This window comes from Nocardiopsis trehalosi NBRC 14201 (assembly GCF_001552555.1).
Lineage (GTDB): Bacteria > Actinomycetota > Actinomycetes > Streptosporangiales > Streptosporangiaceae > Nocardiopsis_B > Nocardiopsis_B trehalosi.
This window is the reverse complement of the sequence record NZ_BCRK01000027.1, coordinates 1-45,111: the sequence shown is the minus strand read 5'-3', so window position 1 is coordinate 45,111 and position 45,111 is coordinate 1. Positions and strand designations below refer to the sequence as shown.

35 protein-coding genes, 1 tRNA gene and 1 pseudogene are annotated in these 45,111 nt (G+C 75.2%); 17 read left to right on the top strand and 20 right to left on the bottom strand.

What is annotated here, in order from left to right:
- The 7 genes and pseudogenes from NT8_RS29800 to NT8_RS07675 form a co-directional block, all read left to right on the top strand.
- Positions 1-2,624 (top strand): annotated as a pseudogene (locus NT8_RS29800) (hypothetical protein); the annotation flags it as partial.
- Between the two features lie 257 nt (positions 2,625-2,881).
- Positions 2,882-4,171 carry a ligase gene (locus tag NT8_RS07700; RefSeq protein ID WP_369406289.1) on the top strand — a complete coding sequence of 430 codons (1,290 nt, stop codon included), beginning with the start codon at positions 2,882-2,884 and terminating at the stop codon, positions 4,169-4,171.
- A complete protein-coding gene (locus NT8_RS07695; protein WP_067965740.1) occupies positions 4,171-5,412 on the top strand; it encodes a phosphotransferase in 1,242 nt (413 codons plus the stop codon). The genes NT8_RS07700 and NT8_RS07695 overlap by 1 nt, the downstream gene beginning before the upstream one ends.
- Before the next feature lie 96 nt (positions 5,413-5,508).
- Positions 5,509-6,360 (top strand): sulfotransferase family protein, encoded by an 852-nt coding sequence (locus NT8_RS07690; RefSeq protein ID WP_174549538.1) that lies wholly within the window; start codon positions 5,509-5,511, stop codon positions 6,358-6,360.
- Positions 6,348-7,931, top strand: a complete 1,584-nt coding sequence (locus NT8_RS07685; protein ID WP_245646078.1) for a lipopolysaccharide biosynthesis protein — start codon at positions 6,348-6,350, stop codon at positions 7,929-7,931. The genes NT8_RS07690 and NT8_RS07685 overlap by 13 nt, the downstream gene beginning before the upstream one ends.
- Before the next feature lie 29 nt (positions 7,932-7,960).
- On the top strand, positions 7,961-8,419 hold the full coding sequence (locus NT8_RS07680) for a glycosyltransferase family protein (protein ID WP_067965738.1): 459 nt from the start codon (positions 7,961-7,963) through the stop codon (positions 8,417-8,419).
- Positions 8,416-9,924, top strand: a complete 1,509-nt coding sequence (locus NT8_RS07675) for a glycosyltransferase (RefSeq protein WP_067965735.1) — start codon at positions 8,416-8,418, stop codon at positions 9,922-9,924. The genes NT8_RS07680 and NT8_RS07675 overlap by 4 nt, the downstream gene beginning before the upstream one ends.
- 66 nt (positions 9,925-9,990) lie before the next feature.
- Here NT8_RS07675 and NT8_RS07670 read toward each other — a convergent pair whose 3' ends face one another.
- The 11 genes from NT8_RS07670 to NT8_RS07620 all read right to left on the bottom strand — a co-directional run bounded on the left by NT8_RS07670 (position 9,991) and on the right by NT8_RS07620 (position 21,751).
- Positions 9,991-11,175, bottom strand: coding sequence for a glycoside hydrolase family 26 protein (locus NT8_RS07670; protein ID WP_245646077.1), 1,185 nt, complete (start codon positions 11,173-11,175; stop codon positions 9,991-9,993).
- A 191-nt stretch (positions 11,176-11,366) separates the two neighbouring features.
- Positions 11,367-12,290 (bottom strand): sulfotransferase, encoded by a 924-nt coding sequence (locus NT8_RS07665; RefSeq protein ID WP_245646076.1) that lies wholly within the window; start codon positions 12,288-12,290, stop codon positions 11,367-11,369.
- Positions 12,291-12,399: 109 nt separating this feature from the next.
- Positions 12,400-13,668: a sulfate adenylyltransferase subunit CysN gene (gene cysN / locus NT8_RS07660; RefSeq protein WP_067965730.1), complete on the bottom strand. Its 1,269-nt coding sequence runs from the start codon at positions 13,666-13,668 to the stop codon at positions 12,400-12,402.
- 96 nt (positions 13,669-13,764) lie between these two features.
- Positions 13,765-14,697: a sulfate adenylyltransferase subunit CysD gene (cysD, locus tag NT8_RS07655; protein WP_067965728.1), complete on the bottom strand. Its 933-nt coding sequence runs from the start codon at positions 14,695-14,697 to the stop codon at positions 13,765-13,767.
- A 45-nt stretch (positions 14,698-14,742) separates the two neighbouring features.
- Positions 14,743-15,534 carry a 3'(2'),5'-bisphosphate nucleotidase CysQ gene (locus NT8_RS07650; protein WP_067965727.1) on the bottom strand — a complete coding sequence of 264 codons (792 nt, stop codon included), beginning with the start codon at positions 15,532-15,534 and terminating at the stop codon, positions 14,743-14,745.
- A 5-nt stretch (positions 15,535-15,539) separates the two neighbouring features.
- Positions 15,540-17,015 (bottom strand): sugar transferase, encoded by a 1,476-nt coding sequence (locus NT8_RS07645; RefSeq protein ID WP_067965724.1) that lies wholly within the window; start codon positions 17,013-17,015, stop codon positions 15,540-15,542.
- Positions 17,016-17,288: 273 nt separating this feature from the next.
- Positions 17,289-17,876, bottom strand: coding sequence for an aminoacyl-tRNA hydrolase (gene pth, locus NT8_RS07640; protein ID WP_067965722.1), 588 nt, complete (start codon positions 17,874-17,876; stop codon positions 17,289-17,291).
- Between the two features lie 128 nt (positions 17,877-18,004).
- On the bottom strand, positions 18,005-18,628 hold the full coding sequence (locus tag NT8_RS07635; RefSeq protein WP_067965720.1) for a 50S ribosomal protein L25/general stress protein Ctc: 624 nt from the start codon (positions 18,626-18,628) through the stop codon (positions 18,005-18,007).
- A 277-nt stretch (positions 18,629-18,905) separates the two neighbouring features.
- Positions 18,906-19,877 carry a ribose-phosphate diphosphokinase gene (locus NT8_RS07630; protein WP_067965718.1) on the bottom strand — a complete coding sequence of 324 codons (972 nt, stop codon included), beginning with the start codon at positions 19,875-19,877 and terminating at the stop codon, positions 18,906-18,908.
- A 25-nt stretch (positions 19,878-19,902) separates the two neighbouring features.
- A complete protein-coding gene (glmU, locus tag NT8_RS07625; protein ID WP_067965716.1) occupies positions 19,903-21,363 on the bottom strand; it encodes a bifunctional UDP-N-acetylglucosamine diphosphorylase/glucosamine-1-phosphate N-acetyltransferase GlmU in 1,461 nt (486 codons plus the stop codon).
- A gap of 316 nt (positions 21,364-21,679) precedes the next feature.
- Positions 21,680-21,751: transfer RNA gene (locus tag NT8_RS07620), tRNA-Gln, on the bottom strand.
- A gap of 383 nt (positions 21,752-22,134) precedes the next feature.
- Here NT8_RS07620 and NT8_RS07615 point away from each other — a divergent pair.
- From NT8_RS07615 to NT8_RS07600, 4 genes are all read left to right on the top strand, one after another.
- Positions 22,135-23,094 (top strand): acyl-CoA desaturase, encoded by a 960-nt coding sequence (locus tag NT8_RS07615; protein ID WP_067965714.1) that lies wholly within the window; start codon positions 22,135-22,137, stop codon positions 23,092-23,094.
- A 20-nt stretch (positions 23,095-23,114) separates the two neighbouring features.
- Positions 23,115-23,774, top strand: coding sequence for a TetR/AcrR family transcriptional regulator (locus NT8_RS07610; RefSeq protein WP_067965746.1), 660 nt, complete (start codon positions 23,115-23,117; stop codon positions 23,772-23,774).
- A gap of 79 nt (positions 23,775-23,853) precedes the next feature.
- Positions 23,854-24,342: a MarR family winged helix-turn-helix transcriptional regulator gene (locus tag NT8_RS07605; RefSeq protein WP_067965712.1), complete on the top strand. Its 489-nt coding sequence runs from the start codon at positions 23,854-23,856 to the stop codon at positions 24,340-24,342.
- 121 nt (positions 24,343-24,463) lie between these two features.
- Positions 24,464-25,399, top strand: a complete 936-nt coding sequence (locus NT8_RS07600; protein ID WP_067965710.1) for a GDSL-type esterase/lipase family protein — start codon at positions 24,464-24,466, stop codon at positions 25,397-25,399.
- Positions 25,400-25,444: 45 nt separating this feature from the next.
- On the opposite strand, the gene NT8_RS07595 is transcribed toward NT8_RS07600, so the two are convergent.
- The 3 genes from NT8_RS07595 to NT8_RS07585 all read right to left on the bottom strand — a co-directional run bounded on the left by NT8_RS07595 (position 25,445) and on the right by NT8_RS07585 (position 28,978).
- Positions 25,445-27,229: an ABC-F family ATP-binding cassette domain-containing protein gene (locus NT8_RS07595; RefSeq protein WP_067965708.1), complete on the bottom strand. Its 1,785-nt coding sequence runs from the start codon at positions 27,227-27,229 to the stop codon at positions 25,445-25,447.
- Positions 27,230-27,333: 104 nt separating this feature from the next.
- Positions 27,334-28,233, bottom strand: coding sequence for a transketolase family protein (locus NT8_RS07590; RefSeq protein ID WP_067965744.1), 900 nt, complete (start codon positions 28,231-28,233; stop codon positions 27,334-27,336).
- 52 nt (positions 28,234-28,285) lie between these two features.
- Positions 28,286-28,978: a thiamine pyrophosphate-dependent enzyme gene (locus NT8_RS07585; RefSeq protein ID WP_067965706.1), complete on the bottom strand. Its 693-nt coding sequence runs from the start codon at positions 28,976-28,978 to the stop codon at positions 28,286-28,288.
- 77 nt (positions 28,979-29,055) lie between these two features.
- Here NT8_RS07585 and soxR point away from each other — a divergent pair, with 77 nt between their 5' ends.
- Complete coding sequence (gene soxR, locus NT8_RS07580) at positions 29,056-29,517, top strand: redox-sensitive transcriptional activator SoxR (protein WP_067965704.1); 462 nt, start codon at positions 29,056-29,058, stop codon at positions 29,515-29,517.
- Positions 29,518-29,524: 7 nt separating this feature from the next.
- On the opposite strand, the gene NT8_RS07575 is transcribed toward soxR, so the two are convergent.
- Positions 29,525-30,469, bottom strand: a complete 945-nt coding sequence (locus tag NT8_RS07575; RefSeq protein WP_067965703.1) for a 4-(cytidine 5'-diphospho)-2-C-methyl-D-erythritol kinase — start codon at positions 30,467-30,469, stop codon at positions 29,525-29,527.
- Positions 30,470-30,706: 237 nt separating this feature from the next.
- Here NT8_RS07575 and NT8_RS07570 point away from each other — a divergent pair, with 237 nt between their 5' ends.
- Positions 30,707-32,560, top strand: coding sequence for a serine/threonine-protein kinase (locus NT8_RS07570; protein ID WP_084468730.1), 1,854 nt, complete (start codon positions 30,707-30,709; stop codon positions 32,558-32,560).
- 36 nt (positions 32,561-32,596) lie between these two features.
- Here NT8_RS07570 and rsmA read toward each other — a convergent pair whose 3' ends face one another.
- Together rsmA and NT8_RS07560 are read right to left on the bottom strand one after the other, a co-directional pair.
- Positions 32,597-33,463, bottom strand: a complete 867-nt coding sequence (gene rsmA / locus NT8_RS07565) for a 16S rRNA (adenine(1518)-N(6)/adenine(1519)-N(6))-dimethyltransferase RsmA (RefSeq protein ID WP_067965699.1) — start codon at positions 33,461-33,463, stop codon at positions 32,597-32,599.
- 88 nt (positions 33,464-33,551) lie between these two features.
- Complete coding sequence (locus NT8_RS07560) at positions 33,552-34,781, bottom strand: resuscitation-promoting factor (protein ID WP_084468729.1); 1,230 nt, start codon at positions 34,779-34,781, stop codon at positions 33,552-33,554.
- Between the two features lie 295 nt (positions 34,782-35,076).
- On the opposite strand from NT8_RS07560, the gene NT8_RS07555 reads away from it, so the two are divergent.
- On the top strand, positions 35,077-36,177 hold the full coding sequence (locus NT8_RS07555) for a CaiB/BaiF CoA transferase family protein (protein ID WP_067965698.1): 1,101 nt from the start codon (positions 35,077-35,079) through the stop codon (positions 36,175-36,177).
- A gap of 72 nt (positions 36,178-36,249) precedes the next feature.
- Here the strand turns inward: NT8_RS07555 and NT8_RS07550 are convergent, their stop codons facing one another.
- Together NT8_RS07550 and metG are read right to left on the bottom strand one after the other, a co-directional pair.
- Positions 36,250-37,173, bottom strand: coding sequence for a TatD family hydrolase (locus NT8_RS07550; RefSeq protein ID WP_067965696.1), 924 nt, complete (start codon positions 37,171-37,173; stop codon positions 36,250-36,252).
- 71 nt (positions 37,174-37,244) lie between these two features.
- Positions 37,245-39,062, bottom strand: a complete 1,818-nt coding sequence (gene metG, locus NT8_RS07545) for a methionine--tRNA ligase (RefSeq protein WP_067965695.1) — start codon at positions 39,060-39,062, stop codon at positions 37,245-37,247.
- A gap of 237 nt (positions 39,063-39,299) precedes the next feature.
- Between metG and NT8_RS07540 the strand changes: the two genes are divergently transcribed.
- On the top strand, positions 39,300-39,695 hold the full coding sequence (locus NT8_RS07540) for a hypothetical protein (RefSeq protein WP_067965693.1): 396 nt from the start codon (positions 39,300-39,302) through the stop codon (positions 39,693-39,695).
- Positions 39,696-39,765: 70 nt separating this feature from the next.
- Positions 39,766-42,381, top strand: a complete 2,616-nt coding sequence (gene secD, locus NT8_RS07535; RefSeq protein WP_067965691.1) for a protein translocase subunit SecD — start codon at positions 39,766-39,768, stop codon at positions 42,379-42,381.
- A gap of 93 nt (positions 42,382-42,474) precedes the next feature.
- Here the strand turns inward: secD and rsmI are convergent, their stop codons facing one another.
- Positions 42,475-43,335 (bottom strand): 16S rRNA (cytidine(1402)-2'-O)-methyltransferase, encoded by an 861-nt coding sequence (gene rsmI, locus NT8_RS07530; RefSeq protein ID WP_067965690.1) that lies wholly within the window; start codon positions 43,333-43,335, stop codon positions 42,475-42,477.
- 98 nt (positions 43,336-43,433) lie between these two features.
- Here rsmI and NT8_RS07525 point away from each other — a divergent pair, with 98 nt between their 5' ends.
- A complete protein-coding gene (locus NT8_RS07525; RefSeq protein WP_067965688.1) occupies positions 43,434-45,071 on the top strand; it encodes a dolichyl-phosphate-mannose--protein mannosyltransferase in 1,638 nt (545 codons plus the stop codon).
- Positions 45,072-45,111 lie beyond the last annotated feature (40 nt).

Below are 45,111 nucleotides of genomic sequence, written 5' to 3'. Positions count from 1 at the left end.
CCGAGCCGCCCGCCCCGATCGCCGGCGTCCTCACCACCGGCGCCCCGCCCACCGCCACCCCGCCCCCCAGCCAGGCCACGGCAACCTCCCGACCCGACGCACCCCCCACCCGGTCCGACACGGCCGACACCACGGCACACGCGGACCCCGACCGCACCTCGGCGGACGCGGGCCCCACCCGGTCCGACACGGACACCGGCGCGAACACCCACCGGACCCCTTCCGAGCGGACCACCACCCAGCCCGAGACCCTTCGGGCCGACGCGGGCCCCGGCACCATCGGCGCGGACACGCACCCGACCGGCACCGACCACACCACCACCCGCGCGGACGGCCCACGGACCGCCACAGCGGACCCCGCTCCGGCCGCGCCGAGTGCCACCACAACCGACGCGGACACCACCGCGCCCACCAACTCCGCACCCGGAGGACGGCCCGCACCCGCTCCGGCCGCCTCCCCGACCACCTCGGCGGCCCCGTCGGCCGAGCCCGCACCCGGCGCCGCTTCGACCGCCGCCCACCCCTCCACGGCGGATCGCGCCGCCACCCGCAACGGCACCGCAGCGGAGGAAGGGCACCGGCCCTCCACCACCGCGCCGGTGACCGACGGCGCACGCCCCGGCACCTCGGCGTCGAGCGCCTCGGCCACCACCCGCGCGGCTTCCGGACGCGGCACGGCGGCCGTCCCCGGTGCCACGGGGCCGGACGCGGCCGACCGCGCCGCGACCCGCACCACCACCTCCTCCGCCGACCCCGGCCCCTCGGCGGCGCCGTCCGCGCCCGCCGGGGGCGGGCAGGGCCGCCCCGGTGCGTCCGCCACCACCCGTCCCGCCCCGGCGGGCGGCACGGCCGCCCGCTCCGGCACCGACAGCGGGGCCGGTGTCGCGGCACCGGGTGCGCCGGACACGGGCGCCGCCGGCCCCACCGGCTCGGCCGAGGCGCGTACCGGGCGCCCGGTCGCCCCGGCCGCCGCGCCCACCGGCGACGCACCGGCCCTCGATACGGACACCAAGGCGGGGACGGTCCTCGTGGCCGAGCCGGACCGGCCGGCGGACGAGGCGCCCGCCCCGGCCGCGGACCGGACCTCCCGCCGGGCGGACCGTCGGGGACGGTCCGCCGCCGGGACCCCGGGGGCGCCCGCCGCCGCCCGGCCCCGGCCGTCCCGCTGGAGCGCCGTCCTGAACGCGCTCCGGCCACTCGGCGCCCTGCTGCTCGCCGACGGGGCCGCCGCCACGCCCGGCTCCCGCACCGACGCCCCCGCGCAGAAGGACCCCCGACCCGCCGCTCCGACCGGGAACGGCACCGCACCGGCGGCCCGGCCGGACGCCCGCACCGCCCCGGACCCGGCGGACTCGGCCACCGCGCCGGACACCGAGGCCCCGACGCGGCGCGACCTCGCCGACACGTCCGCTCCGGACGCGCGGCCCGCCGCCACCGCCGACCGCCGGACGGCGACCGTGCCCGAGGCGCGGCCCCGCACGAGCACCCGCACCGCACCGCCCCGGACCACCGCCGAGGGGACGCCCGGGCCGGCGGCCGCCGACGCCGAGGGCCCGGGCGCGCCGACTCCGGGCGCCGACACCGCCCCCGAGACCGCCGCCGCAGCGGCCGCCCCGGATGCGAAGGCGGTCCCCGCCCGGACCCGTCCGGACGGCGGGGACGGTGGCAACGGCGAGGACGCGCCGACGCGGCCCGCCGCGCCCGAGCGCACCGCCACCGCGCGCCGCCGCCGCTCCCCGGCGCGTACCGGGGCGAAGGCCCCGGCGCCCACCCCGGCGTCCGCGACGGCCGAGCCGAAGACCGCGTCCCCGGCCGGAGACCGTACGGCGTCGACCGGCGCGGCCCCGGACCCCGCACCGGCATCGGCGGACACGGCGCCCACGGCCACCGCCCCGCCCCCGACCGGCGCGAAGGCGCAGGTCGGCACGGACTCCCCCACGGGCACGGAGGCGCCGGCCGGGACGAAGGCCCGGGACGGCGCCAAGGAACACGTCGGCACGGCGTCCTCCACCGGCACGCACTCCCCCACCGCAACAAAGCCCTCGGCCGACACGGACCCGCCGACCGGCGCACAGGACCGGGCCGACACACCGACCGACACGCAGGCTCCGGCCGGGACGAAGGCCCGGGACGGCGCCAAGGCGGCCGCCGCCGGGGCGCGGAAGGCCGCCGCTCCGAAGCGGGCGGCGAAGGGCCGCACGGCAGCCAAGCGCGCCACCCGGGCGACCGGTCGGCCGAAGGCCGCCACGGCCGCCTCGGGCGACCCGGACGCGCCCACGGCGGCGAAGGGCCGGTCGACGGCCACGGACGGAGCCACCGCCGACCACGCCGCGAACGGCGCGCAGGCCGCCACCGGCCCCGCCACCACGGCGTCCGCGTCGCGGGACACAGGGGCGGGCGCGTCCGCACGACCCGCCGACCCGGCGTCCGGCGCGGCGCCCGCAGCGCCCGCGGACGCGCCCGGCGGCGCCCCGTCGCCGTCCGGTGCCGAGGGCCCCGGCGCCGCCACCGGCGCATCCGACACCACCGACACCGGCACCGCCGGCGCCACCGGCACCGCGCCTGACACCGCAAGCACCGACGCGGGGACGCCGGCCGCGAGCGAACCCGGTTCCGACCGCTGATGGCCGCCGACCCACCGCCGCCGCACGGCCCGTCCCCGCATCGGGGGCCGGGCGCCTCCGCCGAGCCTCCGTCCGGGCGCGCCGCGCCCGGCCCCGGCCGCCCGGCGCCGGACCCCGGCGCCCCGTCCACGGGGACCGCCGCGTTCGCCGCCGCCGGGGGGCGGGGGTCCGGGGGGCCGTCCGACACGCGGGCCGGGGCGTCGCCCGGGGATGGGCGGCGGGGGGTCGTGGCCTCGGGCGGGCTGGTGGTGTGGCTGGTGGCCGGTTACCCGGTGTGGTGGGCCCTGGGGTTCGGGCAGTTCGCTTTCTGGATCTTCGCCGTCCCCATGGCGCTGGAGCTGGTCCGGCGGCACCGCGCGCACGGGCTGCCGCTACCGCCCGGGTTCGCCCTGTGGGCGCTGTTCCTGGTGTGGGCCGTCGCCGGGCTCGCCCTCGTGGGGCTGACCGCGCCCGGCACGCTGCCCGGCAGCGGCGGGCTGCTGGGCGCGCTGGTGCGGGTCGGCACCTACCTGGCGCTGACCGTCCTGCTCCTCTACGTCGGCACCACCCCCCGGGTCCGGCTGGGCGACCGCGCCGTCGCCGCCGCCCTCGCCTGGCTGTGCGTGGCGACGGTCGCGGGCGGCTACCTCGGCCTGCTCGCCCCGGACTTCTCCTACGTGTCCCCCGTCGAGCGCCTGCTGCCCGCCCGCCTCGCGGACGACGAATACGTGCAGACCCTGCTGCGCCCCGCGTCGGCCCAGGTCATGAACGTGCTGGGGTATGACTCCCCCCGCCCCAAGGCCCCGTGGGAGTACACCAACACGTGGGGCAACATGCTCTCCCTGCTGCTGCCGTGGCTGGCCGTCGCCTGGTTCCTCGGGCGGCGCGGCCCCGCGCGGTGGGCCGCCGCGGCGGTCGCCGCCGCGTCCGTGGTGCCGATCGTGTATTCGCTGAACCGGGCGCTGTGGGCGGGCCTGGTGCTCACCGGCGCGTTCGTCCTCGTCCACCTGGTGCGGCGCGGCCGCCCCGGCGCGGCCCTGCTCTGCGCGTGCGCCGCGTCCGTCGCGCTCATGGCCGCCCTGGCGTCGCCGCTGATGGACGTCGTGCGGGAGCGCGCCGCCCACCCGCACAGCGACGAGGGCCGGGCCGCCACCAGCGCCGCCGCGGTGGCGGCCGCCTCCGAGTCCCCCGTCGTGGGGTGGGGCACCACCCGCGACATGATCGGCAGCTCCGCCTCCATCGCGGTCGGCCCCTCCCCCGACTGCCCGGCGTGCGGCAACCACACCATCGGCAACAACGGGCAGTTCTGGTTGGCGCTCGTGGCCCACGGGTGGGTCGGCACCGCGCTGTTCCTCGCCTTCCCGGCGTGGACCGCGTGGCGCCACCGGAACGACTTTTCGCAGATAGGAACGTGTTCCCTCCTGACGATCCTGTTGCTCTTCTGGTACATGTTCTTTTATGTCGCGTTGACGGCGCCGCTGGCCGTCTCGATGATCGCCGCCGCGCTGCTCTGGCGGCGGGGCGCCGAGACCGAGCGGACGGCCGCGGCAGTGGGGGGTGTGGCGTGATGAACGGCGAGACCACCTATCTGACCGGCCTGGCGGAGGTCCTGTGGCCCTGCGGGGGTCTGCTGGGCCGGGGCGGCGAATGCACCCGCCCGCTGGGCGAGCACCCGCCCGCCCCGCGGGCCGGGGTGGTGCGCGAGTACCTGCCGGTGCCCTCCGCGCACAACCCGCGGGTGATCCTGCCGGTCACCAACCGGTACGCGGCGGCGCGCGGCATCGCGGCGTTCGCGCAGCGGCACTCCTTCCGCGAACGCGTGCGCACAGCCGTGCTCACCACCGCGTTCGCCAGCGGGGTGGCGCCGCTGCTGCTGCGCGACCGGCTGCACGTCGGAACGGGGCGCACCATCGAGCACGCGCTCGCGGCGGCGCTCGACCGCGACGTCGTCATCGCCATCCACGTGGGCCCGCCGAGGGCCAACCGCAAACCCGTGCTGCTGCTGCTCACCCCCGCCGGGCGCACCATCGGCTACGCCAAGATCGGCGTGAACGACCTCACGTCCCGGCTCGTGCGGGCCGAGACCCGGGCGCTGCGCCGCCTGGCCGACGCCCGCATGCGCGACGTCACCGTCCCCCGCCTGCTGCACGCCGGCGAGTGGAACGACCACCCCCTCCTCGTCCAGGAGGCGCTGCCGGTCGGCGAGCAGACCGACCGGCCCACCCGGCGCCAACTGCTGCGCTGCGTCCTGCAGATCAGCGGCCTGGAGACCGTGCGGGACCTCCCTCTGTCCGCCGCCCCCTACCGGCGGACCCTCACCCAGCGGATCAGCGGGCTCGCCGACCGCCCCGAGGCGCCGGCCCTGCGCGCCGCGCTCGACCGGCTGCCCGACGTGCGGCTGCCGTTCGGCGCCTGGCACGGCGACCTCACCAGGTGGAACATCGCCGGCACACCGCGCCGGGCGTTCGTCTGGGACTGGGAGCGGCTGGCGTTCGGCGTCCCCGTCGGGTTCGACGCGCTGCACTACGAGCTGAACGAGTGCGTGCAGCACGGTGTGCACCCGGGGGTGCACCGGTGGCTCGACACCGGTGCCCGGCTGCTGCGCGATCCGCTGATCACCGGTGCGGGGCTGCGGCCCGACACCGTCGCCACGGTCATGGCGCTCTACCTCATCGACCTGGCGACCCGCTACCTGCACGACCGGCAGCAGGAGGCCGGCGGGCGGCTGGCGGCGGTGGACGACTGGCTGCTGCCCGCCCTGGCCGGGCTGGAGCACCGCGCCGTCCACGAGGCGCGGCACGTCGGCTGACGCCGCCGCACCGGTCGCGCCGCAGGACACCCGTCCTCGGCGAGCCCGCCGGCCCGTGCCGGACCACGTCTCATCGCACATGTGAGGACGAATCCCTTGTCCGCGAACCCGATCACCGGGCGGCTGCCCGGTTCCGTGCTGCCCGCGCTCCGCGCCCTGGCCGACATCACCGGCCAGGCGACGCGCGGTGCCCGCGCCCTGCCCACGTTCCTCATCGCCGGCGCCCAGCGCTGCGGCACGACCTCGCTGTTCAAGGCGCTGACGCAGCACCCGCAGGTGCGCGGCCCGGTGCTGCGCAAGGGCGTGCACTTCTTCGACACCAACTACACGCGCGGCCTCGACTGGTACCGGGGCCACTTCCCGATGCGGACCCCCGAGGGGGCCGCCGTGGGCGAGTCGAGCCCCTACTACCTGTTCCACCCGCTGGCGGCCGAGCGGATATCCCGCGACCTGCCGGGGGTGCGGGTGGTGGTCCTGCTGCGCGACCCGGTGGAGCGCGCGTACTCCGCGCACAGCCACGAGACGGCGCGCGGCTTCGAGACCGAGCCGTTCTCGCGGGCGCTGGCGCTGGAGGAGGAGCGGCTGGCGGGCGAGGAGGAGCGGCTGCTGACCGACCCCACCGCCTACTCGCACAGCCACCAGCACCAGGCGTACCTGGCGCGCGGGCGCTACGTCGACCAGCTGCTGCGGATGGAGAAGCACCTGGGCCGCGACCGCCTGCACGTGGTCGAGAGCGAGGCGTTCTTCGCCGACCCCGAACCGGTGTTCGCGGGCATCGAGCGGTTCCTGGGGCTGCCGCACCACCCCGGCGTCCGCTTCGAGCGGCACAACGCGCGGCGGCGGGGGGCGATGTCGCGGAAGCTGCGCGCCCGGTTGGACGCCCACTTCGCCGAGCCGGACCAGCGGCTCGCCGACTGGCTGGGCCGCACCCCCGTGTGGCGCGAGTGACGGCGCCGCAGCCCGGCGCCGGGCTGCGGCGCGTCGCGCGCGGCGGCGCGCTGAACATGGCCGGGGCGGTGGCGGGGGCGGCGCTCAACACCGTGCTGGTGGTGGTGGTGACGCGCGGGTTCTCGCCGGAGACGGCGGGGGTGCTGTTCGCCGCGACGTCGGTGTACTTCATCGCGGCCGCCGTCGCGAACCTGGGCACGGCCACCGGGGTGGTGTACTTCGTGGCGCGGGTGCGGGCGCTGGGCGCGGGCCACCTGGTGCCGGTGGTGCTGCGGCGGGCCTGCGGGCCGGTGGCCGCGGTGGCGGTGGCGGCGGGCGCCGCCCTGTGGGTGGGCGCGGCCGACGTCGCCCGGTTCGCGGGCGCCGAGGGGGCCGCCGACTACGTCCGGGTCCTCGCCGTGGTGCTGCCGTTCGCGGTGGTCACGGACACCCTGCTGGCGGCCACCCGCGCGTTCCACGACATGCGGCCGACCGTGGCGCTGGAGAAGGTGGGCCGGCCGCTGGCGCAGGTCGGGCTGGTGGCCGCGGTCGCGGCCACCGGCGGGGCGGGGCTGCTCGCGGCGGCGTGGGCCGGGCCCTACCTGCCCGCCGCGCTGCTCGCCCTGTTCTGGCTGCGGCGGGTGCTGCGCGCGGCGCCCCCGGCCGAGGTGCCGGAGGCGGCCGCGCCGCCCGGCGGGGTCGAACGGGAGGTGGCGGCGCGGGCGTTCTGGGCGTTCACCCTGCCCCGGTCGGCGTCGACCGTGGCCCAGCTCGGCATCCAGCGGGGCGGCATCGTCCTGGTGGCGGCGCTGCGCGGCGCGGCGGACGCGGCGGTGCTCACCGCGGCGTCGCGGCTGCTGGTGGTGGGCCAGTTCGCCGGGCAGGCGGTGCAGCACGCCGCGCAGCCGCGGCTCGCCGAGCTGCTCGCGGTCGGCGACCGGGAGGGCGCGGCCGACCTGTACCGCACGGCGACGGCGTGGCTGGTCTGCCTGACCTGGCCGGTGCTGCTGCCCGCCGCGCTGTACGCGCCACTCGTCATGGGCGTGTTCGGCGACGGCTACAGCGGGGGCGCCGGGGTGCTGGTGGTGCTGGCGCTGACGCAGATGGCGGGGGCGGCGCTGGGGATGGGCGACCTGGTGCTGACGATGACCGGGCGGTCGCGCGCCGCCCTGGGCAACAACGTCGCGGCGCTGGCGGTGAACGTGGCCGGGTGCGTGGCCCTGGTCCCGGCACTGGGGGCGGAGGGGGCCGCCGCCGCGTGGGCGGGGGCGGTGCTGCTGCGCAACCTGCTCCCGCTGGCCCAGCTCGCGCGCGGGTACGGGCTGCACCCGTTCGGGCGGCGCTGGCTGCTGGCGGCGGGCGCCTGCCTGGGCTGGTTCGGGGCGGTGCCCGCTGCGGCGCTCGCCGTGTTGGGGCCGGGGGCGTGGTCGCTGGCGGCGGCGCTCGCGGCGGGCGGGGCGGGGTACGCGGTGACGCTGTGGCGGCTGCGCGGCGCGCTGGGCCTGGCGGGTCTGCTGCGGCGCCGGGGGTCCGCCGCGGCCGTCCCGCCGGTCTCCGGCACATCCCGCGACATCACCGTCCGCAACCGGTGAATCACTGTCTGTCATGAGATGATGACCGCATGTCCGATGCCCCTGTCCTCTTCGTCGCCTCCAGCGGGGGGCACCTCGCCCAGTTGTGGTCACTGCGCCCCTGGTGGGAGGGGCGCCGACGCGTCTGGGTGACGTTCCCGACCCCCGACACCTCGTCCCTGCTCGACGGCGAGGACGTGCGGTGGGCGCACCACCCGACCACCCGCAACGTCGGCAACCTGCTGCGCAACCTGGTGCTCGCGGTGCGCACGTTCGCGCGGCTGCGGCCCGCGGTGGTGGTCAGCACCGGCGCGGGCGTCGCACTGCCGTTCTTCGCCGTCGCCTGGCTGCTGCGCATCCCGACCGTCTACATCGAGGTCTACGACCGCATCGACTCCCCCACGCTGACCGCCCGGCTGTGCCGGCCGTTCACCCGCCTGTTCCTCGCCCAGTGGGAGGAGCAGCGCTCGTTCCTGCCGTCCGCCATCACCGTGGGGCCGCTGCTGTGACCGACAACCCCGCCGCCGGTTCCGGGGGCGACCACTCCGACCGCCGCCCGCTCGTGCTCGTCACGGTGGGCACCGACCACCACCCGTTCACCCGCCTGGTCGACTGGGCCGACGCCTACGCCGCCGCCAACCCGGACGTGCGGATGCTGGTGCAGCACGGCACGAGCGCGGGGCCCATCGTGGCCGAGGGCGCCGCCTACCTCGACGGCGACCGGCTGCGGGCGGCCATGCGCGCGGCCGCGGTCGTGGTCACTCACGGCGGCCCGGCCACCATCTCCGAGGCCCGCCGGGCGGGGCACCTGCCGGTGACCGTGGCCCGCGACCCCGAGCTGGGCGAGCACGTCGACGACCACCAGATCCGGTTCGTGGCCCGCCTGGACGACGCGGCGATGGTGCGCTCCTGCGCCACCGCCCAGCAGTTGGGCGCCACACTCGACAAGGCGCTGGCCCAGCCCGACGAGTTCCGGATCGACCTCGCCACCGGCGACGGCCCCGCCGAGGTGGCGCGGCGCGTCGGCGACCTCATCGACCTGCTCACCCCGGTGGCCCCGAGGGACCGGCCGATCCCCGAGCCCGCCCGGCTGCCGTTCGGCGGCGCGTGGCCGGAGGTCACCGTCGTGGTGCCCACCCGCGACCGCCCGGAGCTGCTGCGCCGCACGCTGCGCTCGATCGCCGCCCAGGACTACGCGGGCACCATCACCACCCTGGTCGTCTACGACCACGACGACCCCGACCCCTCGCTGGCGCACGACGAGGGCGACCGCCCGGTGCAGGTGCTGGCCAACACGCTCAGCCCCGGTCTTGCGGGGGCCCGCAACACCGGCATCCTGGCGGCGGGCACCGAGCTGGTGGCGTTCTGCGACGACGACGACATCTGGCTGCCGGGGAAGCTGCGGGCCCAGGTCGAGCTGATGCGGGCCGAGCCCGCGACCGAGATGGTGTGCTGCGGCATCCGGGTGGTCTACGACCGCTCCGAGGCCGAGCGGGTCCTCGACCGCACCACGATCACCTTCGCCGACCTGCTGCGGTCGCGGCTGACCGAACTCCACCCGTCGACGTTCCTGATCCGCCGGGCGGCGCTGGTCGACGGCTGCGGCGCGGTGAGCGAGGAGATCCCCGGCGGCTACGGCGAGGACTACGAACTGCTGCTGCGCATGGCGCGGCGGGCGCCCATCCGCAACATCCCCGAGGCCGAGGTGCGGGTGCTGTGGCACCGCCGCTCGTTCTTCAGCGCCCGCTGGCAGACCATCTCCGCCGCTCTGCGCTGGCTGCTCGCGGAGTACCCGGAGTTCCGGCTGTCGCGCCGCGGCTACGCCCGGGTGGCCGGCCAGATCGCGTTCGCCGAGGCGGCGGCCGGCCGGCGCGGCGCAGCGCTGGAGTGGACCCTGGCCACGCTGCGCTCCCGCCCCGCCGAGGGCCGCGCCTACCTCGCGGTGGCGGTGGCCTGCGGGCTGCCGTCGGCGCTGGTGCTGCAGGCCCTGCACCGCCGCGGCAAGGGCATCTGACCCGGGCCGCACCGCCCGCGGGTGCGCCCCGCCCCCACGGGGGGCGGGGCGTCCGCGTGCCGGGGGTCAGCCGGTGCCGCGGGTGGCGCGGCCGAGCGCGTCGGCCACCGCCTCGCGGGCGTGGTCGGGGATGGTGACGTAGTCGCTCCGCCCCGCCTCGGCGAACCCTCGGGTGGCGTGCTCGTCCTGGAGTACCCGGAAGTCGCAGGTGGGCGCGGTCATGCCGTCCCACAGCTTGACTGCGCGCACCCGCTCGTAGCGGGGCAGCACCTCGGGGATGGCGGCGTACCACTCGGCGGTGGCGGCGGGGTCGCTGAGGGGGACGGTGCCCATCTCGCCGACCATCACCGGCTTGTCCGGGTCGATCCCGTGCCGTTCGCCCTCGTTCTGGATCCACTCGTAGGTGGGCGCCAGCGCCTCCTCGAACGACACGACGTGGTCCCAGTTCGGCTGGAGTTCGCAGCCGGTCATGTTGTACGCCTCCCAGGAGATCCAGTCGACGTGGTCGTTGCCCGGCCACAGCTCCGGCAGTCGGTCGAGGTTGGCGGGCCAGCCGGTCACGTTCCACACGAAGACGGCCTCGTCGGCGCCGTTCTCCCGGTAGAGGTCGACCAGGTGCCGCCAGGCGGCGGTGAACTCCTCGGGGGTGCCGCGCCGCTGGTAGCGCCGGTTGGCGTCGGCCTCGTGGTCGAAGGTGACGAACACGGGGGTGTCGAGGCCGGCCAGGCCGCGCGCCTGAGCGGCGAGGGCGTCGTCGTAGGCGCCGCCGGTGATGTCGGTGTAGCGCACGGCCGGGTGGCCGGGCCGCTCGAACTCGCGCGCCTCGATGTTGACGTGCAGCATCCGGCCGTCGGCGGCCATCCGCCGCTCGCGCGCGGTGGGGACGCCCTCCTGGTCGACGCCGTGCCAGGTGTAGACGATGTCCATGGGCCGCCCGGCGGCCTCCTCCAGGGCGGCGACGTCGCCCTTCCAGGGGCTGGCCCCCCACCAGGCACCGCACGAGGGCTCCAGGATGTCGCTGACCTCGCACTCCGGCCCGGGTTCGGGCTCGGGCCCGGGTTCGGGGGACGGCTCGGCCGGTTGGGGCGGGTCGGTGGGCAGCCACGGCAGGGGCGGCAGCCAGAACTCCCAGTCGGTGGTGCCGGCGGTGGCGGGTGCGGCGGCGCCGGGGGCGCGGGCCGCCGCCGGGTCGGCGGGGGCGGCGCACGCCACCGCCATCGACAGGGCCAGCGCCGCACCGCCCGCCCGCACCGGGCGCCCGGGCCCGCCGCCGTCCCGGCCCGTCGCGGTGCCCCGACCCGTCCTGCGCTCTACCCTCCGTTGTCCACGCATGTACAGATAGTTACCATACGCACTTGCATACCACCGCCAAGTAATCGCATGCGGCGCGCCGGGGGCGTATCCGACATGCCCGGCACCACCCGCCGGGGCGGTCCGGCGGGTCAGTAGCCGAAGCGCCACCGCACCGGCAGGGTGAGGGCCGACACCAGCGCCCGGCTGCGCGGCGCCAGGCCTTCGCGCCAGGTGAGGTCCGGGCGCACCCGCACCTCGCCGGTGCGGAACCGCATCGGGTTGCCCGACACCGTGTGCGTCGCCGACAGCAGCACCGCGCCGTCCGCGCCCACGGGGGTGTCGCCCTCGTGGCCGGCGAACGCCGCGATGGCGCGGAACTCCGCGGCCGGGTCGGCGGCGAAGTCCTCGTAGCGGACCCGGCGGGTGGGGGTGCCGGTGCGGTGCAGCGCCGCCAGCGCGGCGTTCTGCGCCATCCACTGCACCGCCGCCCGGCCCGGCGAGTACCGGGCCATCTCCTGCTCCGGGCTGGTGGGGGTGGCGTCGGGGCGCGGCACCCGCTTGCCCCAGGCGTGCGCCACCGCCCGCGGGTCGCGCACCACGTGCAGCACCCGCAGCCGCTCGCCGTAGCGGTGGCGCAGGCACACCGCCAGCGACGCGTGCTTGCTGGCGTCGACCACCACCCGGCACCCGCTGACGCGGGCGATGGCGGAGTACAGGGCGTCGTAGTACCCGGTGTAGCGGGCGAGGGGGTCGGCCAGCGCCTTCGGCGGCCGCGCCGCCAGCAGGCGCGGGACGTGCCGGGTGCGGTCGACGGCGGACTTGAGCGCGAGCACGGCACGGGGGTCGACCCGGTCCCACCCGCCGAACGCCACCGCGCCCACCTCGCCCCAGAACGCGCACTCGCGGAACGGGGCGCCGCAGCCGCAGGGCTCCCCGTCGATCAGGGCCCGCTGCCACATGTGCACCACCTCGCCCACGGAGCACACGCCCGGCAGCTCGCCGAGCAGGCGCTCGATCAGCGTGGAGCCGGACCGGCCGATTCCCCCGACGAAGACCAGGTGAAAGTCGCTCACCGGCCCAGATTATTACGGAGGGTGACCGGCACGCCGGAGCGCGCGCCGGGCCCGGCGGCGCGTCGCGCGCCACCGGGCCCGGCCGCCGCCGGTCCGGCCGGGGCGCGGGTCAGTCGGCGTTGACGATCATGCCGGCGCCCACCGTGGCGTTGGTGGCCTCGTCGATGAGGATGAACCCGCCGGTGAGGCGGTTGCGCTTGTACTCGTCGGCGAACAGCGGCTGGGTCGAGCGCAGGGTGATCCGGCCGATCTCGTTGAGGCCGAGGGCGGCCGCGTCCTCGTCGCGGTGCAGGGTGTTGACGTCCAGCCGGTAGCGCAGGTCGCGCACCATCACCTTGGCGGTGCGGGTGGTGTGCTTGATCAGCAGCCGGGAGCGGGGCGCGAGCTTGCCGCTCTCCGACATCCAGCACACCATGGCGTCGATGTCCTGGGTGGTGCGCGGCTGGTTGTTGGGCCGGCAGATGAGGTCGCCCCGGGAGATGTCGATGTCGTCCTCCAGCAGGAGGGTGACCGACATCGGGGGGAACGCCTGGTCGACGTCGCCGTCGGCGGTGGTGATGCGCTTGATGCGGGTGGCCAGCCCCGAGGGCAGGTGCAGGACCTCGTCACCCGGCTTGAGCACCCCGCCCGCCACCTGGCCGGCGTAGCCGCGGTAGTCGTGCAGCTCGGGGTCGTCGGCCCGCTGCGGCCGGATCACGTACTGGACGGGGAACCGCACGTCGATGAGGTTGCGGTCGGAGGCGATGTGCACGTTCTCCAGGTGGTGCAGCAGCGACGGCCCCTCGAACCAGGGCATGTTCAGCGACCGGTCGACCACGTTGTCCCCGTGCAGCGCCGAGATGGGGATGAAGGTGAGGTCGCTGACGTCGAGCTTGGCGGCGAACGCGGTGAACTCGCGCTGGATCTCCTCGAACCGCTCCTGGGAGTAGTCGACCAGGTCCATCTTGTTCACGGCCAGCACCAGGTGCGGCACCTGGAGCAGGGTGGTCAGGAAGGCGTGCCGGCGGCTCTGCTCCTGGAGCCCCTTGCGCGCGTCGACCAGGATGATCGCCAGGTCCGACGTCGAGGCGCCGGTGACCATGTTCCGGGTGTACTGGATGTGCCCGGGGGTGTCGGCGATGATGAACGTCCGCCGCGGCGTCGCGAAGTAGCGGTAGGCCACGTCGATGGTGATGCCCTGCTCGCGCTCGGCGCGCAGGCCGTCGGTGAGCAGCGCGAGGTTGGTCTGCTCCTCGCCGCGGCTCCGGCTGGTGCGCTCGACCGCGTCGAGCTGGTCCTCGAAGATGGACTTGGAGTCGAAGAGGAGCCGGCCGATCAGGGTGCTCTTGCCGTCGTCCACGGAGCCGGCCGTGGCGAACCGCAGGATGTCTGTACTCATGTGCACGCGTCCAAAGGTCAGGGGTGGTCCGTCCTCGCCGGTTCCGCCCGGGGCGGCGGGCGCCGGGGCGCCCGGCCGGCGGTGTCGCCGGCGCGGCTAGAAGTAGCCCTCGCGCTTGCGGTCCTCCATGGCGGCCTCGCTGGTGCGGTCGTCGGCGCGGGTCTCGCCGCGCTCGGTGATCCGCGTGGCGGCGATCTCGGCCATGATCTCGTCCAGCTCGACGGCCGAGGAGCGGACGGCCCCGGTGCAGGTCATGTCGCCGACGGTGCGGTAGCGCACGGTCGCGTCGAACAGCGGCTCGTCGTCGCCGCGCGCGATGAACGGACTGTCGGCGAGCAGGATGCCGTCGCGCTCGAAGACCCGCCGCTGGTGGGCGTGGTAGATGGAGGGCAGCTCCAGCCGCTCGCGGGCGATGTAGCCCCACACGTCGAGCTCGGTCCAGTTGGAGATCGGGAAGACGCGGATGTGCTCGCCCATGTTGGTGCGCGTGTTGTACAGGTTCCACAGCTCGGGCCGCTGGGCCTTGGGGTCCCACTGCCCGAACTCGTCGCGGAAGGAGAACACGCGCTCCTTGGCGCGGGCCTTCTCCTCGTCGCGGCGCGCGCCGCCGAACGCCGCGTCGAAGCGGTGCTCCTCGATGGCCTCCAGCAGGGCGGCGGTCTGCAGCCGGTTGCGGCTCGCCCACCGGCCCGTGGGCTCGCTGACCCGGCCGGCGTCGATCTGCTCCTGTACGGAGGCGACGATCAGCTCGACGCCGGCCTCCGCGACGCGGCGGTCGCGGAACTCCATCACCTCGGGGAAGTTGTGGCCGGTGTCGACGTGCATGACCGGGAACGGGATCGCCCCCGGCCAGAACGCCTTCTCGGCGAGTCGCAGCATGACGATGGAGTCCTTGCCGCCGGAGAAGAGCAGCACGGGCCGCTCGAACTCGGCGGCCACCTCACGCATGATGAAGATCGCTTCGGCCTCGAGGAAGTCCAGCTGGGAGAGCTGGTAGCGTCCGAGGGCCGAGGTATCGGCCTGACTCATGAACCCGCCTCACGCTCGTGGGCCGCGCCCCGGCGGGAGACTCGCTCAGCCGCCGACGTGTGGACCCGCGCCATCCCGATCCGTGACGTCACGGATGCTCGCCAACAACATACCCGACAATTCCGGTCGGCATACAAGGATATCGGGGAGGGACGGATCAGGCGCGTTGTACACCAAACGGGCACCATCCACCCGCGAGGCGTGCAGCCCGGCGGCCCGCGCCACCGCGACCGGGGCGGCGCTGTCCCACTCGAACTGGCCGCCCGCGTGCACGTAGATGTCGGCGATCCCCAGCAGCACCGCGCAGATCTTGGCCCCCGCCGACCCCATGGGCACGACCTCGGCCCCGAGCTGGGTGGCCAGCCGCTGCACGAAGTCCGGCGGCCGGGTGCGGCTGGTGGTGATGCGCAGCCGCTGGTCGGCCGGGCGCTCCTCGGGCAGCCACGGCGGGTCGACGGTCGACAGCGTGCTGCCCTGGGCGGGCAGCGCGACCGCGCCGGCCACCAGCTCGCCGTTCTCCCACAGCGCCACGTGCACCGCCCAGTCGGTGCGGCCGGACTCGGCGAACTCGCGGGTGCCGTCGAGGGGGTCGATGATCCACACGCGGCGCGCCTTCAGCCGCGCCGCGTCGTCGACGCCCTCCTCCGACAGCACGGCGTCGCTCGGCCGCAGCCGGCCCAGCGCGGAGAACAGGAACTCGTGCGAGGTGCGATCGCCGAGGGTGCGCAGCACCTCGGGCTCGTCGAACCCGTGGCGCGCCCGCAGGCGGAGCAGCTGCTGCCCCGCCTCGGTCGCGAGGTCCCGGGCGACTTCATGATCGTTTCGGATGCTGCTCACCGGCCTCAGTATGCTCCCGCTCCACGGATCACCGCCGACCACGTCTTCCACAGGATCTGGACGTCCAGGGTCAGCGACCAGTTTTCCACGTACCGCAGGTCGAGGCGGACGGACTCCTCCCACGAGAGGTCCGAGCGCCCGCTGACCTGCCACAGCCCGGTCATACCCGGTTTCACCACCAGTCGGCGGCGGACGTCGTGGCCGTACCGCGCCACCTCCTGCGGCAGCGGCGGCCGCGGGCCCACCAGCGACATGTCGCCCCGGACGACGTTGAGCAGCTGCGGCAGCTCGTCGAGCGAGTACCTGCGCAGCCACCCGCCGACCGGGGTGACCCGGGGGTCGCGGCGCATCTTGAACAGCACGCCGTCGTGCTCGTTCGCGACCCGCAGCGCCGCCTGGAGCGCCTCCGCCCCGACCACCATGGTACGGAACTTGTACAGCACGAAGGCGGTTCCGTCCTTTCCGACACGCGTCTGCCGGAAGAGCGCCGGCCCGCCGTCGTAGGCGCGGATCAGCACGACGAGGACGAGGAACAGCGGGGCCAGCACCGCGAGCGCCGCCGCGGCGGCCGCCCGGTCGAACCCGCCCTTGAGCACCCGCCGCAGCCCGGACAGCTCCGGGTGCTCCACGTGCAGCAGCGGCAGCCCGGCCACCGCGCGGATCGTGGTGCGCGGCCCGGCCACGTCCATCAGCGCCGGCGCGACGGTGAGGTCCGTGCCCGACTTCTCCAGCCGCCACGCCAGCCGGCGCAGCTCCGCGCCGTCCATCTCCGGGCAGGAGAGCACGGCGACGGTGTCGGCGCCGGCCGCGGCGGCGACCTCAGCGGCGGCCGTGAAGTCGCCCAGGACCGGGCAGCCGTCGACCCGGTCGGCGCCCTCCCCGGCGGTGGGCGCGCCCGGGGGCAGGCAGACGCCGATGACGCGCATCCCGTGGTAGGGCTCGCCGCGGAACAGCCGGATCAGGTCGCGCGCGCCCTCGCGGTGGCCCACGACCAGCACGCCCCGCATGCACTCGCCCGTCCGGCGCCGGCGGTGCAGCCGCTTGCGCCAGCCGTAGCGCAGCACCAGGCTCAGCCCGACCAGAGTGGGCAGCGCGATGAGCACGTAGCCGCGCGCGACGTCGGTCTTGGTCGCGTAGGCCGTGATGGCGACCGCGGCGGTCAGCACCACGCCGGCGCTGAGGACGCGGCGGAACTCCTCGGTGCCGATGCCGGCGAACCGCCGGGCGTAGCCGCCCGCCACCGCCACCACCAGCACCCACACCAGGGGCAGCGACAGGGAGAGCACCAGGTAGGGCGCCGTGCTCGGGGTGGCCACCGACTGGTGGAACCGCACCTGCACGGCGAGTGGGCCGGCGATCGCGGCGGCCGCGGCGTCGAGTAAGACCAGGCCGCGCGCGTAGGACCCGATCCACCCCGGCGGCCGGCTTCCGGCGGTGCGACGGACAGCGGGACCCGCTCCGGTCCTCTCCACGACGGCCATGCCTGCCTACCCCCAACGTCCCTGTGCGAGATCCGCGCGCGGCCGCGGCGTCCAAGCGCACGGCGGCCGGACGCACGGCGCGCGGCGGCGTGCGGACATCTGCGGTCAAAGGTGGCCATCGGCGCGGAATACGGCCCGACGTCGCAACAGTAACTGAAACACATTGAAAGAACGCGCAGCGTGAAGTAAATGGCGGCAAAAGGACCCGGCGGACGGCCGGGTCGGAAACGGGCGGGAGGCCCTGGGGCGCCGCCGGATCGGCGGCGCGGGCGCCTACTGCGCGGTGTGGAAGACGTTCTGCGCGCGGTCCAGGCCGTCGGCGAGGACGGTCTCGACGGCGTCGGCGGCGCGCTCGACCAGCACGCCGAGGTCGCGGCGCTCGACCGAGGAGAAGTCCTTGAGCACGAACGCGGCGGCGTCCATGCGGCCGGGCGGGCGGCCCACCCCGACGCGGACCCGCGTGTAGTCGGGCCCGGACAGCGACGCGGTCAGCGACCGCAGCCCGTTGTGCCCCCCGGCGCCGCCGCCGCGCTTGAGCCGCAGCGCGCCGAACGGGATGTCCAGCTCGTCGTGGACGACGAGGATGTGCGTGAGGGGGATCTTGTAGAACGCGGCGAGTCCGGACACCGGGCCGCCGGAGAGGTTCATGTAGGAGCGGGGCTTGGCGAGGACCGCGGGGACGGCGCCGATCCGGGTCTCGGCGACCTCGGCGCGCGCCTTGTGCGCGCGGAACCGCTCGCCCTGCCGCTGGGCGAGGGCGTCGACCACCATGAACCCGACGTTGTGCCGGTTGCCCGCGTAGGTCGGACCGGGGTTGCCCAGCCCGACCACCAGCCAGCGCTGCGCGCCGTCGGCCGCCATGTCCGCGCCCTCCTCCGTCGTCGCCGTGCCGCCGGCGGGACCGGCCCCGGACACGGACGCGCGGCCTCCCCGCCAGCGTCGCAGGAGACCGCGCATCATCGCCGTTGTCCGGTTCGCCGTGGGGACCGCTACTCGGCGGCCTCGGCGGACGCCTCGGCGGGGGTCTCGCCCTCGGCCTCGGCGGACTCCTCGCCGGCCTCCTCGGTCTCCTCGGCCTGCGGGGCGGCGACGGTCAGCACGATGGTCTCCGGGTCGGTGACCAGCGTGGTGCCCGACGGCAGCTTGAGGTCGGCCGCGGTGGCGTTGGTACCGATCTCCATGCCCTCGACGTCGATGGTGACGCCCTGCGGGATGTGGGTGGCCTCGGCCTCGACCTCGACCGCGACGAGCTCCTGGGTGAGCACACCGCCGGCGACGACGTCGCCCTCGACGTTGACCGGGATCTCGACGCTGACCTTCTCGCCCTTCTTCACGACGATCAGGTCGACGTGCTCCAGGAAGCCCTTGATGGCGTCGCGCTGGACGCTCTTGGGCAGCACCAGGTTGTCGGTGCCCTCGATGCCGTCGACCCGCAGCAGCACGTTGGGGGTCTTCAGGGCGAGCATGAGTTCGTGGCCGGGCAGGGTGATGTGGCGAGGCTCGGTGCCGTGGCCGTAGAGGACGGCCGGCACCTTACCCGCGCGGCGGGCGCGACGCGCGGCGCCCTTGCCGAATTCCGTGCGCGGCTCGGCAGCGATGCGTACCTCGGACACGACAAAACTCCTCGGGATCGACCCCGCATGGACGGGGAACACGACTTGTCTGGAACGACTCCCGCCATGACGGGAAAGCTCTCGGGTGGGGCGTCCCCACGTCGAGCTGGGAGGACACGACCGCGTCGGGCCGGGCCGCTACGCCGGTCCCGCAGGGGGCGACGGCGGCTCGGGAACCCGCGAACACGGGGACACCCGATCAAGTCTACTGGTTCCGCCGACGACTCCGAACACGCCCGGCCCCGGGTACCGGGCGGCGCCGCCCGGTACCCGGCGGTCAGTTCTCGAACAGGCTGGTGACCGAGCCGTCGCTGAACACCTCGCTGATGGCGCGGGCGAGCAGCGGGGCGATGGAGAGCTGGGTCAGCTTCTCGAACTGCCGCTCCTTGGGCACCGGCAGCGAGTTGGTGATGACCACCTCGGAGATGCGCGAGTTCTGCAGGCGCTCGGCGGCCGGCCCGGACAGCACGCCGTGCGTGGCCGCGGCGATGACCTGGGAGGCGCCCTGCTCGAACAGCGCGTCGGCGGCCTTCACGATGGTCCCGGCGGTGTCGATCATGTCGTCCACCAGGATGCAGGTCCGGCCCTCGACCTCGCCGACGACCTCGTGCACCTTGACCTCGTTGGCGACGTCGGGGTCGCGCCGCTTGTGGATGATCGCCAGCGGCGACCCCAGGCGGTCGGCCCAGCGGTCGGCGGTGCGCACCCGGCCGGCGTCCGGCGACACCACGGTGGAGTCGGCGGCGGCCACGCGCGAACGCACGTAGTCGGCCAGCAGCGGCAGCGCGAACAGGTGGTCGACCGGGCCGTCGAAGAAGCCCTGGATCTGGTCGGTGTGCAGGTCGACGGCCATGAGCCGGTTGGCGCCCGCGGTGCCGAACAGGTCGGTCATCAGCCGGGCCGAGATGGGCTCGCGGCCCCGGTGCTTCTTGTCCTGGCGCGCGTAGCCCAGGAACGGCGTCACCACGGTGATGCGCTTGGCCGAGGCGCGCTTGAGCGCGTCGACCATGATGAGCTGCTCCATGATGGACTCGTTGATCGGGTCGGAGTGGCACTGCAGCACGAACGCGTCGCACCCGCGCACCGACTCCAGGTACCGCACGAAGATCTCGCCGTTGGCGAAGTCCTGGAACCTCGTCGGCGCGACGTCGATGCCGAGCTGTTCGGCCACCTGCTCCGCCAGCTCGGGGTGGGTGCGCCCCGAGAACAGCATGAGCTTCTTCTGACCTGCGGCCTTCATGCCGGTCACTTTCAGATCCCCCACAGACACGGATTCACTCGCCTCGGCGACGCTCTTCGCCCTTGGCGGCACGCTGCGCGGCCTCGGCCGCCGCGGTGCCCGGGCGCTTACGCTCGACCCAGCCCTCGATGGTGCGCTGGCTCCCGGAGGAGACCGCCAGCGCGCCGGGCGGGACGTCTTCACGGACCACGGTCCCGGCGCCGGTGTAGGCGCCGTCCCCCACGTGCACGGGCGCGACGAACATGTTGTCGCTGCCGGTGCGCGCGTGGTCCCCGATGGTCGTGCGGTTCTTGGTGACACCGTCGTAGTTGACGAACACCGACGACGCTCCGATGTTCACGCCCACGCCGATGTCGGCGTCGCCGACGTAGGTGAGGTGGGGCACCTTGGACCCCTCGCCGACGGTGGAGTTCTTCACCTCGACGAACGTGCCGATCTTGGCGCCGGGGCGGATCACGCTGCCGGGCCGCAGGTAGGCGTAGGGGCCGACGGTGGTCTCGGCGCCGATGTCGGCGCCCTCGGCGACCACGTGGCGGACCACGGCGTCGTCGCCCACGGCGGTGTCGGTGAGCAGCGCGCCGGGGCCGACGCGGGCGCCCTCGCCGATGGCGGTGGTGCCGCGCAGCTGGGTCTGCGGTTCGAGGACGGCGTCGCGGCCGACGCGCACCCCGGCGTCGACCCAGGTGGTGGCGGGGTCGACCACGGTGACGCCGGAGCGCATCAGCTCGGTGAGGAGGCGGTCGTTGAGCAGCCGGCGGGCCTCGGCGAGCTGCACCCGGTCGTTGACGCCCTGGATCTCGACCCAGTCGGCGGCGGGGGCGGCGTCGACCCGGTGGCCGTCGCCGCGCAGGATCGCCACGGCGTCGGTGATGTACTCCTCGCCCTTGGCGTTGTCGGTGGACAGCCGGGTGACGACGTCGGCCAGCAGCGCGCCGTCGAAGGCGTACATGCCGCTGTTGATCTCGTCGACCGCGCGCTGCTCCTCGGTGGCGTCGGCGTGCTCCACGATGCCGGTGAAGGCGCCGGAGGCGTCGCGGACGACGCGGCCGTAGCCGGCGGGGTCGGGCACGCGCGCCGAGAGGACGGTGACGGCGCTGCCGGCGGCCTCGTGCGCGGCGACCAGGTCGGCGAGGGTGCGGCCGCGCAGCAGCGGGGTGTCGCCGTAGGCGAGCACCACGGTGCCGGAGAGCCGCACACCCTGGGCGTGCAGCGCCTCGACGGCCATGCGCACGGCGTGGCCGGTGCCGTTCTGGGTCTCCTGCACGGCGGTGGCGACCTCGGGCGCGGTGTCGGCGAGGTGGCGCACGACCTGGTCCCGGCCGTGGCCGACCACGACGACCGTGCGCTCGGGGTCGGTCTCCCCGGCGGCGGCCAGCACGTGGCCGAGCATGCTGCGGCCGCAGATCTCGTGCAGGACCTTCGGCAGCCGGGACTTCATTCGGGTGCCCTCGCCCGCCGCGAGGACGATGACGGCAGCCGGGCGGCTCACGCTCACTGGCGGAGACTCCTCATGTCGCTGGCGGATGAACGGTCGTCGGCGTCGGAGCGCGGCGGCGCGGTGGACGCGCCCGCCCGCGGGGTTCGACGAGACGTGTCGGCGAGGCTGACGGCGCCGAGGGGCAGGGGGAACACCCGTGCGCCGGGCCGACATGGGAAGGATACATGCGCCGTTCGCCGCGCTCGGGGGCGGTCGCGGCGGCGGGGGGCGGCGGGCGGGACGCGGGGCCGGTGGCGCCGCGTGAGCGGGGCGGGGTGTGAGCCTCGTCGCCACCGGGGGTGCGGCGCGGGCGGCCGCGCGCCGGGGAGGAGGGCTCCCGGGCCAGGGTTCGAACCTGGACAAACGGAGTCAAAGTCCGCGATGCTGCCGATTACATCACCCGGGAAGGAGACCACGCGGTGCGGCGCCCGGCCGGGGCCGGGTCGGCCTCCGCCGTGTCCCGTCGCAGGCAACGATAGCCGCTTCCCGTCCGGACGGCATCCTCGTTGCGCCCGCCCGCCGGCCCGCGCCCGCCGCCGCACCGCTCCCGGCCGGCCCCCACTCCCGGCGCCGCACGCCGGCCATCCGCGGCCCGCCGCCCCACCCCCCTGCGACCCAGCGCACACCGCCCCGCGGTTTTCCGCGCGCCTCGGGGGTATCAAACCTACGGCAACGTAGGTTACGGTTACGTAGGTATAAGTTACGACGACCGCCGGGCGGTCGGGTGGCGGCGGTGCTCCACGTCCGCGCCCCCGCGCTCCGCACGGCCGTCCAGAGGTAGGTGGGATCATGACCGCAGCACCCGAGGTCCAGCCGGACATCGCGACCCGACGCGCCCCCGAGCCGGAACTGGACCCCGCGGGCCGGGGCCGGGCCGAGCGCTACACCGTGTTCGCCTTCGTCTTCGTTCCGCTCCTGGCACTCGCCGCCGCGGTGCCCTTCGCCTGGGGCTGGGGGCTGACCCTCACCGACGTCCTCATCGCCGCGGTCTTCTACCTCGTCAGCGGGCTCGGCATCACCGTCGGCTACCACCGCTACTTCACGCACGGCTCCTTCAAGGCCAACCGCCCCCTGCGCATCGCGCTGGGCGTGGCGGGCAGCCTGGCCATCCAGGGCAGCGTCGTGAAGTGGGTGGCCGACCACCGGCGCCACCACAAGTACGCCGACGCCGAGGGCGACCCGCACTCCCCCTGGCGCTTCGGCGACGACTGGCGCTCGGTCGCCAAGGGCCTCTACTACGCCCACATGGCCTGGCTCTACCTCGACGAGGAGAAGACCTCGCCGAAGCGCTTCGCGCCCGACCTGCTGAAGGACAAGGACATCGTCCGCGTCGACAAGTGGTTCGTGCCGATCGTCGCGTTCAGCCTCTTCGGCCCGGCGCTCATCGGCGGCCTGGTCACCATGTCGTGGTGGGGCGCCCTCACCGCCTTCTTCTGGGGCGGCCTGGTCCGCGTCGCGCTGCTGCACCACGTCACCTGGTCGATCAACTCCATCTGCCACACCATCGGCGAGGAGAACTTCGAGGTCCGCGACCGCTCGCGCAACGTGTGGTGGCTGGCCATCCCGTCCTTCGGCGAGTCCTGGCACAATCTCCACCACGCCGACCCGACGTGCGCCCGGCACGGTGTGCTCAAGGGCCAGGTGGACATCTCCGCCCGGGTCATCTGGATGTTCGAGAAGATGGGCTGGGCGAGCAAGGTGCGCTGGCCCAACGCCGAGCGCCTCGCCGCGAAGCGCGTCAGCCCCTAGATCCGGAGTGGGTGGCCACCATGGGAGCCGTGAGCGAGCCGAAGAGCCGGTCGCGCAGAAAACGCATGACCGGCCGGGAGCGCCGGGAGCAGCTGCTCGGCATCGGGCGTGAGCTGTTCGCCGAACGCGGCTTCGACGGGACCTCGATCGAGGAGATCGCGGCCCGGGCCGGCGTGTCCAAGCCCGTCGTCTACGAGCACTTCGGCGGCAAGGAGGGCATCTACGCCGTCGTCGTCGACCGCGAGATGCAGCAGTTGCTCGCCATGGTCGGCGACTCCCTCACCGCCGACCACGCCCGGGGCAAGCTGGAGAACGCCGCCATGGCGCTGCTGGAGTACGTCGAGGAGCACAGCCAGGGGTTCCGCATCCTGGCCCGCGACTCCCACGCCGCCTCCGGCACCGGCAGCTTCGCCAGCCTGATCAGCGACATCGCGACCCAGGTCGAGCACATCCTGGCCGAGGAGTTCCTGGAGCGGGGGTACGACCCCGGGCTCGCCCCGCTCTACGCCCAGTCGCTGGTGGGCATGGTCGCGCTGACCGGCCAGTGGTGGCTGGAGGTGCGCAAGCCCAAGCGCGAGGTCGTGGCGGCGCACCTGGTGAACCTCGCCTGGAACGGCCTGTCCAACCTCGAAGGGCGGCCCCGGCTCGACACCGTGGCGCGGATGCGGCGGGTCGAGTAGCCGGCCCGGACGACGACCACAGTGGCCCCGCGGACGACCGCGGGGCCACTGTCTTGATATCGAGAGATAAGCTGTCGGCATGCGCGACGAGGTGGACGGACTGGTCGAGGCGTGGCGGAGCGAGCGCCCGGACCTCGACGTCGAGCCCCTGCAGGTGCTCAGCCGGGTCTCCCGGCTGGCCCGGCACCTGGACCGCGCCCGGCGCACGGTCTTCACCGACCACGCCCTGGAGCCGTGGGAGTTCGACGTGCTCGCCGAACTCCGCCGCTCCGGCCCGCCCTACGAGCTCAGCCCCGGGCGGCTGCTCCGGGCCACCCTGGTCACCTCCGGCACCATGACCAACCGCATCGACCGCCTGGCCGCCGCCGGGCTGGTCGGCCGCCGCCCCGACCCCGCCGACAAGCGGGGCGTCCTGGTCCGGCTCTCCCCCGAGGGCCGCGAGCGCGTCGACGCCGCGCTCGCCGCACTGCTCAGCTACGAGGAGTCCCTGCTGGGCGGGGTGTCCCGCGCCGACCGGGACACGCTCGCCGGCCTGCTCCGCGCCGTCCTGTCGCCCCTGGACGAGTGACCCCGCCGGCCGCGCCGCGGCCCGCGCCCGCCACCCGCCCCGCCGCGGGGGTGTGATCCGCGGTCCGCACCGGGTAGGGGGCGCCCGGCACGTTCCCCGCCCCGATGGAAGGTCGCACCCCGTGAAACTCCGCTGGACCGCCGCCCTCGCCGCCACCGCCGTCGCCGCCGCCGCGGTCGGCTGCTCGCCCGGCGGCGGTGGGGAGGAGGCGGCGGGCGAGCACTACTACGTCTCCCTGGGCGACTCGCTGGCCGTGGGCGTCCAGCCGGGCGACGAGGGCCCCGTCGAGACCTCCGAGGGCTACACCGACGTCCTCTACCGCGACCTCTACGGCACCGACTCCGGGCTGCGCCACGAGCGCATGGGCTGCTCCGGCGAGGACACCACCACCTTCACCGAGGGCGGCCTGCCCGACTGCGCCTACGCCGAGGGCTCGCAGCTCCGCGCGGCCGAGGCGTTCCTGGCCGACCACCGCGGCGAGGTCGACCTGGTCACGGTCGGCATCGGCGCCAACAACTTCACCGGCTGCGCCCAGCGCGACGACGGCACGGTCGACACCGACGTCGACACCGCCTGCGTCGAGGACGGCCTGCGCCGCCTGGAGGAGGAGGCGCCGCGCATCGCCGAGCGGCTGCGCGACGCGGCGGGGCCGGACGTCGAGATCGTCGGCATGACCTACTACAACCCGTTCCTCGCGGCGCTGCTGGTCGAGGACGTCAACGAGCAGATCTCCGGCGGCGCCGACGGCCCCGAGGCCGACGAGCCCTCCAACCGGGACCTGGCCGCCTACTCCACGGAGGTCCTGGAGCGGGCCAACGGCACCCTGGTGGACGCCTACACCGCCGAGGACATCGAGGTGGCCGACGTGGCCGCCGCGTTCGACTCCGCCGACACCGCCGTGCCCGAGGACAGCGTCACGGGCATGCCCGCCAACGTGCAGCGGATCTGCGACTACACCTACATGTGCGACACCGCCCTGGGCCCCGACATCCACACCAACGAGGCCGGGGCGCGCGAGATCGCGCGGGTGTTCCGGGAGACCGTCGACGCCGGCTGACCGCGCCGCCCGCCCCGCGGCCGGGGCGGCGGCGCGGCCGCCGGCTCAGCCGCCGAGGCGCTCGGCCTCGGTCAGCCAGACCTCCTCCAGCTCGGCCTTCTCGGCCTGGAGGGTCTTCAGCTCCGCGTCGAGGTCGGCCAGCCGGGTGTAGTCGTCGGCGGCGGCGGCCATCGCCGCGTGCAGTTCGGCCTCGCGGGCGCCGATCCGGTCCATGCGCCGCTCGGCGCGCTGCATCTCCTTCTGCGCCGCCCGCCGCTCGGCCGCCGACAGCCCCGCCGGGGGCGCCGCCTCGGCCGGGGCGGCGTCGGCCGGCGCCGTGCCCGGGACCGCCGCCGGCGCGCCGCCGCCGGCGGCGGCGCGCCGGGCCAGGTACTCGTCGACCCCGCCCGGCAGGAACTTCACCCCGCCGTCGCCCAGGAGGGCGAGCACCCGGTCGGTGACGCGCTCCAGGAAGTAGCGGTCGTGGCTGACCAGCACCAGCGACCCCGGCCAGCCGTCGAGCAGGTCCTCCAGCTCGGTCAGCGTCTCGATGTCGAGGTCGTTGGTGGGCTCGTCCAGCAGCAGCACGTTCGGCTCGTCCATGAGCAGCCGGAGCAGCTGGAGCCGCCGCCGCTCGCCGCCGGAGAGGTCGCCGATGGGGGTCCACTGCCGCTCGCCGCGGAAGCCGAAGCGCTCCAGCATCTGGCTGGCGGAGAACTCCTTGCCGCCGATGGAGATGTGCGTGCGGACCTCCTCGACCACCTCCAGCGGGCGGCGGTCGGCGGCCAGCTCGTCCAGGTTCTGCGAGAGGTGGGCCAGCCGGACGGTGCGGCCGCGCCGGACCGTCCCGCCGTCGGGGGCGCGCTCGCCCGCCAGCGCCCGCAGCAGGGAGGTCTTGCCGGAGCCGTTGACCCCGACCAGGCCCACCCGGTCGCCGGGGCCGAGCTGCCAGTCAACGCCGTCGAGCAGCACGGTGTCGCCGCCGGTCAGCCGGAGGCCGTGCACATCGATGACGGTCTTGCCGAGGCGGGAGCTGGCGAAGCGCACCAGTTCGACGGTGTCGCGCGGCGGCGGCTCGTCGGCGATGAGCGCGTTGGCGGCGTCGATGCGGAACCGCGGCTTGGAGGTCCGGGCGGGCGGGCCGCGGCGCAGCCAGGCCAGCTCCTTGCGCATGAGGTTCTGCCGGCGCTCCTCGGCCGCCGCGGCCAGGCGCTGGCGCTCGGCCTTGGCCAGCACGTAGGCGGCGTAGCCGCCCTCGTAGCGCTCGACGCGGCCGTCGACGACCTCCCATGTGCGGGTGGTGACGGCGTCCAGGAACCACCGGTCGTGGGTGACGACCACCAGGGCCTCGCGGCGGCCGCGCACGTGCTCGGCCAGCCAGGCGATGCCCTCGATGTCGAGGTGGTTGGTGGGCTCGTCCAGCAGCAGCAGGTCGTGGGTGTCGACCAGCAGCCGGGCGAGGGCGGCCCGCCGGCGCTCGCCGCCGGACAGGGCGGCCATCGGCGTGCCGAGGTCCCACCCGCCGAGGAGGCCGCGCAGCACGTCGCGGGCGCGGGCGTCGCCCGCCCACTCGTGCTCGGGCCGGTCGCCCAGCACGAACGCGCCCACGGTGCCGCCCGGCCGGTGGTCGCGCTGGTGCAGGTGGCCGACGCGCAGGCCGCGGTTGTGCACCACGCGGCCGGAGTCGGGCTCGGTCAGCCCGGCGACGACCGACACCAGCGTGGACTTGCCGCCGCCGTTGCGGCCGACGACGCCGATCCGGTCGCCCTCCTCGACGCCCAGGGAGACCCCGTCGAGCAGCACGAGCGGCCCGTAGGCCAGGGACACGTCCTGAAGGTTGAGCAGATTCATCGTGCTTCCATTGTGGCGGCCCGGCCGGACCGCCCCGACCACGCCGCCCGCCCGCTCCGCCGGGGCCGGACGTCCCCCGCCCCCGGCGGAGCGGGCGGGCGGTATCAGGCGAGGAGGAAGTCGCGGGCGGCCGCGGCGATGCCCGCCGTGTCGATCCCGTGGGCGCGGTCGTGGTCGGCCGGGGTCCCGTAGCCGCGCACCTCGATGTCGCGGGTGACGCCCAGGGACATCTGCCGGTGCCGGCGGTCGCTCAGCGCGGCGGCGACCTCGTGCGCCGACGTCCCGGCCAGGTAGGGCTCCACCATGAGCACGTCGGCCTGCCCGGCGGCGGCCACCAGCCGGCCGAGCCCGGCGCGGTCGAAGGGGCGCACGGTGGCGGCGTAGGCCACGGTGACGTCCAGCCCGGCGGTGGCGGCGAGGACGCGGTCCAGCATCGGCCCCACGGCGACGACGACCCCGCTGGAGCGCCCGGACCCCGCGCGCACGGTCACCAGGCCGTCACCGACCGGGCGGGCGGCGGCGTTGCCGCGTTCGGACAGCCGCAGGTAGACGCGCCCGTCGCCGCGGAGGGCGTCGGCCAGCAGCGGCGCCACCTCGGCGGCGTGCCCGGGGACGTGCACCGTCCACCCGGGCAGGGTGTCGAGCAGGGCCACGTCGCCGGGGGCCATGTGCGTGCGGCCGTACCCGGGGTAGTCGTAGGAGCCGCCGGAGGAGACCAGGACCGCCCCGGCCTCCTGGTGGCCGAGGTCGAGCTTGACCTGCTCGAAGGGGCGCTCCACGAGGAACGGGGCGAAGGTGTGCGCGATGGGGCGCATCCCGGCGAGGGCCATCCCGCCGGCCACCCCGATCAGCAGCTGCTCGCGGATGCCGACGTTGACCACCCGGTCGGGGTGGCGGGCCGCCGCCTCGGCGAACCGGTCGGCGGAGATGTCGGCGAGGACCAGGGCCGTGCGCGGGTCGGCGTCCAGGGCCGCGGTGGCGGCGGCGACGAAGGTGTCGCGCATCGGCTGGGCGGTGACGTCCGGGAGTTCGGGTGCCGCGGTGGTCATGGGCGGGCTATCCCTTCGGGTTGACGCGGGCGACGACGGCCAGCGGGCGGCCGCTGTGCGGGAGCGTGAAGGCGTCGTACAGGGCGGTGTGGTCGCGGCCGCCGACGGAGCGGGCGGCCCAGCCCTCGCGGGCGAACCGCTCGCCGATGCCGCCCGGCCAGCCGTGCGTGGCGGAGCGGTTGTCGATGGCGACGGCGGTCAGCGACTCCAGGCCGAGCCGGCCGGCGAGCTGGATCGCCTCGTGGTTGCTGCCCTCGTCGAGTTCGGCGTCGCCGACCAGGACGACCACGCGGGTCCGGGTCCGGCCCTGGGCGCGCAGGGCGAGGGCGGTGCCCACGCCGAGCCCCAGGCCGTGGCCGAGCGACCCGCTGCCGATCTCGGCGCCGGGGACGAGGGTGCGGTCGGGGTGGTGGCCCAGCGGGGAGTCGAACTCCGCCCAGGAGCGGAGCGCGCGGACGTCGATGAAGCCCTTGGCGGCGAGGACCGCGTAGAAGGCGGCGGGCCCGTGGCCCTTGGACAGCAGGAACCGGTCGCGGTCGGGGTGGTCGGCGGTCTCCGGGGTCACGGCGAGGACGCGGTCGTAGAGCACCCACAGCACATCGAGCGTCGACTCGGCCGCGGCCTGGTGCTTCTCGTCGCCGGTCATGAGGCCGATGAGGGCCGGCAGATCCGCGTAGCGGGAGAAGGTCGTCGTGGACATGCGGACAGTCTGGGACTTCGAGTTAACTAGAGGTCAAGCGCGGGGCGCGGACCCCGCTCGAACCCGGGAGGAGCACCGTGCCCCACCTACCGGTCCGCCTCACCATCGGGCAGCTCGCCGAGCGCAGCGGCGTCCCGCCCACCACGCTCCGCTTCTACGAGGAGCGCGGGCTGATCACCGCGGAGCGCACCTCGGGCAACCAGCGCCGCTACCACCGCAACACGCTGCGCCGGCTCGCGTTCATCTCGGCCGCGCAGCGGGTGGGGCTGACCCTCACCCAGATCCACGGCGCGCTGGCCACGCTGCCGGACGGCCGCACCCCCACCGCCGCCGACTGGGCGCGGCTGTCCGAGCAGTGGCGGACCGAGCTGGACACCCGCATCGACGCGCTCCAGCGGCTCCGCGACCGGCTCAGCGAGTGCATCGGGTGCGGGTGCCTGTCGCTGAAGTCGTGCACGCTGCAGAACCACGATGACGTCCTCGCCGCGCAGGGGCCCGGCGCCCCGCTGCTCAAGCCCGCCCGCGAGGGCGGGGTCTGACCGGGCGTCAGCCCCCGGCCGCCGGGGCCACCACCCGCGCCCCCTCGACGTCGCCGTGCGCGACGACGGTGCGCGCGCAGCGGCCCGACGCGTCGAGCGCGGCGGCGACCCCGGCGGCCGCGTCGGCGGAGGCGGCGAGGAACGCGCACGTCGGACCCGACCCCGAGACGACGGCGCCCAGGGCGCCCGCCGCGCGGCCGGCCGCCAGCACCCCGGCGAGGGCGGGCCGCAGGGACAGCGCGGCGGGCTCCAGGTCGTTGGCGAGGGCGGCGCCCACCCGCACCGGGTCGCCGGCGGCCAGGGCGGCGCGCAGCCCGGGGTCGTCGGCGGGCGGGGGCGCGTCGGGCCGCAGCCGGTCGTACTCGGCGAAGACGTCGGCGGTGGACAGGCCGCCCTCGGCCAGGGCGAACACCCAGTGGTAGCGCCCGGGGCTGTCGACCGGGGCGAGGACCTCGCCGCGCCCGGTGCCCACGGCGGTGCCGCCGACGAGCGGGAAGGCGACGTCGCTGCCGAGGTCGGCGGCGAGGGCGCGCAGCCGCTCCGGCGGCAGCCCGGCCCCGAAGTATGTGTCGCACGCCACAAGGGCCCCGGCGGCGTCGGCGCTGCCGCCCGCCATGCCCCCGGCGACGGGGATGCGCTTGCGCAGGTGCAGCTCGATCGGGTCGTCGCACCCGGCCTCACGTGCCACGAGACGGGCGGCCCGGGCCGCCAGGTTGGTGCCGTCGAGGGGGACGCGGGCGGTGTGGGAGTCGAGGTCGCCGTCGACGGTGAGGCGGACGGCACCCCTCGGTGCGCGCGTGCGCGGCTCCCGAACGGTAACCTCATCGAACAGCGCAACAGCGTGGAACACGTTGACCAGATCGTGGTATCCATCTTCGCGCGCCGGCCCCACCGCCAGCTTGAGGTTCACCTTCGCGGGTACCCGAACGGTCACGGCGGTAGTAGCGGTCACGAGTCCTAGATCGTAAAGGAACCCCCACCCCCGTGAACCCACCTCCCCGCAGCGGGACGCTTGTGCGGTCCACGCGTTTCACCCATGATGGGGACCGTTCCGGTCACGATCTCGCCCTTTCCCGTACGCCCTCCGCCGCCCGACCGGGGCGCCGTGGCCTGCGCGGGTGGGTATCAGGACGCAAACCCCGCTACCTTGGGGGCCAGGCGGAGTGTGGATACCGTCGGGGAGGGTCGCTTGCCGTCGGATGGGCTCCCGAAGAACCTGGAACCGCTGGCCGCCGGAGATCCGGCGACCATCGGTCCTTACGTGCTGGCCGGTCGCCTGGGCAGCGGAGGAATGGGGACGGTCTACCTCGGCCGCACCCCTGAGAAGGGTGCCCAGGTCGCCATCAAGGTGATCCGGCCCGAACTCGCCTTCGACGAGGCCACGCGGGCCCGGTTCCACGACGAGATGGAGAACGCCCGGCGGGTCGCCTCCTTCTGCACCGCGAAGGTGCTCGACCACGGCACGTTCGAGAACCGGCCGTACATGGTCACCGAGTACATCGCGGGGACCGCGCTCGCCGAGCACATCGCCGAGCACGGGCCGCTCGACTCCAGCACCCTGCACGGGTTCGCGCTGGGCGTCGCGGCGGCGCTGGCGGCCATCCACCGCGCCGGGCTCGTGCACCGCGACCTCAAGCCGGCCAACGTGCTGCTGTCGCTGTCGGGGCCGCGGGTCATCGACTTCGGCATCGCCCGCGCGATGAACACCATGTCGAACCACACCCAGACCGGCATCGTCATGGGCAGCCCGGGGTGGATGGCGCCCGAGCAGCTGCTGGAGGAGAAGGTCACCACCGCGGCCGACATCTTCGCGTGGGGCTGCCTGGTGGCCTTCGCCGGCAACGGGGCGCACCCGTTCGGCAACGGCGACGCCATGACCCTGGGCAAGCGGGTGCTGTTCGCCGAGCCGCAGCTCGGCCGGCTCGACAGCCCCCTGGACCGCCTGGTGGCCCAGGCGCTCGCCAAGGAGCCCGACCGCCGCCCCAAGGCGCAGGACCTGCTGCTGGAGCTGGCGGGCGGCGAGGACGAGTCCAGCAACGCGGGCAACGGCATCGTGCACCGGCTGCACGAGACCTGGCGGCCCAACCTGCCGCCCATGGGCCCGATGCCCCCGATGCCGGGGCCGCCCAACCCGCACCAGACCGCGCCCGGCATGAGCCGCCCGGGGCCGCCGCCGGGACCGCCGCACCCCTACCCGGGGCAGCAGCAGGGCCCGATGCCGGCGCACCTCAGCCAGCCCATGCAGCGCCCGGGCGGCGGCATCGCCCAGCAGCCCCCGGTGCACCAGACCGGGCAGTTCCCGGTGGCCGCCCCGCAGACCGGACCCATCCCCCGGGTCGGCCCCGGGCCGCAGGACCGGCAGCAGCCGTCGGCCACCCGGCCGCACGCCCAGCCCTACGTGCCGCCGGTGCCGCCGCCCCCGCACCGGCCCGTGCAGCCCGCCCGGCGCCGGTCGCGCTGGGTCGCGGTCACCGCGGTCATCGCGGCCGTCCTGGTACTGCTCCTCGTCACCGTGCTGACCCTCCTGGGCCTGAACCGGCTGTCGTGGCCAGGGCAGTCCGACGACCCGCAGGCGGACGGCTCCGCGGCGGCCGACCAGGGCCAGGCCGGCGCCGAGCCGTCCGGGTCCGGCGAGCCGTCCGAGGCCGCCGGCAACACGGCCGCCGACGGCCGCGCGGTGTTCGCCGTGCGCGAGTACCAGTGCACGACCCGGGTCGAGGGGCGCTCCCAGCCCGAGGGCGGCACGTACTGCGTCTTCGTCGTCAACGTGCACAACACCTCCGACGAGGAGCTGCTGATCCAGGCCGACCAGCAGCGCCTGCGGGGACCGGGCCAGGAGTTCCACCCGGCGCGCGAGCCCTCGCTGGCCGAGGCGTCGGCCACGCTGTGGCAGCCCATCGCGGCCAACGCCAAGGGCGAGGGCATGCTGACCTTCCTGGTCGCCGACGCCGGCGTCGCCGACTCCGGTGAGCTGCTGCTGAGCAGCGGCGACCAGGGCGAGGCCGCGCGGATCGACGTGCGCGACGTGCCGAACGCCTCCTGACCCCGGCGGGGCGGCGGCGCCGCCCCGCGGCCGGTCTCAGCCGGCGGCCTCGGCGATCCGGGCGAACGCCTCGATGTCCAGCGCCTCCCCGCGGGTCGCGGGGGCCACCCCGGCGGCGCGCAGCCGCGCCTCGGCCTCCGCGGGCGAGCCCGCCCATCCGGCGAGCGCCACCCGCAGCGTCTTGCGGCGCTGCGCGAACGCGGCGTCGACCACCCGGAACACCTCGGCGCGGGGGGCGGTGGAGCTGGGGGCGGGGCGCCGGTGCAGCGCCACCAGGCCGGAGTCGACGTTGGGCGCCGGCCAGAACACGTTGCGGCCGACCGCGCCGGCGCGGCGCACGTCGGCGTACCAGGCGGCCTTGGCGGAGGGCACCCCGTAGGTGCGGCTCCCCGGGCGGGCGGCGAGCCGGTCCGCGACCTCCGACTGCACCATCACCAGGCCGCGCTCCAGCGACGGCAGCAGCTCCAGCAGGTGCAGGACCACCGGGACGGCCACGTTGTAGGGCAGGTTGGCGACCAGCGCGGTGGGGGGCGGGCCGGGCAGCTCGGTGACGCGCATCGCGTCGGCCGTCACGACCGCCAGCCGGTCGGCGAGGCCGGGGGCGTGGTCGGCGACCGTGGCGGGCAGTTCGGCGGCCAGGCGCGGGTCGATCTCGACGGCGGTGACCCGGCGCACGTGCGGGAGCAGGGCCAGGGTGAGGGACCCCAGCCCGGGGCCGACCTCCAGGACGGTGTCGTCGGGGCCGACCCCGGAGACGCGGACGATGCGGCGCACCGTCCCGGCGTCGATGACGAAGTTCTGGCCGAGGGCCTTGGTCGGGCGGACGCCGATCCGCTCGGCGAGCCGCCGCACGTCGGCCGGGGTGAGCAGGCGGGCGGTGTCGGGCGTATCTGAAGCGGTCACCCGACCATCCTGCCAGGCAGGCGCGGGTGCGCCGGCCCGCTGCGGCGGGGGCGCGTCGGCGCCCCCGCCGGGTGGTCGATCGGGGCGGTCAGTCGAACAGGTGGACGCCGCACTCGGGCCACTGGCTCTGCCAGTTGCCGCCGACCATGTCGTAGAGCTTCTTGGCGCGCGCGGTCTGCTCGTCGGGGCTGGCGTCGGCCGGGGACCCGCTGCCGCCGGTGGACTGCCAGGTGGCCATGGAGAACTGGTAGAGGCCGTAGTAGCCGCCCGCGGAGTTGACCGCGGTGGGGTCGCCGCCGGACTCGCACTGGGCGAGGGCGGCCCAGTTCAGGCTGTCGGCGTCGCCGCTGGTCTCGATCTCGGGCTCGGGGGACTTGGTGCCGATCTCGGTGATGCCGTTGACCGGCTCCTCGACGACCTCCTCCTTGAGGACGTGCTCGGTCTCCTCGCCGTCCTTCATGACCATGGCCGTGGTGACCTCGCGGACGCCGTCCTGGGGCTCCTGGACGACGTTCTCCTCGCCCTCCGGCAGGTCGGGGTTCTCGCGCTCCTCCATCTCGGCCTCGATCGGCTCCTCCTCGGTCACGGGCTCGGTGAGCAGCTCCATGACGTCGATGACCATGCCCTCGGTGGGCTTGGTGTCGAGGTCCGGCTTCACGACGTCGTGCTCGCCGGGGGTGATGCCGTTGTCGGCGAGCACGGCCTCGACGGTGTCGGCCGTGGTGTCGGTCTCGATGCGCACCAGGTCGCGCAGGATGACGACGTGCTGCCCGCGCGCGGCATCGACCTCCAGCCCGGAGGCGGGGATGGCCTCGTCCCGGTCGACGGACAGGTCGAGGGCCTGCCCGCCCATGCCGAGCTGGTCCAGCGCCTCACCCACGGTCAGGGCGGTCACCCAGTGGGTCTGGGGCTCCTCGTCGTCGACGCGCAGGGTCAGCTCGCGCCCGGTGCGCACGAGCACGCTGCCGCCGCGGGCGACGTCGTCGCCGAGCGCGGGGGCGACCGCGTCGTGCTCGCCCAGCTCGACCTCGGCGGCGTCGAGCACGTCCTGGACGGTGCCGCCGAACGTGTGCACGGTCTGCCGCTCGCCGTTGACGTCGAGGGTGACCCGCTGGTCCATGGCGAAGGCGGTGCCGCCGCCCGCGGCCAGCAGGACGGCGGCGGCGACCGCGCCGATGACGACGCCGCGGGAGCGGAGCCGACCGCCGCCGCGGCCGCCGCGGCCGCCGGTGCGGCGGGGCCGCGGTTCCGCGGCGGATCCGTCCGTGGACGCTCTGCGGGCACCGCGGCGGGAGCCGCGGGAACCTGACGGGGACATGCGCACGATTGCCTCGACCTTCGCGATGCGGGTTGGGACGGCGGGCGGGCCGGGAGCAGAGGGCGGCCCGGCGCGCGTGTCCGCGGCGGCGGCGAGAGGAGAGGGGGCCGGGCCTGCCGCGGGGGGTGGTTCGGAAAATATCACGCGTTCCGCGATTCCGCTTTGGTATCGCCCGATTCCCGGCCGTGAGCGCTCCGGCGGCCGGGGCCGCCCCGCGCGCCCGCACCACCGCCGACCGCGCCAGAATGGTCGACCGAACGACGTTCGTTCCACCGACCGCGCTGGAGGTTCGCTGATGGGTCCCCTCGAAGGAGTCCGGGTCGTGGAGTTCGCCGGGATCGGCCCGGGGCCGATGGCCGCCATGCTCCTGGCCGACCTGGGCGCGAGCGTGGTCCGGGTCGACCGGCCCGAGGCGGCGCGCGCCGCCCGCGAGGGGCACCGCCCGCACATGAGCGCCGGCCGGCCCGTCGTCGGCGCCGACCTCAAGACCGAGGAGGGCGCCGCGACCGCCCGCCGCCTCGTCGCGGCCGCCGACGTGCTGCTGGAGGGCTTCCGCCCCGGTGTGCTGGAGCGGTGCGGCCTGGGGCCCGACGCCTGCGCCGAGCTGAACCCGCGCCTGGTCTACGCCCGCATGACCGGGTGGGGGCAGGACGGCCCCCTGGCGCGCACCGTCGGCCACGACATGAACTACATCTCGCTGAACGGCGCCCTGCACAGCGTCGGCCGCCGGGGGGAGGCGCCCGTGCCGCCGGTCAACCTGGTGGGCGACTTCGGCGGCGGCACCATGTTCGTGGTCACCGGCATCCTGGCCGCCCTGGTCGAGCGGCAGTCCTCCGGCCTCGGCCAGGTGGTCGACGCCGCGATGGTCGACGGCAGCGCGCTGCTGATGTCCATGGTCTACGAGGACCGCGCGCGGGGGGCGTGGACCGACGAGCGGGGCACCAACTACCTCGACACCGGTGCGCCCTTCTACGACGTCTACACCTGCGCCGACGGCCGGCACGTGTCGGTGGGCTGCCTCGAACCCCGGTTCTACGCCGCGTTCCTCGACGGCCTGGGCCTGGCTGCGGCCGACCTGCCCGACCAGTGGGACCGCGACCGCTGGCCCGAGCTGCGCGAGCGGTTCGCCGCGGTGCTGCGCACCCGCGACCGCGACGCCTGGGCCGCGCACTTCGACGGCACCGAGGCGTGCGTGCAGCCGGTGCTGTCGATGGCCGAGGCCCCCGACCACCCGCACGTGCGGGCGCGCGGCTCGGTGGTGCGCAAGGGCGACGCCGTGTTCCCCGGCCCCGCGCCCCGGTTCGGCCGCACCCCCGGCGCCAACACCCGCGACCCCGGGTACCCGGAGCCCGACCTCGCGGACGTGCTGCGGGAGTGGGGCGTGGCGGCCGACTGACGCCCGCGCCGGGTCGGCCCCGGGCCGCCGGGGCGGGTCGACAGGCCGGCCCGGCGGGACCCGCCCGGCGGGTCAGTCCAGTCGGAAGGCCCGGCGCGCGTTCGCCGCGACCGCCGCGGCGAGGTCGTCCTCGGCCATGCCCTTGGCCTCGGCCAGCGCGCGCAGCGTGTGCGGGACGAGGTACGGCGCGTTGGGCCGCCCCCGGTACGGCTTGGGGGTGAGGAACGGCGCGTCGGTCTCGACCAGCACCAGCTCGGGCGGCGCCGCGGCGGCGGCGTCGCGCAGCGGCTGGGCGCTGGCGAACGTGACGTTCCCGGCGAAGCTCATGTAGTACCCGCGCTCGGCGCACAGCTTGGCCATGGCGGCGTCACCGGAGAAGCAGTGGAACACGACGGTGTCCGGCGCGCCCTCCTCCTCCAGCAGGCGCAGCACGTCGTCGTGGGCGTCGCGGTCGTGGATCATCAGCGCGCGCCCGTGCCGCTTGGCGATGCCGATGTGGCCCCGGAACGACGCCTGCTGGGCGGCCACGCCCTCGGCGCCGGTGCGGAAGTAGTCGAGACCGGTCTCGCCCACCGCGCGCACCTCCGGCAGCGCGGCCAGCCGGTCGATCTCGGCGAGGGCCGTGTCGAGGCCGGCCCACCCGGCGGCCGGGCGGGCCTTGCCCGCCCAGTCGGTGTCGTCGACCTCGACCCCTTCGGCGCCGTCGCCGTGCACGATGCGCGGCGCCTCGTTGGGGTGCAGGGCGACCGCCGCCCACACGCCGGGGTGCGCGGCGGCGGTGGCGGCCGCCCACTGCGAACTGGGGACGTCCACCCCGACCTGGATCAGCGGGGACACGCCGACGGCGGCCGCCGCGGCGACGATCTCGGCGACGTCGGGCGCCTGCATGTCCATGTGGGTGTGGCAGTCGGGGACCGCCACGCGCAGCGGCTCGGGCGCCGGCGGCGGCTCCTGCGTGTTCCGGTCGCGCACCGCCCGCCCGCTTCGCTTGCCCATCGTCGTCCCTCCCGTGAGACCTCGGCGGTGCGCGGCGGCTGACGCCGCGCACCGCCCCGTGCCGCGCGGCGTCAGCCGGCGGCCTGCTCCAGCCGCGCCAGCTCCTCGTCCACCACGCTCGGGTCGAGCTTGGCGAACAGCGGGGTGGGGGCCGACAGCGGGGTGCCCGGGCGGATCGGCACCGACGCCCACACCGCCGCGTCGCCGGCGTAGTCGCCGGTGATGACGGGGTAGGACGTGGGCTCGCCCGCGCCGCCCACCACGTCGACGCCCTCGTCGATGCGCGGCATTCCGGCCCAGGTGCCGGTGCCGCCGAGCATCGCGTACACCTTGTTGGCGGACTCCGGCAGGAACGGGGTCAGCAGGGTCTTGGCGTCGTCGATGAGCTGGAGCGCCACGTGCAGCACGGTGGCCATGCGCTCGGGGTCGGTCTTCTTCAGCGCCCACGGGGCCTGGTCGGAGACGTACTTGTTGGCCTCGGCGACGGTGCGCATGGCCTCCTGGAGGGCGGCCTTGAACTTCGACCGGTCGAGCAGCGCGCCCACGGTGTCGAACGCGGCGCGGGAGGCGTCGAGCACCCGGCGGTCCTCGTCGGTCAGCTCGCCGGCCTCGGGCACGGCGCCGATGTTCTTGGCGGCCATGGCGATCGACCGGTTGACGAGGTTGCCCCAGGTGGCCACCAGCTCGTCGTTGTTGCGGCGGACGAACTCGGCCCAGGTGAAGTCGGTGTCCTGGGTCTCGGGGCCGGCCGCGATGATGTAGTAGCGCAGCGCGTCGGCGGAGTAGCGCTCCAGGAAGTCGCGGACGTAGATCACGACCCGCCGCGACGACGAGAACTTCCGCCCCTCCATGGTGAGGAACTCGCTGGAGACGACCTCGGTGGGCAGGTTGAGCCGGCCCAGGGAGCCGGGGTCGCCGCCGCGGTCGCCGTCCCCGTTGTAGCCCATGAGCATGGCGGGCCAGATCTCGGCGTGGAAGACGATGTTGTCCTTGCCCATGAAGTAGTAGGACTCGGCGTCCTCGGCCTGCCACCAGCGGCGCCACGCGTCGGGGTCGCCGGTGCGCGCCGCCCACTCCACGGCCGCCGACAGGTAGCCGATCACCGCGTCGAACCAGACGTAGAGGCGCTTGTTGGCCTGCTCGCTCCACCCCTCCAGCGGGATGGGCACCCCCCAGTCGAGGTCGCGGGTGATGGCCCGCGGCTGGAGGTCGTCCAGCAGGTTGAGCGAGAACTTCAGGACGTTGGGGCGCCACTGGCCGGCCTGAGCCCGCAGCCAGTCGCCGAGCGCCGCGGCGAAGGCGGGCAGGTCGAGCATGAAGTGCTCGGTGTCGACGAACTCCGGGGTCTCGCCGTCGATCTTGGACCGGGGGTCGATGAGGTCGACCGGGTCGAGCTGGTTGCCGCAGTTGTCGCACTGGTCGCCGCGGGCGCCGTTGTAGCCGCAGATGGGGCAGGTGCCCTCGATGTAGCGGTCCGGCAGGGTGCGGCCCGTGGTCGGCGACACCGCGCCCTTGGTGGTGCGGGCGAAGACGTAGCCGTTCTCGTAGAGGCCGGTGAACAGCTCCTGCGCGACCGAGTAGTGGTTGCCGGTGGTGGTGCGGGTGAACAGGTCGTAGGACAGGCCCAGGGCGACCAGGTCCTCGACGATGATCCGGTTGTAGCGGTCGGCCAGCTCGCGGGCCGTCACGCCCTCCTGGTCGGCGAGCACCTGGACCGGCGTTCCGTGCTCGTCGGTGCCGCTGACCATGAGCACGTGGTTGCCCGACATGCGCTGGAAGCGCGCGAAGACGTCGGAGGGGACCCCGAACCCGGATACGTGCCCAATGTGGCGCGGCCCGTTGGCGTAGGGCCAGGCCACCGCGGTCAGGATGTGGCGTTTCGACGACATGCCCCCAGCCTAAAGCCGTCGGCGCGCGACGGCGCACGGTTTTCGGCCGCGCCGCCGGGCCCCCGGTGGCGCGGCCGAACCGCCGCAGCGGGGGCAGACGGCCCCCCGCCGCGTCGGTAGGGTGTCAGCCGAGACCCGGCGGGCCCATACGCCCCGCCGGCCCCGCCGCCGGTGCGGGGCGCCCGGCCCCGGCCGGCGGTCCCCGGGCCCTTCGCGGAGGGCGGTGCGACGAAGGCGGTGGTCACCACGGTCCCCCGTGCCCTGGCCGCCGCTGCCCTGGCGGCGGTGCTCACCCTGTTCGGGGTGCCGCTGTCGCCCGCCGCCGCCCCCCCGCCGGCGCCCGACCGGCCCACGTTCGCCATCGCCCTGCCGGGCCCCGGGCCGCACGCGGCGGCCCACCCGCGGCGCGACGGCGGGGTCACCGCCCTCGCCCTCGCCGCGTGGGGCGGCGACCACCGGCCGCTGGTCCTGCGCGACCTGGACGACGGCCGGACCCCCCTGGGCGCGCTGCTGCCCGACATCGGCGGCCCGTGGGCGCTCGCCCCGCTGCCGCGGTCGGCGGCCGCGCCCGAGACCGCGGCCGCCCTCCGGCTGCCGCCCGGCCGCGCCCCGCCCTCCACGACACGCGTGTGACGGTCCCCGCGGCACCTTCCTCCGAGGTGCCCCACCCTCCCCCCACCACGTCTCGTGAGAGGTACCACCAGTGTCCAGTCAATCCGGATCAGGGGCGCGCTGGCTGCGCGGCGTCGTCTCCCTGGTCATCGTGGTCGCCGCGTTCGGCGCCGCGTGGTTCATCCCGCCCAAGCTGGGGCTCGACCTCAGCGGCGGCACCCAGATCGTCCTGGAGACCCAGGACGGCGACGACGGAACCGAGGCCGACGCCGAGAACACCGACCAGGTGATCGAGGTGCTGCGCCAGCGCATCGACAGCCTGGGCGTCAGCGAGGCGACGATGTCGCGCTCCGGCGCCAACCGCATCATCGTCGAGCTGCCCGGGGTCCAGGACCCCACCGAGGCCGCCGAGATCCTCGGCCAGACCGCCCAGCTCAGCTTCCACCCCGTCCTGGGGGTCGCCCCCGCGGGCGGCACCGGCGTCCAGGCGCCCGCCGACAACGCCAACGCCCCGGCCCAGGCGGCCGACGGCGAGGGCGACGGCGAGGGCGAGGGCGCCGCCGAGGAGGGCGCCGGCGAGATGTCCGAGGAGGACCTGCAGGCCATGCTGCAGGGCCAGGGCTCCGGGACCGGCACCGGCTCCGCCGGCCAGCCGGCCGAGAACCCCGACGACGTCGAGCTGACCCTGCCCGACGAGGAGGGCAACCAGCTCCAGCTCGGCGCGCCCGCCATCCGCGGCACCGAGGTCGCCAGCGCCGACGCCGTGCTCGACCAGGCCACCAACACCCAGTGGCAGGTCAACGTCGACTTCCGCGGCGAGGGCACCGACGCCTGGGCCGAGCTGACCGGCCAGGCCGCCTGCAACGAGATGGGCGACCCGACCCGCCGCATCGCGATCGTCCTGGACGACCAGATCATCTCCTCGCCGGAGGTGAACCAGGACACCGCCTGCGACGTCGGCCAGACCCAAGGGTCGACCACCATCACCAGCTCCACCTTCAACCAGGAGAGCGCCGGGGAGCTGGCGGTGCTGATCGAGGGCGGCTCGCTGCCCCTGCCCGTCCAGGAGATCCAGCGCCAGACCGTGGGCCCGACCCTCGGTGAGGACGCCATCCGCGCCAGCTTCATCGCGGGCGGCATCGGCATCCTGCTGACCGGCCTCTACATCTGCGTCGCCTACCGCCTCGTCGGCTTCCTCGCCGCCGTCGCGCTGGCCTGCTACACCCTCATCTCCTACGCGGCGCTGGTGGCACTGGGGGCCACCCTGACCCTGCCGGGCCTGGCCGGGTTCGTGCTCGCGATCGGCATGGCGATCGACGCCAACGTGCTGATCTTCGAACGCGCGCGCGAGGAGTACCAGCACCAGCAGCGCATCTACGCGGCCAACAAGTCGGCCGGGCTGGACGACGCGACGGAGGCCGAGACCGCGCAGGCCGAGGCGGGCGTGCTGTCGCGGCGCCGCCGCCGGGCCATCCCGCCCAACCTGCAGAAGGCGTTCGTCACGGGGTCGGAGAAGGCGTGGAGCGCCGTCATCGACACCAACATCACGACGCTCATCGCGGCCGCCCTGCTGTTCTTCTTCGCCTCCGGCAACGTGCAGGGCTTCGGCGTCACGCTCGGCCTGGGCACGCTCGCCTCGATGGTGTCCGCGCTGGTCATCGCCCGCGTGTTCGTGGAGTGGGCGGTCCGCCGCAAGGTGGTGCGCAAGCACCCCGCCGTCACCGGCATCTCCAAGATCAGCTCGGTGCGCGCCTGGCTGACCCGGCGCAACCCGGACCTGATGCGCAACAGCCGACTGTGGCTGGGCATCGCGGGCGCGGTGGTCGCCGCGGCGATCCTCGGCATGATCGTCCGCCCGCCGAACTTCGGCGTGGAGTTCACCGGCGGCCGGGTCATGGACTTCACCACCGAGGAGAGCATCAGCGTCAACGACGCGCGCGAGACCGTCTCCGAGGCCGGGTTCCCGACGGCGGTGGTCCAGGAGTCCGGTGACGGCGACGTGTCCGTGCGCACCGGCCCCATCAGCGACGGCGAGGCCGAGCGCATCGAGACCGCCCTCGGCGAGCAGACCGGCGGCGTGGAGCGCGTCTCCGACGAGCTGATCGGTCCGAGCATGGGCGACGAGCTGCGCAACCGCGCGCTGATCGCCCTGGTGGCCGCGCTCGCCCTGCAGATGATCTACCTGGCGTGGCGGTTCCGCTGGTCGTTCGGCCTGTCGACCATGCTCGCCCTGGCGTTCGACATCGTCGTGGTCATCGGCCTGTTCTGCTGGCTGGGCAAGCCGATCGACGGCGTGTTCCTCGCGGCCATCCTGAGCGTCATCGGCTTCTCGGTGAACGACTCGGTCGTGGTGTTCGACCGGGTGCGCGACGAATGGGCGCGCGACCCCAAGTCGAGCTTCAAGTCGATCACCAACACGGCGATCCTGCACACCCTGCCGCGAACGGTGAACACCACCATCGGCGGTGTCTTCATCCTGGCGACGCTGGCGATCTTCGGCGGGTCGTCGCTGACGGACTTCTCCATCGCGATGCTGGTGGGCCTGGTCTCCGGCGTGCTGTCCACGATGTTCGTGGGCGCCCCGCTGGGCATCTGGATGCAGAAGTTCGACAAGACCCCGCCGCCGCACGTCATCAAGGAGAAGAAGACCAAGCAGCGGGCCGAGACCCGGACCGCGCGGGAGCAGAGCGACGGCGCCGTCGTCTGACCCCCGGCCGCGGACCGCGGCGCGATCGGGTGCGCCCCCGGTGGAGGAATCCGCCGGGGGCGCACCCGTGTGCGGGCCCGGTCGGGGCGGCGGTCAGCGGTGCACGGCGTCGTAGACCTCGCGCTTGGGCACCCCGAGCGCCCGCGCGGTCTCCTGGATGGCCTGGCGGCGCGGCACCCCGGCGGACTCCCGGTCGGCGACCGCGGCGGCGAGGTCGGCGGGGGTGCGCTCGGCGGCGGCGGGGTCGGCCCCGGCCACCACGACCGTGACCTCCCCCCGCACCTCGCCCGCCGCCCAGGCGGCGAGGTCGGACAGCGGGCCGCGGCGCACCTCCTCGTAGGTCTTGGTCAGCTCGCGGCAGACCGCCGCCCGGCGGTCGGCGCCGAAGGCCTCGGCCATGGCGGCCAGGGTGGCGCCGAGCCGGTGCGGGCTCTCGAAGAACACCATGGTGCGGCGCTCGTCCGCGAGGTCGGCCAACCGGTTGGCCAGGCCCTTGCGCGGCGGGAACCCCTCGAAGCAGAACCGGTCGGTGGGCAGCCCCGACAGCACGAGCGCGGTGGTGACCGCCGTCGGGCCGGGCACCGATGTGACCCGCACCCCGGCGTCCACCGCAGCGGTCACCAGCCGGTACCCGGGGTCGGACACCCCCGGCATGCCCGCGTCGGTCACCACGAGGACGTCGCGCCCCGAGGTGAGGTCGCCGAGCAGCTCCTCGGCGCGGCGGGCCTCGTTGGCGTCGTAGTAGGAGACGACGCGGGCCCCGGTGTCGCCGCCCAGGCGCACCCCGGCGCGGGCCGCGAACTGCCGCAGCCGGCGGGTGTCCTCTGCGGCGATGACACCGGCCTCCTCCAGCGCGCGCAGCAGCCGCGGCGGCGCGTCGTCGACCTGCCCGATGGGCAGTCCGGCGAGTGTCAGCGTCCCGAAATCCGCGGCATCCGGTACCCCAGCCGTCACGTTCCACCCGTTCCCTAGGCGCTACGGTTGGCACTACCCCGCCCGCGGCCCCTGGCCCGGCGCTGCCATCCATCTCCGACCCAACTCTAAGAGCCGAGATGACGACCACCGCCCTCCCCGCAGCATCCGTACCGCCGCCGGCGCCCCGGCCGACCGTCCGCTCGCGGCTGGTGCCGCCGATGCCGCGCCCGGCCTGGGCCGGCTGGCTCGGCGCGGTGCTCGTCGCCGCCTTCGCCGGCGTCCTGCGGTTCATCCGGCTCGGCGAGCCGCACGGCATCTACTTCGACGAGACCTACTACGCCAAGAACGCGTTCTCGCTGTGGCGCTACGGCTACGAGCACGAGACCGCCGAGAACGCCGACGAGATGCTGGCGCGCGGCGAGGACGCCATCTTCACCGGCGGCGCCGACTTCGTGGTGCACCCGCCGCTGGCCAAGTGGCTGATCGCCCTGGGCGACCGGGCGTGGTCGCTGCTGCCGGGCATGGACGCCATGACGCCGGCCGGGTGGCGGGTGGCGGCGGCCGTGTTCGGCACCCTGTCGGTGCTGCTGCTCGTGCGGATCGCGCTGCGGATGACCCGGTCCTGGCTCCTCGGCTGCTCGGCCGGGCTGATCATGGCGCTCGACGGGCTGCACTTCACGCTGAGCCGCATCGCCATGGTCGACGTGTTCCTGACCTTCTTCATCCTGGCCGGGTTCGGCTGCCTGGTGATCGACCGCGACCGCACCCGGGCGCGGTTGGCCGACCTCACCGACCAGGGCGCGGCGGCGGTCGGCTGGCTGGGGATGCGCTGGTGGCGGATCGGCGCCGGGCTGTTCCTGGGGATGGCCGTCGGCACCAAGTGGTCGGCGCTGTTCTTCCTCGCCGCGTTCGGGCTGCTGACGGTGGCGTGGGACTACGGGGCGCGGCGCAGCGCCGGGCAGCGCGGCGCGGGGCTGCGCTGGCTCGGCTACGACGCGGTGCCGGCGTTCGTCCAGACGGTGGTCGTGGCGGCGGGGGTCTACCTCGCCACCTGGACCGGCTGGCTGGCCACCCAGGGCGGCTACGGCCGGCAGTGGGGCGCCCAGGCCACCGAGGGCGCCCTGTCGCGGCTGCCCGACTGGCTGCTGGGCCCGGTGAACGCGCTGGTCAGCCTGGCGCACTACCACGTGCAGATGCTCGACTTCCACAGTGGGCTGTCCAAGCCGCACGACTACGCGTCGAAGCCGTGGGAGTGGCTGATCATGCGCACCCCCGTGGCGTTCTTCTACGACGGGGAGCAGACCACGTGCGGCGCCGCCCGCTGCTCCAGCACGGTGTTGAGCATCGGCACCCCGGCGGTGTGGTGGCTGTCGATCCTCGCCCTGCTGGTGATGTTCGGCTGGTGGGTCACCTACCGCGACTGGCGGGCGGGCGCGGTGCTGCTGGGCGTGGCCGCCGGGTGGCTGCCGTGGTTCGCCTACCCCGACCGCACCATGTTCGTGTTCTACGCGCTGCCGATGCTGCCGTTCCTGGCCCTGGCCATCGTGCTGGCTCTCGGCCTGGCCATGGGGCCGGGCGAGACCAGCCCGGGCTACGCGCCGTGGGCGCGGGTGGCGGGCGGCGTGCTCTACGGGGTGGTGATGCTCCTCGTCATCGCCAACTTCGCCTACCTGTACCCCATCCTCAGCGCCGAGGTGATCCCCTACGAGGACTGGGCGGGCCGGATGTGGTTCCGCACCTGGATCTACGGCAACGCCGACCCGGGCGGTTCCTGATCCGCGCGCAGCGGCGGGCTGCCCCCGCCCGCCGCTGCGC

Coding starts and splice junctions, on each gene's coding strand:
- cysD (WP_067965728.1), bottom strand. CDS start 14,697: ATGAGTCAGGCCGATACCTCGGCCCTCGGACGCTACCAGCTCTCCCAG.
- NT8_RS07695 (WP_067965740.1), top strand. CDS start 4,171: ATGAACGGCGAGACCACCTATCTGACCGGCCTGGCGGAGGTCCTGTGG.
- NT8_RS07610 (WP_067965746.1), top strand. CDS start 23,115: ATGGGAGCCGTGAGCGAGCCGAAGAGCCGGTCGCGCAGAAAACGCATG.
- NT8_RS07605 (WP_067965712.1), top strand. CDS start 23,854: ATGCGCGACGAGGTGGACGGACTGGTCGAGGCGTGGCGGAGCGAGCGC.
- NT8_RS07645 (WP_067965724.1), bottom strand. CDS start 17,015: ATGGCCGTCGTGGAGAGGACCGGAGCGGGTCCCGCTGTCCGTCGCACC.
- NT8_RS07595 (WP_067965708.1), bottom strand. CDS start 27,229: ATGAATCTGCTCAACCTTCAGGACGTGTCCCTGGCCTACGGGCCGCTC.
- NT8_RS07560 (WP_084468729.1), bottom strand. CDS start 34,781: ATGTCCCCGTCAGGTTCCCGCGGCTCCCGCCGCGGTGCCCGCAGAGCG.
- metG (WP_067965695.1), bottom strand. CDS start 39,062: ATGTCGTCGAAACGCCACATCCTGACCGCGGTGGCCTGGCCCTACGCC.
- cysN (WP_067965730.1), bottom strand. CDS start 13,668: ATGAGTACAGACATCCTGCGGTTCGCCACGGCCGGCTCCGTGGACGAC.
- NT8_RS07680 (WP_067965738.1), top strand. CDS start 7,961: ATGTCCGATGCCCCTGTCCTCTTCGTCGCCTCCAGCGGGGGGCACCTC.
- NT8_RS07555 (WP_067965698.1), top strand. CDS start 35,077: ATGGGTCCCCTCGAAGGAGTCCGGGTCGTGGAGTTCGCCGGGATCGGC.
- pth (WP_067965722.1), bottom strand. CDS start 17,876: ATGGCGGCCGACGGCGCGCAGCGCTGGCTGGTGGTCGGGCTGGGCAAC.
- NT8_RS07590 (WP_067965744.1), bottom strand. CDS start 28,233: ATGCGCGACACCTTCGTCGCCGCCGCCACCGCGGCCCTGGACGCCGAC.
- NT8_RS07550 (WP_067965696.1), bottom strand. CDS start 37,173: ATGGGCAAGCGAAGCGGGCGGGCGGTGCGCGACCGGAACACGCAGGAG.
- NT8_RS07585 (WP_067965706.1), bottom strand. CDS start 28,978: ATGTCCACGACGACCTTCTCCCGCTACGCGGATCTGCCGGCCCTCATC.
- NT8_RS07615 (WP_067965714.1), top strand. CDS start 22,135: ATGACCGCAGCACCCGAGGTCCAGCCGGACATCGCGACCCGACGCGCC.
- NT8_RS07525 (WP_067965688.1), top strand. CDS start 43,434: ATGACGACCACCGCCCTCCCCGCAGCATCCGTACCGCCGCCGGCGCCC.